The organism is Streptomyces sp. NBC_00414 (genome assembly GCF_036038375.1).
GTDB lineage: Bacteria > Actinomycetota > Actinomycetes > Streptomycetales > Streptomycetaceae > Streptomyces.
In genome coordinates, this window is record NZ_CP107935.1 from 2,639,422 (window position 1) to 2,697,092 (window position 57,671).

Annotated in this window: 50 protein-coding genes (2 of these 50 only partly in view); 22 read left to right on the plus strand and 28 right to left on the minus strand. The window is 71.7% G+C overall.

The window, feature by feature from the left end; translation table 11 throughout:
- Both OHS59_RS11285 and OHS59_RS11290 read right to left on the minus strand, forming a co-directional pair.
- Window positions 1–2 carry a 2-nt sliver of a copper amine oxidase gene (locus OHS59_RS11285; protein ID WP_328493262.1) on the minus strand. 1,324 nt of this gene lie to the left of the window's left edge, so only 2 of the gene's 1,326 nt are visible here; its start codon straddles the left edge of the window (only 2 of its three bases are visible, at window positions 1–2); its stop codon lies beyond the left edge, outside the window.
- Window positions 3–103: 101 nt separating this feature from the next.
- Window positions 104–922 (minus strand): Tat pathway signal sequence domain protein, encoded by an 819-nt coding sequence (locus OHS59_RS11290; RefSeq protein WP_328493263.1) that lies wholly within the window; start codon window positions 920–922, stop codon window positions 104–106.
- Window positions 923–1,101: 179 nt separating this feature from the next.
- Here OHS59_RS11290 and glgX point away from each other — a divergent pair, with 179 nt between their 5' ends.
- From glgX to OHS59_RS11305, 3 genes are all read left to right on the plus strand, one after another.
- A complete protein-coding gene (gene glgX / locus OHS59_RS11295; RefSeq protein WP_328493264.1) occupies window positions 1,102–3,210 on the plus strand; it encodes a glycogen debranching protein GlgX in 2,109 nt (702 codons plus the stop codon).
- A gap of 228 nt (window positions 3,211–3,438) precedes the next feature.
- Window positions 3,439–5,916: a malto-oligosyltrehalose synthase gene (gene treY, locus OHS59_RS11300; protein WP_328493265.1), complete on the plus strand. Its 2,478-nt coding sequence runs from the start codon at window positions 3,439–3,441 to the stop codon at window positions 5,914–5,916.
- 174 nt (window positions 5,917–6,090) lie between these two features.
- Window positions 6,091–7,341: a M14 family zinc carboxypeptidase gene (locus tag OHS59_RS11305; protein WP_328493266.1), complete on the plus strand. Its 1,251-nt coding sequence runs from the start codon at window positions 6,091–6,093 to the stop codon at window positions 7,339–7,341.
- 94 nt (window positions 7,342–7,435) lie between these two features.
- Here OHS59_RS11305 and OHS59_RS11310 read toward each other — a convergent pair whose 3' ends face one another.
- The 3 genes from OHS59_RS11310 to OHS59_RS11320 all read right to left on the minus strand — a co-directional run bounded on the left by OHS59_RS11310 (window position 7,436) and on the right by OHS59_RS11320 (window position 10,144).
- The gene (locus OHS59_RS11310) at window positions 7,436–7,909 is read right to left on the minus strand and encodes an SSI family serine proteinase inhibitor (protein WP_328493267.1); all 474 of its coding nucleotides are present in this window, start codon (window positions 7,907–7,909) and stop codon (window positions 7,436–7,438) included.
- Between the two features lie 42 nt (window positions 7,910–7,951).
- Window positions 7,952–9,346 carry a M14 family zinc carboxypeptidase gene (locus OHS59_RS11315; RefSeq protein WP_328493268.1) on the minus strand — a complete coding sequence of 465 codons (1,395 nt, stop codon included), beginning with the start codon at window positions 9,344–9,346 and terminating at the stop codon, window positions 7,952–7,954.
- Between the two features lie 240 nt (window positions 9,347–9,586).
- A complete protein-coding gene (locus OHS59_RS11320) occupies window positions 9,587–10,144 on the minus strand; it encodes a DUF1707 and FHA domain-containing protein (RefSeq protein ID WP_328493269.1) in 558 nt (185 codons plus the stop codon).
- A gap of 256 nt (window positions 10,145–10,400) precedes the next feature.
- Between OHS59_RS11320 and treZ the strand changes: the two genes are divergently transcribed.
- Window positions 10,401–12,146, plus strand: a complete 1,746-nt coding sequence (treZ, locus tag OHS59_RS11325; RefSeq protein ID WP_328493270.1) for a malto-oligosyltrehalose trehalohydrolase — start codon at window positions 10,401–10,403, stop codon at window positions 12,144–12,146.
- Window positions 12,147–12,298: 152 nt separating this feature from the next.
- Here treZ and OHS59_RS11330 read toward each other — a convergent pair whose 3' ends face one another.
- From OHS59_RS11330 to OHS59_RS11370, 9 genes are all read right to left on the minus strand, one after another.
- Window positions 12,299–13,225, minus strand: coding sequence for an aminoglycoside phosphotransferase family protein (locus tag OHS59_RS11330; protein ID WP_328493271.1), 927 nt, complete (start codon window positions 13,223–13,225; stop codon window positions 12,299–12,301).
- A 67-nt stretch (window positions 13,226–13,292) separates the two neighbouring features.
- The gene (locus OHS59_RS11335; protein ID WP_328493272.1) at window positions 13,293–14,417 is read right to left on the minus strand and encodes an aminopeptidase P family protein; all 1,125 of its coding nucleotides are present in this window, start codon (window positions 14,415–14,417) and stop codon (window positions 13,293–13,295) included.
- Between the two features lie 194 nt (window positions 14,418–14,611).
- Window positions 14,612–15,244 (minus strand): LysE family translocator, encoded by a 633-nt coding sequence (locus OHS59_RS11340; protein WP_328493273.1) that lies wholly within the window; start codon window positions 15,242–15,244, stop codon window positions 14,612–14,614.
- 276 nt (window positions 15,245–15,520) lie between these two features.
- Entirely contained in the window at window positions 15,521–16,231 is a 711-nt protein-coding gene (locus tag OHS59_RS11345) for a PDZ domain-containing protein (protein WP_328493274.1), read from the minus strand.
- 73 nt (window positions 16,232–16,304) lie between these two features.
- Entirely contained in the window at window positions 16,305–18,485 is a 2,181-nt protein-coding gene (gene cyc2, locus OHS59_RS11350) for a germacradienol/geosmin synthase Cyc2 (RefSeq protein ID WP_328493275.1), read from the minus strand.
- A 321-nt stretch (window positions 18,486–18,806) separates the two neighbouring features.
- Window positions 18,807–19,553: an ABC transporter ATP-binding protein gene (locus tag OHS59_RS11355; protein WP_328493276.1), complete on the minus strand. Its 747-nt coding sequence runs from the start codon at window positions 19,551–19,553 to the stop codon at window positions 18,807–18,809.
- 113 nt (window positions 19,554–19,666) lie between these two features.
- Window positions 19,667–20,467, minus strand: coding sequence for an ABC transporter permease (locus OHS59_RS11360; RefSeq protein WP_328493277.1), 801 nt, complete (start codon window positions 20,465–20,467; stop codon window positions 19,667–19,669).
- Window positions 20,468–20,663: 196 nt separating this feature from the next.
- Window positions 20,664–21,440 (minus strand): ABC transporter permease, encoded by a 777-nt coding sequence (locus OHS59_RS11365; RefSeq protein WP_328493278.1) that lies wholly within the window; start codon window positions 21,438–21,440, stop codon window positions 20,664–20,666.
- Between the two features lie 77 nt (window positions 21,441–21,517).
- Window positions 21,518–22,549: an ABC transporter substrate-binding protein gene (locus OHS59_RS11370; protein WP_328493279.1), complete on the minus strand. Its 1,032-nt coding sequence runs from the start codon at window positions 22,547–22,549 to the stop codon at window positions 21,518–21,520.
- Between the two features lie 153 nt (window positions 22,550–22,702).
- On the opposite strand from OHS59_RS11370, the gene OHS59_RS11375 reads away from it, so the two are divergent.
- Window positions 22,703–23,260, plus strand: coding sequence for a hypothetical protein (locus OHS59_RS11375; protein WP_328493280.1), 558 nt, complete (start codon window positions 22,703–22,705; stop codon window positions 23,258–23,260).
- Window positions 23,261–23,292: 32 nt separating this feature from the next.
- Window positions 23,293–24,786, plus strand: coding sequence for a hypothetical protein (locus tag OHS59_RS11380; RefSeq protein ID WP_328493281.1), 1,494 nt, complete (start codon window positions 23,293–23,295; stop codon window positions 24,784–24,786).
- A gap of 110 nt (window positions 24,787–24,896) precedes the next feature.
- Here the strand turns inward: OHS59_RS11380 and OHS59_RS11385 are convergent, their stop codons facing one another.
- Both OHS59_RS11385 and OHS59_RS11390 read right to left on the minus strand, forming a co-directional pair.
- Entirely contained in the window at window positions 24,897–25,574 is a 678-nt protein-coding gene (locus OHS59_RS11385; protein ID WP_328493282.1) for an AIM24 family protein, read from the minus strand.
- 432 nt (window positions 25,575–26,006) lie between these two features.
- Window positions 26,007–26,582 (minus strand): TetR/AcrR family transcriptional regulator, encoded by a 576-nt coding sequence (locus OHS59_RS11390; protein WP_328493283.1) that lies wholly within the window; start codon window positions 26,580–26,582, stop codon window positions 26,007–26,009.
- Window positions 26,583–26,711: 129 nt separating this feature from the next.
- Here OHS59_RS11390 and OHS59_RS11395 point away from each other — a divergent pair, with 129 nt between their 5' ends.
- Window positions 26,712–27,728 carry an NADP-dependent oxidoreductase gene (locus OHS59_RS11395; protein WP_328493284.1) on the plus strand — a complete coding sequence of 339 codons (1,017 nt, stop codon included), beginning with the start codon at window positions 26,712–26,714 and terminating at the stop codon, window positions 27,726–27,728.
- A gap of 18 nt (window positions 27,729–27,746) precedes the next feature.
- Here the strand turns inward: OHS59_RS11395 and OHS59_RS11400 are convergent, their stop codons facing one another.
- The 8 genes from OHS59_RS11400 to OHS59_RS11435 form a co-directional block, all read right to left on the minus strand.
- Window positions 27,747–29,531 (minus strand): ABC transporter ATP-binding protein, encoded by a 1,785-nt coding sequence (locus OHS59_RS11400; protein WP_328493285.1) that lies wholly within the window; start codon window positions 29,529–29,531, stop codon window positions 27,747–27,749.
- Between the two features lie 177 nt (window positions 29,532–29,708).
- Complete coding sequence (locus tag OHS59_RS11405; RefSeq protein WP_328493286.1) at window positions 29,709–31,481, minus strand: hypothetical protein; 1,773 nt, start codon at window positions 31,479–31,481, stop codon at window positions 29,709–29,711.
- Window positions 31,478–33,337, minus strand: coding sequence for a flavin-containing monooxygenase (locus OHS59_RS11410; protein ID WP_328493287.1), 1,860 nt, complete (start codon window positions 33,335–33,337; stop codon window positions 31,478–31,480). The genes OHS59_RS11405 and OHS59_RS11410 overlap by 4 nt, the downstream gene beginning before the upstream one ends.
- Window positions 33,338–33,443: 106 nt before the next feature.
- Complete coding sequence (locus tag OHS59_RS11415) at window positions 33,444–34,661, minus strand: NAD(P)/FAD-dependent oxidoreductase (protein ID WP_328493288.1); 1,218 nt, start codon at window positions 34,659–34,661, stop codon at window positions 33,444–33,446.
- Window positions 34,658–34,855, minus strand: coding sequence for a ferredoxin (locus OHS59_RS11420; protein ID WP_328493289.1), 198 nt, complete (start codon window positions 34,853–34,855; stop codon window positions 34,658–34,660). Before OHS59_RS11420 ends, OHS59_RS11415 begins: the two co-directional genes overlap by 4 nt.
- Window positions 34,856–34,906: 51 nt before the next feature.
- Complete coding sequence (locus OHS59_RS11425) at window positions 34,907–36,148, minus strand: cytochrome P450 (protein ID WP_328493290.1); 1,242 nt, start codon at window positions 36,146–36,148, stop codon at window positions 34,907–34,909.
- 183 nt (window positions 36,149–36,331) lie between these two features.
- Complete coding sequence (locus OHS59_RS11430) at window positions 36,332–37,087, minus strand: response regulator transcription factor (RefSeq protein ID WP_328499168.1); 756 nt, start codon at window positions 37,085–37,087, stop codon at window positions 36,332–36,334.
- A 65-nt stretch (window positions 37,088–37,152) separates the two neighbouring features.
- On the minus strand, window positions 37,153–37,668 hold the full coding sequence (locus OHS59_RS11435; protein WP_328493291.1) for a MarR family winged helix-turn-helix transcriptional regulator: 516 nt from the start codon (window positions 37,666–37,668) through the stop codon (window positions 37,153–37,155).
- A 192-nt stretch (window positions 37,669–37,860) separates the two neighbouring features.
- Between OHS59_RS11435 and OHS59_RS11440 the strand changes: the two genes are divergently transcribed.
- The gene (locus tag OHS59_RS11440; protein ID WP_328493292.1) at window positions 37,861–38,313 is read left to right on the plus strand and encodes a MarR family winged helix-turn-helix transcriptional regulator; all 453 of its coding nucleotides are present in this window, start codon (window positions 37,861–37,863) and stop codon (window positions 38,311–38,313) included.
- A gap of 96 nt (window positions 38,314–38,409) precedes the next feature.
- Here the strand turns inward: OHS59_RS11440 and OHS59_RS11445 are convergent, their stop codons facing one another.
- Complete coding sequence (locus OHS59_RS11445; protein ID WP_328493293.1) at window positions 38,410–38,868, minus strand: hypothetical protein; 459 nt, start codon at window positions 38,866–38,868, stop codon at window positions 38,410–38,412.
- Window positions 38,846–39,424 carry an ATP-binding protein gene (locus tag OHS59_RS11450; protein ID WP_328493294.1) on the minus strand — a complete coding sequence of 193 codons (579 nt, stop codon included), beginning with the start codon at window positions 39,422–39,424 and terminating at the stop codon, window positions 38,846–38,848. Before OHS59_RS11450 ends, OHS59_RS11445 begins: the two co-directional genes overlap by 23 nt.
- A 308-nt stretch (window positions 39,425–39,732) precedes the next feature.
- On the opposite strand from OHS59_RS11450, the gene OHS59_RS11455 reads away from it, so the two are divergent.
- The 3 genes from OHS59_RS11455 (at window position 39,733) to OHS59_RS11465 (ending at window position 41,735) form a co-directional block, all read left to right on the plus strand.
- Complete coding sequence (locus OHS59_RS11455) at window positions 39,733–40,608, plus strand: helix-turn-helix domain-containing protein (protein ID WP_328493295.1); 876 nt, start codon at window positions 39,733–39,735, stop codon at window positions 40,606–40,608.
- 1 nt (window position 40,609) lies between these two features.
- Window positions 40,610–40,846, plus strand: coding sequence for a DUF397 domain-containing protein (locus OHS59_RS11460; RefSeq protein ID WP_107021994.1), 237 nt, complete (start codon window positions 40,610–40,612; stop codon window positions 40,844–40,846).
- Window positions 40,847–40,916: 70 nt separating this feature from the next.
- A complete protein-coding gene (locus tag OHS59_RS11465; protein ID WP_328493296.1) occupies window positions 40,917–41,735 on the plus strand; it encodes an SAM-dependent methyltransferase in 819 nt (272 codons plus the stop codon).
- Between the two features lie 125 nt (window positions 41,736–41,860).
- Here the strand turns inward: OHS59_RS11465 and OHS59_RS11470 are convergent, their stop codons facing one another.
- Both OHS59_RS11470 and OHS59_RS11475 read right to left on the minus strand, forming a co-directional pair.
- Window positions 41,861–43,369, minus strand: a complete 1,509-nt coding sequence (locus OHS59_RS11470; protein ID WP_328493297.1) for a M81 family metallopeptidase — start codon at window positions 43,367–43,369, stop codon at window positions 41,861–41,863.
- 67 nt (window positions 43,370–43,436) lie between these two features.
- Window positions 43,437–44,639 (minus strand): ROK family transcriptional regulator, encoded by a 1,203-nt coding sequence (locus tag OHS59_RS11475; RefSeq protein ID WP_328493298.1) that lies wholly within the window; start codon window positions 44,637–44,639, stop codon window positions 43,437–43,439.
- A gap of 226 nt (window positions 44,640–44,865) precedes the next feature.
- Between OHS59_RS11475 and OHS59_RS11480 the strand changes: the two genes are divergently transcribed.
- The 11 genes from OHS59_RS11480 to OHS59_RS11530 form a co-directional block, all read left to right on the plus strand.
- Window positions 44,866–46,659 carry a peptide ABC transporter substrate-binding protein gene (locus tag OHS59_RS11480; RefSeq protein WP_328493299.1) on the plus strand — a complete coding sequence of 598 codons (1,794 nt, stop codon included), beginning with the start codon at window positions 44,866–44,868 and terminating at the stop codon, window positions 46,657–46,659.
- 75 nt (window positions 46,660–46,734) lie between these two features.
- On the plus strand, window positions 46,735–47,694 hold the full coding sequence (locus tag OHS59_RS11485; RefSeq protein WP_328493300.1) for an ABC transporter permease: 960 nt from the start codon (window positions 46,735–46,737) through the stop codon (window positions 47,692–47,694).
- Window positions 47,691–48,575, plus strand: a complete 885-nt coding sequence (locus OHS59_RS11490) for an ABC transporter permease (protein ID WP_328493301.1) — start codon at window positions 47,691–47,693, stop codon at window positions 48,573–48,575. Before OHS59_RS11485 ends, OHS59_RS11490 begins: the two co-directional genes overlap by 4 nt.
- Entirely contained in the window at window positions 48,572–50,524 is a 1,953-nt protein-coding gene (locus OHS59_RS11495) for an ABC transporter ATP-binding protein (protein ID WP_328493302.1), read from the plus strand. Before OHS59_RS11490 ends, OHS59_RS11495 begins: the two co-directional genes overlap by 4 nt.
- A 47-nt stretch (window positions 50,525–50,571) precedes the next feature.
- On the plus strand, window positions 50,572–51,507 hold the full coding sequence (locus OHS59_RS11500) for an ROK family protein (protein WP_328499169.1): 936 nt from the start codon (window positions 50,572–50,574) through the stop codon (window positions 51,505–51,507).
- 195 nt (window positions 51,508–51,702) lie between these two features.
- Window positions 51,703–52,716, plus strand: a complete 1,014-nt coding sequence (locus OHS59_RS11505) for a substrate-binding domain-containing protein (protein WP_328493303.1) — start codon at window positions 51,703–51,705, stop codon at window positions 52,714–52,716.
- Between the two features lie 260 nt (window positions 52,717–52,976).
- The gene (locus tag OHS59_RS11510; RefSeq protein WP_328493304.1) at window positions 52,977–55,448 is read left to right on the plus strand and encodes a sensor histidine kinase; all 2,472 of its coding nucleotides are present in this window, start codon (window positions 52,977–52,979) and stop codon (window positions 55,446–55,448) included.
- An 11-nt stretch (window positions 55,449–55,459) separates the two neighbouring features.
- Window positions 55,460–55,885 (plus strand): roadblock/LC7 domain-containing protein, encoded by a 426-nt coding sequence (locus tag OHS59_RS11515; RefSeq protein WP_328493305.1) that lies wholly within the window; start codon window positions 55,460–55,462, stop codon window positions 55,883–55,885.
- 1 nt (window position 55,886) lies between these two features.
- A complete protein-coding gene (locus OHS59_RS11520) occupies window positions 55,887–56,243 on the plus strand; it encodes a DUF742 domain-containing protein (RefSeq protein ID WP_189770589.1) in 357 nt (118 codons plus the stop codon).
- Window positions 56,230–56,844 (plus strand): GTP-binding protein, encoded by a 615-nt coding sequence (locus OHS59_RS11525; RefSeq protein WP_328493306.1) that lies wholly within the window; start codon window positions 56,230–56,232, stop codon window positions 56,842–56,844. The genes OHS59_RS11520 and OHS59_RS11525 overlap by 14 nt, the downstream gene beginning before the upstream one ends.
- 249 nt (window positions 56,845–57,093) lie before the next feature.
- Window positions 57,094–57,671 carry the 5' portion of a lysylphosphatidylglycerol synthase transmembrane domain-containing protein gene (locus tag OHS59_RS11530; protein ID WP_328493307.1) on the plus strand. 478 nt of this gene lie beyond the right edge of the window, so only the first 578 of its 1,056 coding nucleotides appear in the window; the start codon lies at window positions 57,094–57,096; its stop codon lies beyond the right edge, outside the window.

Consider the following 57,671-nt stretch of genomic DNA (forward strand, 5'->3'; position numbering starts at 1 on the left):
ATGAAGAAATGACTCCCTTGCACAAGCAGGAAAGTGGGAAAGGTGAAGTGAGGTCGGCGAAGTCGACTGTCCCTACGGAGGGAGGCCGGTGGACCGGGAAGACTCAGCCGACCTTGGCGACCTTGCGGGCGCTGAGGTCGACCACCAGGTCACGGCTGTCGATCCAGGACCCGTTCTTGATCTTCACGAAGAGCCGCAGGCAGCGGTGCTCGCCGCAGTCCGCGAGGGCGGCCGGCGTGCCGGAGTTCGCCCGGAAGACCATGCTGTTGAGCATCAGCTGGTCGGGAGTGGTCAGCTCCTTCCCGGTCGCGTCCTTGTAGTCGGCCTTCAGTCCGGCACCCAGCCGGTCGGCGATCAGGAGCTGCGCGGCCTCGACGGTCTCGGCGCGGCTGAGCGGCGGCTGGACGCCGTGCTGGGTGTCGGTCGACTCGACCTTGCCGGTGTCGAGGTTCACCGTCCTGGTGACGAGCGAGTCGTCCTTGTAGTCGTAGAACGACACCTCGGCGCGGCGCGGCGCGTTCGGGTCGTCCAGTTCGCTCGCCTCGGGCTCGGAGAGGTCGACGGTGATCCGCTGCGGCCCCTTCTCGCCCTCCACGTTCTCGCTGCTGCGCAGGAGCTGACGGTCCAGGGCGAGCTTCTCGACCCGCTCGGTCTCGTCGTCGGTGAGCGGGTCGCGCCCCTTGCCCTTGTCGCCCTCGGCCGGAGCCTGCTCGACGACACCCGGCTGCACGGCGCCCTGCCCCTGGCCCTGCTCCCCGGCCTGCCCCGCCGCCTGGGCGGTCCGGCCCGTCCCCTGGCCGCCGGAGTCGTCGGCGCCCGCCGAGCCCGGCAGGGTGATCCCGACCATCACGGCCGTCCCTGCGACCGCTATGGCCGCGCCCGCCACCACCTTGCCCAGATGGCGGTGCACTATTGTGCGCACATTTCCCCCTACTCCCCCTGTATCTCTAGGAGTCGATCGAGTTCCACTGGTTCGGCATACCGCGTATGCACTGGTCGACCGGTAAGAGGGAGGTAAGTCCTAGGTGGTTCCATCAGTTTCGGGGACACTCGGGCGGGAGTCGCCCTCTGCGACGTCGCACAACTGGAAGAGTTGCATCCATGCAGGTCTGGCCTGGACAGGCGTACCCACTCGGTGCCACGTACGACGGCGCCGGCACGAATTTCGCGGTCTTCTCGGAGGCCGCGGACCGGATCGAGCTGTGTCTGCTGCACGACGACGGCTCGGAGGCGGCGATAGAGCTGCGCGAGACCGACGCGTTTGTACGGCACGCGTATCTGCCCGGCGTCATGCCGGGCCAGCGGTACGGCTTCCGTGTGCACGGTCCGTACGAGCCGGAGCGGGGGCAGCGCTGCAATTCGGCGAAGCTGCTGCTCGACCCGTACGCGAAGGCCATAAGCGGCAGCATCGAATGGGGCGAGGAGGTGTACGGCTACCACTTCAAGTCGCCGGGCAAGCGCAATGACCTGGACTCGGCACCCCACACGATGAGCTCCGTGGTGGTCAATCCGTACTTCGACTGGGGCGACGACCGGCGCCCGCGCACGGAGTACCACCACACCGTGCTGTACGAGGCCCATGTGAAGGGCCTGACGATGCGGCACCCCGGGCTGCCCGAGGAGCTGCGCGGCACGTACGCGGCCCTCGCCCACCCGGCGATCATCGAACACCTGACCGAACTGGGTGTCACGGCACTCGAACTGATGCCCGTTCACCAGTTCGTGAACGACCATCGTCTGGTCGACATGGGCCTCAACAACTACTGGGGCTACAACACGATCGGCTTCTTCGCCCCTCACAACGCGTACGCGTCCTGGGGCGACCGCGGACAGCAGGTCCTGGAGTTCAAGTCGGCCGTCCGCGCGCTGCACGAGGCCGGTATCGAGGTCATCCTCGACGTGGTCTACAACCACACCGCCGAGGGCAACCACCTCGGCCCGACGCTGTCCTTCAAGGGGCTCGACAACGCCTCGTACTACCGGCTGATGGACGACCCGACCTACTACATGGACACCACGGGCACGGGCAACTCCCTGCTCATGCGGTCCCCGCACGTGCTCCAGATGATCATGGACTCGCTGCGGTACTGGGTCACCGAGATGCACGTCGACGGGTTCCGCTTCGATCTGGCGGCGACCCTGGCCCGGCAGTTCCACGAGGTGGACCGGCTGTCGTCGTTCTTCGACCTGGTCCAGCAGGACCCCGTGGTCTCCCAGGTGAAGCTGATCGCCGAGCCCTGGGACGTCGGCGAGGGCGGCTACCAGGTGGGCAACTTCCCGCCCCTGTGGACCGAGTGGAACGGCAAGTACCGCGACACCGTACGGGACATGTGGCGGGGCGAGCCGCAGACGCTCGCCGAGTTCGCGTCCCGGCTGACCGGGTCCTCGGACCTCTACCAGGACGACGGGCGGCGCCCGCTGGCCTCCATCAACTTCGTCACCTGCCACGACGGCTTCACGATGCACGACCTGGTGTCGTACAACGAGAAGCACAACGAGGCGAACGGCGAGGACAACCGCGACGGCGAGAGCCACAACCGCTCGTGGAACTGCGGGGCCGAGGGCGACACCGACGACCCGGAGGTCCTGGAACTGCGCGGGCGCCAGATGCGCAACTTCACCGCGACCCTGCTGCTCTCGCAGGGCGTGCCGATGCTCAGCCACGGCGACGAGTTCGCGCGTACGCAGGGGGGCAACAACAACGCGTACTGCCAGGACGGGGAGCTGGCCTGGGTGCCGTGGCCCGAGGACGGCAGCGAGTTGCTGGAGTTCACCCGCGCGATGGTGTGGCTGCGGCGCGAGCATCCGGTGTTCCGGCGGCGCCGGTTCTTCCACGGGCGGCCCGTGGAGGGCACCCACGACGAGCTGTCGGACATCGCCTGGTTCACCCCGGCGGGTGAGGAGATGACCCAGGACGACTGGGACTCCACGCAGTCGCGGGCGCTGTCGGTGTTCCTCAACGGCAACGCCATCTCGGAGCCGGGGCCTCGCGGGGAGCGGATCACCGACGACTCGTTCCTGCTGTTGTTCAACGCCTCGGCGAAGACGCTGGACTTCGTGGTGCCGGTCAATCATGGGCGGCAGTGGCAGGTGATCGTCGACACGGGCCGGTCCGCGGGGGTTGCCCCCGGGACCGGGGCGAAGGTTCAGGCCGGTGACAGCCTGTCGATGGTGGACCGCAGCATGATGGTCCTCCAGCGACCGGCGTAGCGCTCCGCACGGGGTGCCGTTTACGGGTGGGGGCCGGCCGCGCCGTTCCCCGCGCCCCTGAAGGCAAAGATTGCGCGGTTCCCCGCGCCCCTGATGGGGGGCGCGGGGAACCGCGCGCTCAGCCACGGCGGGCCCGCACCTGCAACCCGCACCTACAAACGGCAGCCCCCGCGGAGCGGCAGCGTGTCGGGAGACACGAAACGGCGCCGGCCGGGTACGTAAGTCTTCATGACACCTGCCGCGCCGACCGCCACCTACCGCCTGCAACTCCAGCCGGAGTTCCCCTTCAGCGCGGCCGAGCAGGCCGTCCCCTACCTGGCCGGGCTCGGCGTCTCGCATCTGCATCTGTCGCCCGTCCTGGAGGCCGTACCGGGCTCGGGGCACGGCTACGACGTCGTGGACCCCGCGCGCGTGCGGGAGGAACTCGGCGGCGAGGAAGGCCTGCGCGCCCTGTCCCGTACCGCCCGCGAACACGGCCTGGGCCTCGTCCTCGACATCGTGCCGAACCACATGGCGATGTCCCCCCGCCACAACCACCCCCTGTGGGAGGTGCTGCGCGAGGGCCCCGACTCGCCGTACGCGCGCTGGTTCGACATCGACTGGGACGCCCAGGGCGGGCGCGTCCTGCTGCCGGTGCTCGGGCAGCCGCTGGGCGCGGAGACCGGCGCCCTGGTGGTCGACGGGGACGTCCTGCGCTACCACGACCACGCGTTCCCGCTGCGGGCCGGCACCGCGGACCTGCCGCTTCCCGAGCTGCTGGACGCGCAGTGGTACCGGCTCGCCTGGTGGCGGCTGGCCCGCACCGAGCTGAACTACCGGCGGTTCTTCAGCATTTCGGAGCTCATCGGGGTGCGCGTCGAGGAACCGGAGGTCTTCACGGCCACCCACGCCAAGATCCTTCAGCTGCTGGACGAGGGCGTGGTCGACGGGCTGCGGATCGACCACCCGGACGGCCTCGCCGACCCGGACGCGTATCTGCGGCGTCTCCACGAGGCGACGGGCGGACGCTGGACCGTGGTGGAGAAGATCCTCGCGGACGGCGAGCCGCTGCCCGCCGCCTGGCCGGTCGCGGGCACCACCGGCTACGACGCGCTGCGGCACATCGACGGCGTCTTCACGGACCCGGCGGGCGCCGGTGAACTCCTCGGCCAGTACCGGCGGTTCGCGGCCCCCCAGGCCGACCGCGGGGGCGTCTGGGAGGCGACCGTGCGGCGGGCCGCGTACAAGGTGGTCCACCACGAGCTGGCCGCCGAGGTCGACCGGCTCACCCGCGAGGCGGACCGGCTGTGCCGCACGTCCGCGGACCCGGCGCTGCGCGACCGCGCCCCCTGGGCCCTGCGCACCGCGCTGCGGGAGCTGCTCGTCCGGCTTGAGGTCTACCGGCCCTACACCTCCGGGGACGCCGCGTCGGTCGTCACCGAGGAGGCCGCGGAGGAGGCCAAGCAGGCCTTCAAGGTCCCCGAGGAGGCCCACGTCGTCGATCTCGTACGGGATCTGGTGCTGGGCCGGGTCGGTGAGGGCCCCGGGTTCGCGGCGTTCCGGGCCCGGTTCGCCCAGCTCGCGTCGGCGCTGCGGGCCAAGTCCGTGGAGGACACGGCGTTCTACCGGTACGTACCGCTGCTGTCGGCGACCGAGGTGGGCGGCGAACCGGGGTCGCCCGCGGTGTCCCCTGAGGACTTCCACACGTACTGCGCGCGCGTGCAGCGCGACTGGCCCGCCACCGGCACCGTGCTGTCGACGCACGACACGAAGCGCAGCGCCGACGTCCGGGCCGCGGTCTCCGTGCTCACCCAGGCCCCCTCGCGCTGGGCCGACCTGCTCGCCGAGGTGACCGGGCGGACGGCCGCCGAGGGGGTGGGCGCGCCGGATCCGCAGGTGGCCTGGGCCGCCTGGCAGACCGCCGTCGGACTCGGCCCCGCGGACGGCGAACGGCTTCAGGGCGCCCTGCTGAAACACATCAGGGAGGCGGGCCTCGCCACGGCGTGGACCGAGCAGGATCCCGCGTACGAGGAGGCCGTGGCGGCCTTCCTGAAGGCGGGCCCGTGCGGGGTGCCCGGCCGGCTCGTCGCCGAGTTCAGGGCCTCGCTGGAGCCGTACGTGCGGGCGAACGTCCTCGGGGCGGCCCTCGTCCATCTGACGATGCCGGGGGTGCCGGACCTGTACCAGGGCACGGAGGCCGAGTACCGGGCGCTGGTCGACCCGGACAACCGGCGGCCCGTGCGTTTCCCTCCGGAGGACGCTGAGGACGCGGAGGGCGTGGAGGGTTCGGAGGGCTCGGGCGGCCTGTCCGACCTCTCCGGTCTCTCCGGGCTGTCCGGGCTGTCCGGGCTGTCCGGGCTGTCCGGGCTGTCCGCCGAGAAGGCCTTGCTCACGACGGCCGCCCTGCGGCTGCGACGGCGGCGCCCCGCCGTGTTCGGCGAGTCCGCCGCGTACGAGCCGCTGCCCGCGCACGGCCCTGGGGCCGCGCACTGTCTGGCGTTCGCGCGCTCCGGAGAGGTGGTCACGGCCGTCTCCCGGCTGTCGCTGCGCCTGGCGGAGGAGGGCGGCTGGCGCGACACCGAACTGCCGCTGCCCCCGGGACGCTGGACCGATCTGCTCACCCCCGGCCGGGAGTTCACGGGGCACGCACGCGTGGAGGCGCTTTTCGGACGGTTGCCCGTGGTGCTGCTGGAGCGGGCGGGAGACGATCCCGTGTCCGGCGGCTGACGGGCGCCGCCGGGGTACTGGTGCCGGTCGCGACCGGCGTCCGGGGTGACATCGCCGCCCCGGACACCCGTAAGTGCTGCTGGGCGCTCCCCGGAGGCGCCCCTTCGCGTACTTGACAGTTCATCCAGTCCGTGGAGTACTGCGGATTGCGACGCCGAGCGGACCAAGTCGGGGGTGAGTCTCCTGCCGGAGCTGCGCTACCCCAGTGTGACCGAACTCGAACGCTCCGCCGGGGCTCTGGCGGCCCATCGGCCGGGCCTGTGCTGCCTCAGACAGATCGGTGCCTCGCGCGCCGGCCGACCCCTGTACCTGCTGTCCGTGGGCCGTGCAGAGCGCGCGGTGCTGGTCGTCGCGGGCGCCCACGCCAACGAGCCCACCGGCGGCTCCACCCTGCTGGCACTGGCCGAACGGGTCGTGCGTGAGCGGCGGTTGCGGGCCGACACGTCCTGGCACTTCCTGCTCTGCGCGGACCCCGACGGCGCCAGCCTCCATGTGACTCCGGCGCCGCGCACCCTGCTCGACTACCACCTCGGCTTCTTCCGCCCGGCCGGACCCGAGCAGCCCGAGTGGTCACCGTCTGTGCTGCCGCCCGACCGGCTGCCGCCCGAGACCCTGGCCCTCTTCCGGGTCATCGACGAACTCCGCCCCTACCTCCAGGTGACGCTCCACGGCACCGACCTCGGCGGCAGCTGGGTGCAGCTCACGAAGGACATCCCGGGCCTGGCCGAGCCGTTCGCCAAGTCCGCGGCGGAACTGAACATCCCGGTCGAGACGGGCGCCTCGGACGCCGCCGGCTGGCCGGCCTCCGGGCCCGGGGTGCATGTGATGCCCGCGCCCGGCACGGACCTCGCGCACCTGAGCATGCCGGACGACGCCCGGCAGAGCACCTGGTACCGCGCCCATCTGTACGGCGGCCTGACCGCGGTCGTCGAGGTGCCGATGTGGGCCAGCGACCTGGTGGACGATCCGACGCCGCATCCCGCGCCGGCGGCGGCGATGCGGCGCCTGGCACGCAGGCTCCGGCAGGACGCGGGCCAGGTCGAGGACGTCCTCGTCGAGGCGCTGCCGCGGCTCCCCGGCCCCGCCGGGCCACTGCTGCGTGCCGCCAAGTGGGCGCTGGAACTGGTTCCCGGGCTGGCCGGCGACTGGGTCCGGCCGCCGCCCGCGGACACCACGATGGCGCACGTGGGCAGCGTGGACGCGTTCGGCCGCCGGCTCCCGCTGCGGGCCGCGGCGATGCTCCTGCGGGTCCTGCGGGAGGCCGACGACCGTGCCGCGCCCGCCCTGGAGCACCTGGTCGGGTCCTGGAGCGAGGCCTTCGCCCAGCGCTTCCGGGCGCGCTGGGTGCCTCTGGAGCACCAGGTCGAGCACCAGAGCCGCACGGTGCTGGCCGCGGCGCGGCACGCCCGGGACGGGGCGCCGTGAGACTCCGGCCGGACCGTCCCGCGCGGACGTGCGCGGACGGAACCGGCGGCCGACGCGGTCAGTACGACCGGTGCGGTTCGTGCGACAGGCGCGGTCAGTACGACCGGTGCGGTCCGTGCGGCAGGGGGAACACGGCTCCCGTCCGCGCCGTCATCACACAGGAGTTGGCGAACGTCTCCTGGTACGTGACCGCACGGCCGCCCCACTGGCCGCGCGCCGAGGCGGACACCGGCGCGTAGACCATCGGGCAGAAGGTGTCCTTGAGGGGGATCCGGCCGACGTCGCCGTGCGCGGCCCTGAGCTCCTCACAGGCGCGTGGGGCCTGCGCGTGTCCCCTGGGCGGGTCGCAGAGCAGGAGCGTGCCCCGGATGTCGCCGGAACCGGAGCCGGAGCCGGAACCGGAGTCGGAACCGGGCTCGCCGCGGGCGACGGTCACGTAGAGCCAGTCGCCGGACGGCGGCTCCGGGAGCACCGCCGCCCGGGCCTGCACCGGCCCGGCCAGGAGGAGCGCGCAGGCGGCGAGCAGAAGGGCCCGTACCGCCGCGGTCGCTTTTCGGTTGTTCGTCATTGCCTGTGCATCGGCACGTCGGGCCTCCGGGCCCACCCCGACTCACTCGAACGGCACTTCGGCCCTCGTCGCGGGCATACCGAGCGGACGCGCCGCCGGCCCCGGTACGGGACCGCGGTGGCGGGCCAGGTCGAACGCGGCGAGCACCACCCGCGTCTGGTACTCGGCCTGCCGCGCGACCGGGATCCAGCGCGCCCCGTGGCCGTCGTGGTAGTCCGCGCACCACGCGTCGATGAGCCGGTCGAGGTCGGCCGTCGCGCCGTACGGGTCCTGTCCGGTGGCGGTCACCAGCTGGTGCAGCAGCCCCGCCGTGCGCAGCGCTATCCGGCGGGCGGAGATGCGCAGCGCGGTCAGCCCGGACGTGGCGAGCGGCGGCAGCGGGCGGGCGGCGCCGTCGGCGTCCGTACCCGGTCCCGTGTCGGGATCCCAGGAGTCGGCGATGCCGGGGCAGACCAGAACGTAGTCGTCGACGGGGGCGAGGAGGCGGTCCACGTCCCCGGCCGTGCCGAGGCAGGGGCGGATCCGGGCCAGCAGTTCCTGGAGAAGGACCGTGTCGCGGCGCAGCGTCCGGGTGACGGCCCTCAGCGCGTCCTCGGTGTCGGCGGGCGCCGAGGGGTCCTGCACGGCCGCCACACCCCACATGGGGGCCTCGACGACCGCGGTCACCGTTCCGTACGGATGCGGGTGGAACCAGGTGGACTCGACCGCCGCCTCCGTGATGGCCGCGGCCAGGTCGCCGCGTCGCGGGGGCGGGATCCGGTAGACCGCCGGCCCCAGCGTGGGCCAGTACAGCGTGTCGTACGGGGCGAGTTCGAGCGGGATGTCGAAGCGTGTCGCGATCTGCGCGAGGCGGGGCGCCATGCCGGGCAGGTCGCGGGTGAGTTCGACGAAGCCGCCGCCCACGTCGACGCCGTGCAGGGAGCACTGGAAGAAGGGCCGCAGTTCGTCCTGGAGGGCGAGCAGGGCGCGGGTCTCCGGCAGTGCGGCCCCCGCCGCGCCGTCGGGCAGCCATTCGGGCTGCTCCATGAAGCCGGGCCGGAAGAAGTTCCGGAAGTGGTGGCCGAGTGTGTACGGGCCCGACAGCCAGCCCTCGTTGCGGCGCGAGCCGTCGGGGTCCAGGCACAGCAGGAGGTTCCAGGTCACGTCGGCGCCGTCGCACAGCCGGGGGTCGGCCAGGGCCCGTTCGGCCAGCCGCAGGACGGTGGCGCCGCCGACCGGTTCGTTGGCATGGGGGCCCGCGACGACGAGGACCTGGCGGCTGCCGTGTCCGACGGACAGCAGCCGCAGCGGGAGTCCGGCCCGGGAGGTGCCGACCCGGCGCAGCCGGGCGTCCCGTGGGCGGCGGTCCACGAGGGCGGCGGCCCGGAGGCCCAGTTCGTCGACGGACGGGTAGCGGAGGAGTGGCGGCAGGGTCTTACCTCCGCAACGAGTAACCACCGGGTCACTTGGTGTGCATGGTGTACGCACAGTGAGTCACGGCCGTGGAGGCGCCGTCAACACCGGTGCACGATAGAAATATGCACGCTCGCCGGGTCTTCGGGCGGAGTCGGCGGTTCCGTCCGTCGGCCCCTTCGGCGGAGGCGGCGGTTCCGTCGGCGGGTCCCGGACACGCGGATCGGGGTGGCCGGTCTCGGGTCCCGGGCCTCAGGTCCGGTCCGCCCGGTCCGCCCGGTCCACCTAGTCCGCCGCGAGCCGGAACACCATCCGGCCGAAACTGACCTGGTCGCCGACCTGGACGACGGCGGCGCCGATCACCCGCCGCCCGTTCACGGCCGTGCCGTTGGTCGAGCCGAGGTCGCGCAGCACCCACAGGCCGCCCTGGCGGGTGAGTTCGGCGTGCACCCGGGACACCGTCTCGTGGCTGAGCCGCAGGCCGCTGGCAGGGTCGCGGCCTATCCGCAGCGGGTACCGGTTCTCGGGCCTGGGCAGCAGCAGCTTGGGCAGCCGCTCGGCCTGCCAGGCCCGGCGCAGCCGGACGTTGAATCCGGAGATCGCCTCGACCGTGCCGAACAGCAGTCGCGACCAGCGGCTCTCGGTGCGCAGGTCGGCGGTGAGCGCGGCGAGTTCGTCCGCGGTGCGGGCGGCGAAGGCGAGTTCCATCCGCAGGAGGAACGTGTCGTGCGAGAGCCTCCCCAGGGCGGCACCCTCCCGCAGCGCCTTCAGCGTCCTGTCCCGCTCGGCGTCCGACAGCCTCGCGGGAGCGGGATAGGTGTGGAACTCCGAGGACGACGTCACGCTGCTGATTGTCTGGCAGCACGGCCGGAGTGTCCAGAAAACGCAGCACTTCAGCGCAGTGCGCTCACCGGGCGCGGCCGGTTTCCGACGCCTTTCAGGCGCCTTTCCGGCCTCTTTCCGACACCGTTCCGGTGTGTTTCCGCCGTCCGGTCAGGCGGATCGTCGTCCGATCGGAAGGATTCGAAGGTGAATTGATCTCGTTTGGCGCACCATGGGACCGGCGAGGTCACGGTGAGCAGACGAGGGAGAACCGTCCGTGCAGTTCGAGGTGTGGGCACCACAGGCCGACCGCATGACGCTCCACTGCGCGGACACCACGCGCGCGTTGGGGCCCGATCCCGAGCGCCCGGGGTGGTGGACGGGAGAGGCCGAGGCGCGAGACGGCACGCGGTACGGGTTCGCGGTGGACGACGGTCCGGTGCTGCCCGATCCGCGCTCCCGCCGTCAGCCGGACGGACCGGACGGCCTGAGCGCGGTCGTCGACCAGGAGCGGTACGCCTGGCGCGCCGAATGGGCCGGGCGCGGGCTGCCGGGCGCCGTACTGTACGAGCTGCACGTGGGCACGTACACCCGTGAGGGCACGCTGGACGCGGCCGCCGAGCGGCTCGGCCACCTGGTGGAACTGGGAGTGACACACGTCGAGTTGATGCCACTGTGCCCGTTCCCGGGGCGGCACGGATGGGGGTACGAGGGGGTGTCGCTGTGGGCCGTGCACGAGCCCTACGGCGGCCCGGAGGCCCTGAAGCGGTTCGTCGACCGGGCGCACGAGCTCGGGCTCGGCGTCGTCCTGGACGTGGTGCACAACCATCTGGGGCCGTCCGGTAACTACCTGCCGGCGTTCGGGCCGTACTTCACGGACACGCACCACACGCCCTGGGGTTCGGCCGTGAACCTGGACGCGGCCGGTTCGGACGAGGTGCGCGCCTTCCTGCTGGGCAGCGCGCTCTCCTGGCTGCGCGACTACCGGCTCGACGGGCTGCGCCTGGACGCGGTGCACGCGCTGTACGACACGCGCGCGTGCCACTTCCTGGAGGAGCTGTCGGCCGCCGTGGACGCCCTCTCCGGAGAGCTGGACCGGCCGCTGTTCCTCGTCGCCGAGTCGGACCTGGGCGATCCGCGGCTGATCACACCCCGCAAGGAGAACGGGCTCGGTCTGCACGCGCAGTGGAACGACGACTTCCATCACGCGCTGCACACCGCGCTGACCGGTGAGACACAGGGCTACTACGCGGACTTCGGCCGTTCCCCGCTCGCGGCGGTGGCGAAGACGCTGACGGCGGGCTACTTCCACGACGGCACGTACTCAAGCTTCCGGGGCCGGCGGCACGGGCGCCCGCTGGACCGCGCGCGGGTCGCCGGGCACCGGCTGCTCGGCTACTCGCAGACCCACGACCAGATCGGCAACCGTGCCCTGGGCGACCGGCTCTCGGCCTCCCTCTCCCCCGGTCTGCTGGCCTGCGCGGCCGCGCTGACCCTCACCGGACCGTTCACGCCGATGCTGTTCATGGGCGAGGAGTGGGCCGCGGGCACGCCCTGGCAGTTCTTCACGGACCACACGGACCCGGAGCTCGCGGACGCCGTACGCCGGGGCAGGCGACGGGAGTTCGGGGCGCACGGGTGGGCCGAGGAGGACATCCCGGACCCGCAGGACCCCGCCACCCGCGACCGGTCCTGTCTCGACTGGTCCGAGCCGGAGGACGGGGACCACGCGCGCGTGCTCGGCTGGTACCGCGAACTCATCGCCCTGCGGCACGCCCAGGCCGACCTCACCGACCCCGATCTCACAGACGTGAAGGTCGCGTTCGACGAGCGTGCCCGCTGGCTCGCCTTCCGCCGCGGTGACGTCCGGGTGGCCGTGAACTTCGGCAAGGAGCGGGCGGCGATTCCGCTGGGCGCCCGGCAGGCGCGGGTGCTTGCGGCGTGGGAGCCGGTGGAACTGCCCGGCGAGGACGGGGTGCTCGGGTTGCCGGGCGAGTCGTGCGTGGTGCTTGTGCAGGGGTGACGGGGCGTTCCACTGGGTGCGGATATGCGTCTGCGCGTGCGGTGGGGGCTGAGCGCGCCGTTCCCCGCGCCCCTAAAAGATTGCGCAGTTCCCCGCGCCCCAGGATTGAGGGCGCGGGGAACTGCGCGGCCGGGCTCCACCGGGCCCGCGGGTCAAGACCATGCCTCGTCCGGGTCCTCGGGAAAGTCGGTGATCCGCTCCAACAGGATCGCCTCCCAGGCGCGGGCCAGTTGCGCACGCAGCAGCGGCAGAGCGCTGTCGTCACCGAGCCGGTCGGCGAGACGGGTCAGCGTGTCGCAGCGGGCGAGCCACAGCCCTCGCAGACAGGGCCGGGCCCCGTAACCGGCCAGGGTCGCCGCGCGGACCGCCGCGGGCGCGCCGACGGCCGACGCGAGGCCCGCGATGTCCTCGGTGGGGTCGCCCACCACGGCGTCGGTCCAGTCGAGGACACCGCGCACGCGCCCGTCACCGCTGACCACGAGGTGCTCGCCCTTGAGGCCGTGGTGGACGAGGAAGGCGGCGCCCGGCTGCGGGGCGAGCTGGACGGCGGCGGGCGCGGTGAGCTGCTGCAGCCGGGCGGGGTCGAACTCGTCGGCCGCGGCGAGCTGTTCGGCGGCGCGCTCGGCCTCGGCCCGCAGCGTTTCGAGGGACCGGGGCGTGGCGCGGGGCACGCCGAGCGACTCGGCCTGGCGCCCCGGCACCTCGCGCAGCCCGGTGAGCAGCCCCGCCAAGTCGGCCTCGCCGACGGCGGACACGTCCCTCCGCTCGCCGGAGCCGCCGGGGATCAGCGTGTCGAGGGTGTACGCCAGACCGCTCGCCCATTCACCGTGCGCGATGCTCACCGGAACGGCGACGCCGATGTGGGGGCGTACCACGTCACGCAGTCGCAGCTCGCGTCGTCTGCGCCGGGACGCCTCGCGGTCCGGGGCGAGCCGCAGCACATGGCGGGCGCCCACGAACCAGGTGAAGTGCTCGCCGTCCTCGGCGACGGGCGTGATCCGGGTGCCGCCGCCGTCCGGGAGCAGGGAGCGGACGAGGCGTCGCACGGTGTCCGCGGTGGGTGTCGTTGCCTGGGTCATGGTCGCGCCGTCCGCCGTCGGGGAGTCCGGGGTGCGGGCTCCGCTGTCTGGTGCCCGCCGAACGTGGTCAGTTCACGACGGCCATCTCCCGGGGGGTGTCGTTGAGGCGGCGTCCGCCGTCCTCGGTGACCGTCACGATGTCCTCGATGCGTACCCCGAAGCGGCCCGGCAGATAGATGCCGGGCTCCACGGAGAAGCACATCCCAGGTACGAGGGGCTGCTCCTCGCCCTCGATCATGTACGGCGGTTCGTGGGTGGTCACGCCGATGCCGTGCCCGGTGCGATGGATGAAGCGGTCGCCGTACCCGGCCTCGGTGATGTGGGCGCGGGCTACCCGGTCGACATCCTGGCAGGCGATCCCGGGCCGCACGGCCTCGAACGCGGCCTGCTGGGCGGCGCGGACGATGTCGTGGACGCGCTGCTCCTCGGCGCTCGGCTCGCCGACGTGCACCGTGCGGGAGGTGTCGGAGCCGTAGCCGTGTTTCAGCCCGCCGAAGTCGAGGACGACGGTGTCGCCGTGCTCGATGACGCGGTCCCCGGCCTCGTGGTGCGGGTTGGCGCCGTTCGGACCCGAGCCGACGACCGTGAAGTCCACCTGTTCGTGCCCGAACCGCCGCAGCAGAGCGGCGAGGTCGCCCGCCACGTCCGACTCGCGGCGGCCCGCGAAGGCGACCTTCAGGATCTCCTCGTACGTCTCGTCGGCGGCGGCGCCCGCGGCCGCCAGCCGCTCCAGCTCTGCGGCGTCCTTGACGGCCCGGAGCATCGGCAGTCCCTCGGTGAGGGAGACGTACGAGGTGCCGGGCAGTTCCTTCTGGAGGCCGAGCAGGTGCAGCGCCCAGGTGTTGTCGCTCACGCCGAAGCGGCCGGAGGCGTCGAGGAGCGGGGCCGTCGTGGCGTACGGGTCCTTGCCGTCGGTCCAGTCGCGGAGCGTCAGCACGGGCGCGCCCGCGGCCTTCTCGGCGTCCGGCGCCTCCAGGGTGGGCACGACGAGCACCGGGTCGTGTCCGGCGGCGAGCACCAGCAGGGTGAGCCGCTCGGTGGCCGCGGGCGGCGCGTAGCCGGTGAGCCAGACGAGGTCGGGTCCGGGAGCGACGAGCACCCCGGCGAGTCCCGCCTCGGCGGCGGTCCGCGCGGCGCGCTCCATCCGTGCCCGGTAGTCGTCGGCGGTGAAGGGCGCGGGCATGCCGGTCATCCGGTCCTCCGTGGGGCGATCCGTGGATCTGATCGTGAGCCTGTCGTGGCTCTGCCGTGGGGCTGTCGTGGGTCCGTCGTGTCCGTCGTGGGGCTGTCCGTGGCCAAAAGGGCTACGGGCAGCATCCTGCCCGGACAGCGGGGGTGACGCGAGCCGGTCGACGCTTATTTCGAGGGCAAGGGCCTTCGGGGGCGTCAGCCGTCCAGGGCGAGCCTCGCGCCGAGGAGCAGCAGAACCCCTCCGGAGATCTGCTCCAGCCTGCGCCGCACTCCGGACCGGGACAGTACGGCCCTCATCCGTCCGACGAACCACACGTAGAGGCTGTAGTAGCCGATCTCGTAGACCGCCCAGAGGGCGGCGAGCCCCAGCATGGCGGGCAGGTGCGGGACGCCCCGCGGTACGAACTGCGGGAGGAAGGACATCGCGAAGATCGCCGCCTTGGGGTTGGCGAGGTTGATCAGCAGCCCGGTCCGGTAGGAGGCCCAGCCGCTCCTCCCCTCCTTCCCCTCCTCCCGCATCCCGCCGTCGTCCGCAGCGCCCTCGGCGCGGCGCGCCCGCCACAGCGTCTGTACGCCGAAGACGACGAGTACGACGGCGCCGACGACGCGCATCACGTCGTACGCCACTTCGGAGGCGGTGAGCAGGGCGGTCAGGCCGAACGCGGCGACGACGCCCCACACGAAGACGCCGGTCTCGTTGCCGAGGACCGTCAGGAATCCGGCACGCCTGCTGTGCAGCGACTGCCTGATGATCAGCACGGTGCTCGGGCCGGGCGAGGCGGCTATCAGGGTGCAGGCGCCGAGGAAGGCGACGAGGGTGCTGAGCATGGGGCCATCGTGGCCCTGCGCGGAAGGCGCGGCAACGCATTTCCTCTTGACGGCCATGGATCGCTCGACCATTACATCTATATGGATCCGTAGTGGATCTAATGGTTGGATGACGGCTGGTCATTAGGTTGCACTGCCATCCAGGGGAGGCGAAGGAACCATGCCCGTGCTGGCGCACATCAGCGACCTGCACCCATGTGCCGGCCGACGAGGGGCGGTTGACGAGCCGCTTCAGGGTGGCCGTGCGACGGACGGACCGGCCCGGTCGGGTTCTCGTCAGGTGATGACGCCGGGGGTCACCGACAGCTGCCGGTAGCCGCCGCTCGCGTGCCGGAGCGTGAGTCGGACCGGCGCGCCGGGGCGTGCGGCGGCGACGGCCCGTGCGAGGCCGGCGGCCGAGTCGACCCGGGTCGTACCGAGGACGAGCAGGACGTCACCCCGTACGAGGCCCGCGGTGTGACCGGGCCCGGGGACGTGCACGCCGACCAGGAGCGCGCCCGGGCCTTCGGACGCGTCGACCGCCTCCACGCCGAGGGTCGGCCGCTCGCCGGACCGGCCGGCGGACGGGGAGCGCGGGCGCTCGGACGAGGTCGTACGCGCGGCCGAACTCCCGGCGCCCGGACCGGACCGGGTACCGCCGCTCCCCGCGGAGGCGGCGGACGCCTCCTGGGCGCCCGCCCGCCCCTGGGACTCGGCGAGTCTGCTCATGCCGATCACCGTGGCGCCCACGGTGCCGAGCCCGACCCCCGACAGCACGAGGACCGTCCCGACGAACAGGCTGAACAGCAGGGTCATGAGCCGTCGTCCGCGGCGCCGTGCGGCGTGCGGGCGGCGGCCCGCACCGGACAGACGGTTGCCGCCGCCCGGCCCCTGACCACCCCTGCCCTGACCGCCCGACTCCTGATCGCCCGACTCCTGACCCCCTGGCTCCTGATCGCCCGGCTCCTGACCGGGCATCGGCTTGGGACGCAGCACTGTCTGTTCCATGGATCACCTCCGGCCAGAGCTCTACCCTCCGCACCTGCCCGCGACGATCCCCGAACGGGTGATACGGCCGAGGTCAGCAGACCGTCGCGGTCCGCCAGACCGTGCCGAACGGCAGCTCCGGGAGCTGTCCCGGTACGAAGCCGTGGGCTCGGCGGGCCAGGTCGGCGGCCCCGTAACGCCGGCAGTCGTAGTGCCACTTCAGGATGCCGGCCATCCAGTTCTGCAGTTCCACGACATAGCCGTCCATGATCGCCCGGACCTCGTCCGAGAGTCCGAAGTCCTCGTACAGGACCGGCAGTTCATGGGCGGCGACATGCTCGAACTGCCGCATGCGCTGGGTCATGAGGTCGTGTACGACGCCGAGGGCCTTCGGGTAGTCGCAGCCGAAGAAGTTCTGCACGACGAGGATCGCGTTGTGCACCTCGCCCTCGTACTCGATCTCCTTCTGGTAGGAGAAGACGTCGTTGATGAGCATCCCGTAGTCGATCGCGGCGTTCTCCAGCGACCGGACGGGGCCGCTGCGATAGACCTCCGGCGGGACCTCGGGGCCGTGTCCCAGGCGGCACAGGCTCATGGTGAGGTCGGAGCCGAAGGTGGCGCGGCGCATCTCCAGGTAGTCGACGGGGTCGGGGATGCGGTGCTGCAGCTGGTTGGACAGCTCCCACACCCAGCTCTCCGTCATGACCTCCACCGAAGCCCGCATGGTGCGGCGCGCCTCCCGGGTCATCGTGGCCGTCGTGCGCTGCCAGAGATCGGCGAGTCCGCGCTCCATCGCGTTGGCCGGGGGCGGGATCTCCTCCCCGTCGACGGGCATGCAGGCGGACAGCCGCGCCGTGCACAGCTTCGCGGCGGCCAGGTCCCTGCGGGCCCCGAACACCATCGGGTAGTAGTCGTCGCCGTACGTCCCCCAGACGAGCCACTGCGCGCTGAGGTCCAGGGCCTCGGGGGTGCCGTCGGGGTCGAGGCCCGCCGAGCACAGCGGCAGGTCGTAGGCGGCGAGCTTGTCCTCGTCCCAGACGCCCTCCTGGAGGATGCCCATGCTGTGCGACCACGGGGTGATGCGCCGCCGGGCGCCGTCCAGGTCGGCGTTGAGCCGGACCTGGAACGGCATGTAGAAGTCGGGGAGCAGGGAGGGCCCCACCTTCTGGAACGGCACGTGCGTGTACGCGCGCAGCCGCTCGGCGCCGGCCGCGGCGAGCAGCGCCCCGACGTCTGCGGCGGAGGTGCCCGGACCGGTGAGGCCCTGCAGCGGGGAGGACTTCACAGCGCCTTCGTTCATGTAGCGGCTCGACCTCATGTGCCATTCGTGGCCGCCCGACTGCCAGTCCTGCAGCCCTCGCGTGTACGCGGCGGCGGCGCGGACCTCGTCCGGTGTGAGGCCCTTCTCCAGGGCCAGCGCGGGTACTTCGGTGAGCGCCGTGTGGTCGAACTGGTAGAGCCGCGAGGTGAGGATGTCGTTGACGGTGTCGGCGGCCTGCTGCGTCGTACAGCCGAAGAACGTCTCCAGGACGAGCACGCCGTTGCTGAGTTCGCCCTCCTGCTCGACCTCCCGCTGGTACGAGAAGAGGTCGTTGCGCAGGTGGACCGCGTCGGAGAAGGTCTCCATCAGCACGCGCATCGGGCGGGAGCGGGCGATCTGCTCGGGGACCTCCGCGGTGGCGTACTCCACGAGCCCCGCCGACCAGGGGGCGCCGCCCACCTTGCGGCGCATCTCGATGTACTCGACGGGGTTCGCGATCCGCCCTTCGTTGATGTTGGACAGCTCCCACATCGACTCGTTGAGCAGGTGCTCGGTGGACTCGGCGAACCTCCTGCGCCAGCCCATGGACATCGAGGGGACCGTACGCGCCCACAGGTCGGCGAGCCCGGCCTCGACCGGATTCTGTGGCTCCGGCACGGGAGTGGAGAGGTCGAGCGGCATGAAGAGCGGGAGCCGGTCCAGGTAGGCCTTGCCGCCGGAACGGTCCTGGCTGCGCTTGAAGGTCTCCAGGAAGTGGTCGTCGAAGAAGAAGACCCACACGTACCAGTCGGTGATGAGGGAGAGGGCGGGGCCGTCGCACTCGGGATGCGTGTACGCGCACAGCAGGCCGTAGTCGTGGGCGTCCAGGTCGGACTGCTCCCAGACGCCGGAGCCTTCCAGCATGCCCATTCCGCGGGCCCATTGGGTGGTGTGGGCGCGGGCCTCGTCCACGTGCGGGTTCAGCCGTGCGGGGTGCGGTGTGTAGAAATGCGGAAGTTCGAACGGCTGCGTCATGGGGCGGGGCCTACCCGGGGTCGCGTGAGGGCATCCGTGGGGCGGCTGATGATCGCACCATCGCGTGAACGGAAGAGTGAGCGGGTCCCGTTCGGGGAAAGGGGCCGCTTTTTCCTCGCCCCCGCCGCCCCTACCCTTCCCGTCACTGCATGGGGGCTCCGCCCCCTCGCCCCCGGTATCGCGCTGCGCGCTCGTCCTCAAACGCCGGACGGGCTGAAACGTATTCAGCCCGTCCGGCGTTTGAGGACCGGGGGTTCGGGGGCTGGCCCCCGAGGCAGGTACGGGACGGGTAGGGGCGGCGGGGGCGAAACCCGGGTCGGGTCAGCCGCGGACCGCTCGGCCTACTTCCGCCCGGAGGGCGACGAACTCCCGCAACCCCCGCGTAGCGATCTGGTCCCGCTCACCGGGAAGCGTGACCGCCAGATCGAGGATCACTCGTGAACCCGGACCGGCGGAGAGAACGACCACCCGATCCCCCACGTACACACTCTCGTCGATGTCATGAGTGACGAAGACGATCGTCGTGCCATCGCTCCGGTGAACCTCCAGCAGAAGATCCTCCAGGTCCTCACGCGTCTGGGCGTCGAGAGAACCGAAGGGCTCGTCCATGAGCAGCAGGGACGGTCGGCAGACCAACGCACGGGCGATGGCGACCCGCTGCTGCATACCCCCGGACAGCTGCCAGGGATGCCGGCGCCCCGCACCGCGAAGACCCACCCGTTCCAGCATCCGCTCGGCTTCGTCCCGCCGCTCCGAACGCCCGAGTCCCCGCCGCCGCAGGGGAAGCGCGACGTTCTCGCGGACCGAGAGCCAGGGGAAGAGCGACCGCCCGTAGTCCTGGAAGACGACGGCCAGCCGGTCCGGCACCCCGGTGACGGGCGCCCCGTCGACGAAGACGGTTCCCTCCCGTGGGGGCAGCAGCCCCGCGACGGTCCGCAGCAGGGTCGACTTGCCGCAGCCGGACGGGCCGACGACACAGAGGAGTTGGCCCTCGGGGACGGTGAGCGTGATGTCCCGCAGGACGGGGTGGTCGCCGTACCACTGGCCGACCGAGTCGAGGCGCAGCAAGCCGGCCGGCTCTCCTGTACCCGGCGTTCCCGCTTCCGTTCCCGTAGCCGCCTCCGTTCCTGTATCCGTTTCCGTTCCCGTGTCCGTTTCCGTTCCCGTGTCCGGTTCCGGCTTCATGCCGGCCTCCCTCTGCCCAGCAGTCGTTTCTCGACCGCCAACAGGCCGGTGTTGAGTACGTATCCGAGTGCGCCGAGCAGCACCAGCGCCGCCCACACCGTGAGCAGGTCCGAGCGTGACTGGGCGTCGGTGAGGGTGAAGCCGATCCCGTTGGCCGTGCCGGGCAGCAGCTCCGAGAACACCATGAGGACGAGGGAGAGGGAAAGGCTGAGGCGCAGGCCCGCGAAGATGCGCGGCAGCGCCGAGGGCAGGAGGAGGAGCAGGAGTCGTCGGGTCCTGGTCAGGCGTAGTACGGCGGCCACTTCGAGGCGCAGCGGGTCGGTGTTGCGGACGCCTTCCGCCGTGTTGATCAGTACCGGCCAGACGGCGCTGAAGACGATCGACGCGACCTGCATCCGGGTGCCGAAGTCGAGGACCACGACGAAAACGGGGACCAGGGCCGGGGGCGGGACGGCGCGGGCGAACTGCAGGACCGGGTTGCAGAGGGCGTGGGCTCGGCGGGAGCGGCCCAGGGCGGTGCCGAGGGCGATGCCGATGGCCGCGGCGAGGGCGAAGCCGGCGGTCATGCGGGCGAGGCTGGGGAGGATGTTCTCGGTTGCGGCCGGGGTGAGGAAGGCGTGTGCGGGTGGGCCCGAGAACCACAGGTTGTGGGTGTGGCGGGCGATTTCTGAGGGTGGCGGGAAATAGACGCTGGCGTGTGTGCGGGTGGCCAGTTGCCAGGCGGTGACGGTGGCGGCGAGCACCGTCCAGCGCAGGATGGCGCCGCGGGTCGCCGTCGCGGCCTTGGACCGGCTCATCGGCCGGCCTCGGCGCGGGGGGTTTCGCCCCCGCCGCCCCTGCCCGTTCCGTACCTGTGGCTGCGCCCCGGATCCCCTGTCGCGTCGGCGCGCTCGTCCTCGGACGCCGGACGGGCTGAATGCATCAGCCCGTCCGGCGTCCGAGGACCGGGGGTTCGGGGGCCGGCCCCCGAGTCGGTGACGGGAACCGCAATCCTCATCCCTGACTCCTGTGTTCCGGCGTCCAAGGGAACAGCCGACGCTCCCCCCACACCAGCACGGTATTGATGAGCAGCCCCAAGCCACCCGCCCAGACCACCCCCGCGAGCACGTCCCGCGTACCGTCCGTCGCCATGCCCGCCTGGGCGATGAAGATGCCGAGCCCCTCGCCGAAGCCCGCCAGGATCTCGGTGGCGACGGCGAGGATGAGCGCGATGGCCGCGGAGATGCGCAGGCCGGCGGCGATGAAGGGTGCGGTGGCGGGGAGTTCGACGCGCAGGAGGACCGACAGGCGGCCGAAGCCGAAGGCACGCAGGGTGTCCTTGGCCAGCGGGTCGGTCTCACCGAGGCCGTAGACGGTGTTGAAGAGGATCGGCCAGACCGAGGCGTACGTGATGAGCGCGACCTTCGTCTCCGTGCCGGAACCGAGCAGCAGGGACACCAGCGGGATCAGCGCGACGGACGGCAGCGGGCGCAGGAACTCGACGATCGCGCGCACGGCGTCGTCGACGAGGGGCACACTGCCGAGGAGCAGCCCCAGCGGTACGGCGATCGCGCAGGCGAGACCGAGACCGAGGGCCCAGGCGCGCACGGTGGCTCCGACTCCCTCCAGGAAGAGCCTGTCGCCCGCCAACTCCACCGCTCGTGACAGGACTTCGGAGGCGGGAGGCAGATAGCTGCGCCGTACCAGCCCCGCCCGGCCGACCGCCTCGCACAGGCCGAGGGCGAGCAGCACGCCGAGCGCGCCGAGCAGCAGTTCCTGTCGACGTCTCACGCGCTCCCGCCCACGGCCCGCACCGTCCCCGTCCCGTCCTCGTCCCCCGCCACTCGTCACTCGTCACTCGTCACTCGTCACTCGACCAGCAGCGTTCCCGGGTCGATCGGCTTCTTCAGCAGTCCCTGCTCCTTCATGAGGTCGGTGAGGCGGCGCAGTTGGGACACGTCCGAGGTCGCCGGGTAGGCCGGCAGCCGGATCGACTCGGCCTGGTCGGCGCTCACCTTGGTGTACTTGGGCAGTTCCTCGCGTACCGCGTCCTGGTCCTGGGTGGCCAGCCGCGCCGCCGCGGCGATCGCCCGCTGGAAGGCCGCCGCGGTCTTCGGGTTCTCGGACGCGTAGTCGCCGGTCGTGACGTATCCGCTGATCGGTATGGACTCCACGGGGGCGGAGCCGCCGTCGACGAGGACGCGGGCGTTCAGTCCCTTCTGGATGGCGCTGTCGAAGGGTTCGACGGCGTGGACGGCGTCGACCTGCCCCTTCTCCAGCGCGACCCCCATCTGCGGGAAGGCGATCTGCCGGTACTCGGGGCGGCCCGCGCCCTGTTGGCCGAGGATCGCGTTCAGTGTCAGCGACTGGATGTTGTTGAGGATGTTGACGGCGACCTTCTTGCCCTCGAGGTCGGCGACGCTGCGGATGTCCGAGTCCTCGGGCACGAGTACGTCCATCATGTGCGGCGCGACGCGGGCCCCCTCGGCGAGGATCCGCAGGTCCAGGGTGCCTTTCTCGTGGGCCTGCAGGAAGGTGACGTAGTTGGCGCTCGCGATGACGTCGACCTGCCCCTTCGACAGGGCGGGCAGTGCCTGGATGCTCTGCTGGACGGGCTGGATGCGTACGTCCAGGCCCTCCTTCTCGAACAGCCCCCGGTCCCGCGCGAGATAGAGGGGCGCGTCGTCCGCCAGGGGCAGCGCGGCGACGGTGACACTCGACCGTTCCAGCCCCTTTCCGCCCCCGCCCCCGCCCTTGCCGGAATCCGTGTCGTCGGACCCGCCGCCGCAGGACGCGAGGGTCATCGTCAGGGCGATCGCGACGGCGATCAGTCTTCCCGTGTGTCCCGCCGTGCTTCTCGCCGTGCTTCCCGCGCGGGAACGGTCCTGGGGCGTCGGCATGCGCGCATGATGACCTGTGGATTGACATGATCACTACACATCTTTGCGCCGTTCCCCGACCGGGACCCCAGGGGCGTGGGTTGACGATCCATTGACCTGCAACTTAGGTTTGCCTTACCTAAGTGGTTCTCGCCTCCGAAAGGCCAACTACCCATGAGATCCGCCCTGTTCTCCCGTGCCGCCCGTGTCGCGGCCGTCGGTGCCACCGCCGCCGCGCTGACGGTCGGGCTCGCCACCTCGGCCTCGGCCGCCACCGCCACGCGGTCCGTCACGGTGAGCGGCACGACGTACAACCTCTCGCTGACGGCCCCCGACAGCCTCTCGGCCGCCGGGCAGAACGTCACCGTCTCGGGCAGCGGCTACAACACGCTCCAGGGCGTTTACGTGGGCCTGTGCGTGATCCCCGAGGGCGTCGAACCGGGCAACCCGGCCACGTACACCTCCCGCCCGACCCCCTGCCTGGGCGGCGCCGACCAGTCCGGCACGACGGGCGCCTCGCACTGGGTGTCGAACTTCGGCGGCGGCACGGTCGCGAACAGCTCCGCCTACGGCACCGGCGGCACCTTCGCCGTCAGCGTGCACGTGAACCCGAACATCGCCTCCGGCCAGGTCTGCGGCACGGACGTCGACTGCGCCATCGTGACGCGCGCCGACCACACGGGCAGCGGCAACCGCTCGTACGACGTCTACATCCCGGTCACCTTCTCGTGACCGCGCCCCTCAGAACCCGGGGGCGGAGCGAGGTGCTCCGCCCCCGGGCGGTGGGCACTCTCGTCGGCGTCACCGCCGTGGTCCTGGCCGCCGTCGCGGCCGGTACGCCCGCCGCCGGCGCCGACGACCCGCCCGGCACCGGCGGATACGAGCGGTCGGCCCGCCTCACGACCGTCGGCAAACCGCTCGACCTGCTGCTGCACCCCGAGTCGGGAAAGCTGTACGTCGGCTCCGACACGGTCGCCGGTACGGCGGACGGCAGCCTGGCCGGGGTCTACGCCGTCGACCCGGCGTCCAACAACGTGCTGAGCTGGGTGAAGACGTCTCCCGGCAGCACCGGCGCGCCCGCCCAGCTGCCGGGCAAACGGCTCGCCGGGCCGTTGCCGGGCGACGGGGTGCACTATCTGGTCGGCCTGCGCGGGATCGCGGCCACCAGGGACGGGGCCGCGACGGGGAGCGGCGGCTGGCTCACCGGTACGACGATCACGCAGGCCAAGGCCGGTGCGAGAACCGGCACGGTCGTGGTCGTACGGGGCACGAAACTGGAGGAGGTCGCCGTCGGCGAGACCGCGGTGACCGTGGAGCGTTCCCTGACGCTGCCGGCCACCGGCGGCCCGCTCGCCGTGGACACCGCCGCCGGGCAGATCTGGGTGACCGACAACACCGACGGCGTTTTGCGCAGGGTCGATTCGGCCGACTTCGCGCCGGACGGCAAGGAGATCGCGCTCGGCGCCGGAGCCGCTGTGTCCTTCCTGGAGTGGGACACGGAGCGCGGGGCGCTGTGGGCGGGGCGCGGCAGCGTACTGGAGGCGTACGACATCGCCTCGGGCGAACTGGCCGCCTCCTTCGACGCGAAACCGGGCGACACCGTCGCCGATGTCGCCGTGGATCCGCGCTCCGACCGGGCGTTCGCGGTGTGGCAGGACTGGGGCAACCCGCCGGAGGAGGGCGACGGCGTGGGGCGGCTCGCGGTGTACGGCACGGCGACCCTCGAGGACCTCGGCATGAGCGCCGAACTTCCGGGCGTCAACGGGCAGTTGGGCAGTTCGTCCGTCGCGGTGACACCGGGCGGCGACTCGGTGTTCGTCGCGAGCCCCTCGGACGCCTCGCTCACCGTGTTCAGGGCGCCGGTACCGCCGACGCCCCCCACCTCGCCGACGCCCACACCGACGCCGACGCCGACGGATCCGGCGTCCCCGTCGCCTTCACCCGATCCGTCACCCGGTGACACGGACCCGGGCACCGACCCGACCGACTCGGGCACCACGGTTCCCGTCGACGGTCCCGCGGGCGACGGGGACAGCGCGGGCGGCGCGGGCGGCAGCGGTGACACCGGTGGTTCGGGGAGCGGTGGCGCGCCGGGCACGACCGGTGGCGGCTCGCTCGGCACCACCGGCGGCGGGTCGCTCGCCTCGACCGGCTCCGCCGTGCTCCTGCCCGCCGCGGCGGGCACCGCGGCGCTGCTCGCCGCCGGCACCGCAGCGGTTCTGTGGCGCCGACGGACGAACGGAAGGCTGGAGCCCTGAGGGCGGACGGGCTGTGGAGGGCAGGGGCGCAGCCCCGCCCTCCAGGGGCGCGGGGAACTGCGCGACCGGCCCCCACCGGCCCGCGGACGAAGGCTGTCGGGTCTGCCGTGTCAGTGCTGCTGGGCCTTCTGCGGTGTGGCCTCGCTCGGCCGTACGACGACGAATCCCTCCCCCTGGAGCATCAACTGCACGGCCTCGCCCGAGCCGCCGCGGATCATCGAGCCGATGGACTGCGAACGGTGCAGCGAGGTCTGCAGGTTGGCCGTCCAGCCGACGACCGCGTCCGTGTCGACGTACACCGGCCACTGCGGTGAGACCGGGATGACCAGCGGGTTGCCCTCGCAGACGAGACCGAGCCTGCCCTGCCCGGTGAAGACGCTGTTGAACAGTCCGCCGCCGGTGATGCCCGCGCCCTTCACCGTCTTGATCTCGTACTTCAACGAGGCGTCGAAACACAGGACGTTACGGCCGTTGACGGTGAAGACGTCACCGGGGTCGATGTCGACGATGAAGCAGTTCTGCGCCTCGTGCGCGAACCAGGCCTCCCCCTGCCCGCGCACCGCCATGAGCGGCAGCCCCTCGCCGGTGACCGCACGCTTGAGCATGCCACCGACGCCCTGGCCTTTGCGTTCGAACTGCAGACTGCCGCGGTAGGCGATCATCGCGCCCTGCCGGGCGAACATCTCGCCGTTGACGGCGTATCTGATCGACTTGGCGTTCTGCACGCTCATGCCCGCCGCGTCGGCCGGCTGCACCATGTACTCGCTGGAAAACAGATCACCCTTCATCCGGGCATCCTGTCCCGCGAGGCGTCGGTTCCACCATCCCGCGACAGGAGAAAAGGCGCCGCCGAAAGTATTCGGCCGCACGACGAAAGGCAGTGGGTGAAGGCAGGGCGGCGAAAGGCGGGGGCGGCCGACGCCCGCTCGCGTCGGCCGCCCCCGCGGGGCCTTTCGGCCCCACCCTGTGGGGGGGGTGGTCATCGGTCCCCGGTCGGCCGTCCACCGGCCGTCGTGCGTCGTGCGTCGGCCGGTCGGGGTATTACCCGCGGTTCGGCCGTGGCTCGACGATAGGCGGCCGCGCCCCCTCCCGGATACGGGGAAAACCCTCGATCCACGCCCGAGAGCCCCTAGGCCGTGTCCCGCGGAGGGCCTCCACCGCGTCCGCAGGGCGCCTCCGCCGTGCCCGCAGGGCGTCTCTGGCGCGTCCGCAGAGCGCCGCTAGCGCCCGTCCGCCACCGCGAGGTCGGGCGCGCTCGTCAGGATCGCGCTCGCGACCACGTCGAAGAGGTGGTCGGCGCGTGGCGCGAGCGCGGGCTGGTCGCCGAGCCACGCGAGCCCCGCCACCAGCGCGAACAGATCGGTGCCGTCCATGTCGCGCCGCGCCGCGCCCGCTTCCTGGGCGCGGGTGAGGAGCCGAGCTCCGGCCGCGCGCAGGGTCACACAGGAAGCGTGGAGCGCGGACTCGGCGTCCTCGATGGCGGCCGCCATCAGCACCGTCACGCCCCGGTACTCGGTCGTCCACCCGACGCAGTCGCGCAGCCACGAAACGAGGGCTTCGGCGGGCGCGCCCGACTTTTCGAGGGCGTCCGCCTTCGCGGTCAGTTCCTCGAAGCTCGTGTGCAGCAGGGCCTCAAGCAGCGCCTCGCGCGTCGGGAAGTGACGGAGCAGCGTGGCGAGCCCGACGTCGGCCCTGCGGGCGATGTCGCGCAGCGACACGTCGACGCCCTGCTCGGCGATGGCGGCGCCCGCCACGGCGAGCACGTGGTCACGGTTCTTCCTGGCGTCGGCCCGCATCGGTCGGCTCCTCTCAGCTCTACGGCTTGACTATCCGGATCAGTGGTCCATATATTCGGATCAGTGGTCCAGTTATATGGATCGCCGATCCGGATAAGTCTATCCCGCAGCGCGAGCAAGGAGACAACGATGCCGACCCGCACGATGAAAGCGATCCGGCTGCATGAGCACGGCGGCCCTGAGGTGCTGCGATACGAAGAGGTGCCGGTTCCCCGGCCGGGGCCGGACGAGGTGCTCGTTCGCGTGCACGCGGCCGGCGTCAACCCGCCCGACTGGTACGTGCGCGACGGGATGTCCAACCTGCCGCCGGAGACGCGGCCGAGGTTCAGCCTGCCCATGACGCCGGGGACGGACCTGTCGGGTGTCGTCGAGGCCGTCGGCACGGACGTGGAGGGCTTCGCCGTCGGTGACGAGGTCTTCGGTCTCCTTCGCTTCCCCAGCTTCGACGGCAGCACCTACGCCGAGTACGTGGCCGCGCCCGCCTCGGACCTCGCGCTCAAGCCGGCCAGCATCGATCACGTGCACGCCGCCGGGGCGCCCATGGCCGGGCTCACCGCGTGGCAGTTCCTGATCCGGCTCGGACACGATCACCCCTCGCCCTTCCAGGCGGCGAAGCATCGTCCGGTGCCGCTCGGCGCCGACAAGACGGTGCTCGTCAACGGCGCCGCGGGCGGTGTGGGGCACCTCGCGCTGCAACTGGCGAAGTGGAAGGGCGCACATGTCATCGCGGTGGCGTCGGGCGCGCACGAACCGTTCCTGACCGAGCTCGGCGCCGACGAGTTCATCGACTACACCAAGGGCCGCCCCGAGGAACTCGTGCACGACCTCGACCTCGTGCTCGACACCGTCGGCGGCCCCGACAGCAAACGGTTCCTGCGCACGCTCAAGCGCGGCGGCTCCCACTTCCCCGTCTTCTTCGGCGAATTCGACCAGGAGGAGACCGCGAAGCTGGGAGTGACCGTCACGGGCACCCAGGTCCGCTCGAACGGCGCGCAGCTCGCCGAACTGGCACGCCTGCTGGACGCCGGCACGGTGCGCGTCGCGATCGACAGCACGTTCGCGCTCGCGGACGCCCGGGCGGCGCACGAACGCGCCGCCCGAGGACACATCCGGGGCAAGATCGTGCTCACGGTGGCTCAGGCCTGACCCGGCCCGTGCCAGGTCTCAGACGCTCTGCGGTGTACGGGTGTCGTCGTCGGCCGCGAGGAACTGCGTGGCGGCGAGTTCGGCGTACAGCGGGTCGCCCGCGACGAGTTCGCGGTGGGTGCCCACGGCCCGTACCTTCCCGGCGTCCATGACGACGATGCGGTCGGCCATGGTGACGGTGGACAGCCGGTGGGCGACGACCAGGACCGTCGTGGTGCGGGCGACATCGGCGACCGTGTCGCGCAGCGCGGCTTCGTTGACCGCGTCGAGCTGGCTGGTGGCCTCGTCGAGGAGCAGCAGCCGGGGCCGCCGCAACAGGGCCCGGGCGATGGCGACGCGCTGGCGCTCACCGCCGGAGAGCTTGGTGCCGCGGTGGCCCACGAGGGTGTCCACGCCCTTCGGCAGCCGGTCGACGAGGGTGTCGAGCCGGGTGGTCCTGAGCGCGCGGAGCAGTTCGTCCTCTTCGGCGTCGGGGTTGCCGAGCAGGAGGTTGTCGCGGAGGCTGCCGGAGAGGACGGGCGCGTCCTGCTCCACGTATCCGATGGCCGACCGGAGCCCGGCGACGTCCCAGTCGGTGAGGTCGCGGCCGTCCAGCGCGATGGTCCCCTCGTCGGGGTCGTAGAACCGCTCGATGAGCGAGAACACGGTGGTCTTGCCCGCGCCCGAAGGTCCCACGAAGGCGGTCATGCCGCGCGGGGGAACGGCGAAGGTCACGCCGTGGTGGACGTACGGCAGGTCCTCCGCGTACCGGAAACGGACGTCGTCGAAGGCTATGGAGGCCGGTTCGGCACCGGGTCCGGGCAGTTGGGCGGCCTCGGCGGACGGCTCCGCGGGCAGTCGCCGCGCCTCCTCGATACGGGCCAGGGCGGCCGAGCCTGTCTGGTACTGGGCGACCGCGCCGACGACCTGCTGGATCGGCGACATCAGGTAGAAGACGTACAGCAGGAAGGCGACGAGGGTGCCGATGTCGATGGCCCCGGTCGCGACCCGTGCGCCGCCCACGGCGAGGACGGTGATGAAGGCGACCTGCATCGACAGGCCCGCCGTGTTCCCCGCCAGCGCCGACCACTTGGCGGCCCGGACGCTCTGCCGCCAGGACTCCTCGGCCGCCGCGTGCACGGCCTGCTCCTCGCGGTGCTCGGCGCCGGACGCCTTGATGGTCCGCAGCGCGCCCAGGGTCCGCTCCAACGAGGCGCCCATCGCCCCGACCGCGTCCTGGGCCAGCCGGCTGGCCCGGTTGATGCGCGGCACGATCACGCCGATCACCGTGCCCGCGCCCAGGACCACGCCCAGCGTGACGGCCGTCAGCACCGGGTCGACGAACCCCATCATCACCAGCGTGGCGAGCAGGGTGAGCCCGCCCGTGCCGAGACCCACCAGCGAGTCGGTGGTGACCTCCCGCAGCAGGGTGGTGTCCGAGGTGATCCGGGCCATCAGGTCACCGGGTTCGCTCTTGTCCACGGCGGATATCCGCAGCCGCAGCAGATGCGAGACGAGCCCCCGCCGCGCTCCGAGCACGACGGACTCGGCGGTGTACCGCAGCACGTACGAACCCAGCGCGCCGATCGCGGCGTTGGCGACGACCAGCGCCGACATGGCCACCAGCGCGCCGGTGATCGCGCGGTCGTGTCCCAGGTCGTCGATCAGCGTTCTGGCCACCAGCGGCAGCGCGAGACCGGCGGCCCCGGTCAGCAGCGACAGCACGGCACCGAGCAACAGCGTCCAGCGGTACGGGCGTACGTAGGCGAGGAGCAGCCGCCACGACGGTGTGGCTGCCGGATCGGGCGGCTGGGACTGCGGCACGGTACTCCCCCTGGGACGGTCGGCTTCCCTTCCGCTCCGGCCGGTGTCTCGCCCGAAGTGGAAGGGGTACGAGAAGTATCGCCGACGCCACTGACAGAGCCGCGGGGGATTCCCGCTGAGCGGTCCGACGGCAGGCACGAGCTGCACTCGCCGTGCGGGGATGCCGCCTCGCGGGCTCTACGGCGTCCGGACCGCGCCGGGCGGCTCCGACCCGGGGCCGGCGTCGGTGTCGGCACCGATGTCGGTGCCGGAGCCGATGTCGGTCAGCCGCAGCACGCTGCCCTCGCCGTTCGCCGAGACCAGGAGGGTGCCGTCCGGAGCCACGGCGAGACCGGCGAACGGACGGGGCGTGCCGGGCCCTCCCTCGGCGAACAGCGCGGGGTCGGCGCGGGTGATGCCCGGCGGAAGGCCGACCGGAAGGTTCTCGGCGTCGACGCGGCTCTCCCCCGTGGTGAGCGAGACCACCCGCAGGCACCGGCGCCCGGTGTCCAGCGTGAACAGCTCGTCCCCGCGCACGGCGAGACCCTGCGGCGCGCCCAGCCCTTCGGCCACGGTCACCACCTCGCCGTCGTCGATCCGGAGCACCGCCCCGAGCCGGTCGTCGCTGACGTAGCAGCGGCCTTCGGCGTCGAAGGCGACGTCCACGGGATGCCGCAGCCCTTCGGCCAGTACGGTCACGGCGTCCGTCCCGTCGGCACTCGCACTGTCGGTGTTCGTGCCGTCGGTGTTCGTGCCGTCGGTGTTCGTGCCGTCGGTGTTCGTGCCGTCGGTGTTCGTGCCGTCGATCCGTACGACGCGGCCCGCGCCCGTCTCGGCGACCACGAGTGCCCCGTCGGGCGCGACCGCGATCCCGGTGGGCTCGTTCAGTCCACGCGCCCGTACCCGCGTGGACTTCCCGACCGGGTCGTACGTGCGGACGTCGCCGTACTCGGAGGCAAAGTGCAGGAGTCCGTCGTCGGCGGTGATGCCGTGGACGAAGGTCTGGAGTTCGTGGGTGACCACTCCGCCGGAGTCGCCCTCCCCGGCGTCTCCCGGGCTCGCGAGACGGTAGTGGTCGGCCGCGTACACCGTGCCCCGCAGGTCGACCGTCACCCCGTAGGGGCCGCTGAAGCCCCGGGGGACGATCTCCCGGGTGCGGCCGTCCTCGTGCATCTCGGTGACCCCGCCGCTGCCGAAGCTGGAGACGTACATGCGGTTCTCCGCGTCGAACGCCGCGTTGTCCAGCCCCACCACCCCGCTGACGACGACCGAACGCACCCCGGTGGCCAGGTCGATGCGCGTCACGATGCCGGCCGGGCCGCGGGAGAGGACGACCAGGACGCCTCCCTTGTCGAAGCGGACCGCGACCGGGTCGTCGACGTTCTCCGCGAACAGTTCGGGCAGGCCCCCGTCGGGCGGGATCCGCCAGACCTGGTTGCCGATCATGTGCGGGTAGTACAGGTAGCCGTCCGGGCCGAGCTGCATCGCGTTGCCGAGGGCCAGCCCGTCGGTCAGGACCACCGGGTCGCGGCCGTCCGGGAACAGCTCCAGCAGGCGGCCGTTCATCTTCATCTCGTTGACGAAGAGCCGGTCACCCACGCAGGTGATGCCGTTGGGCACCCGTACCTCGTCCGAGACGAGGGTGTACGTGCCGTCGGGGGTACGCCGCCACACGCGTCCCGGGGTCAGGTCGGCGATGTACATGGAGCCGTCCGCGCCGAAGGCGAGGTCGTCGGGGGCCTGGACCGGGCCGTCCTGCTCCACCACGACGTCGACGTCCCCCGAGGCGGTGTCGACGGCGCTGATCCGCCCGGCCAGGAACTGCGCGACGTACAGGCGTCCGTCGGGGCCGAAGGTGACGCCGTTCGAACCCCACAGCCGGTTCGGCGGGTTCAGTCGCCCGGTGTCCCAACGGCGGCTGCTGACCTGTTGGGTGCCGGTGTCGTCGAAGCGGCTTGCGCCCGCCCTCATCGCCGTACCCCTTCCCCGTCGGCTTCCCCGTCGACGATGACGTCGTCCATGCCGCCGTCCGTGCGCCAGCGCCTGAGCAGTTCGTGGAAGGCGACCGGCCCGTCGCCGTATGACTCGCTGCGCTGCCGGGGCCTGCCCTCGTTGTTGTAGTAGCCGGGGGTGCACTCGGCCTGGAACGCGTACAGGTCAGCGGCCTTCTCCCGGATCGTGGCGACCCAGGCGGTCTCGGCCTCGACGGTCGGCTCGACGTACCGCGCCCGGCGCTCGCGTGCCGCGGCGACCACCTCGGCGACGTGCGTGGCCTGTTCGTCGAGGATGTGCACGTAGTTCACGGCGCTGGCGTTCTGCAGCGGGCCGAGCTGGAAGAGGTTGGGGAAGCCGTTGCTGTAGAAGCCGTGGAGGGTTCTCGCGCCCTGTCGCCAGGCGTCGGGCAGAGTGGCGCCGTCGCGGCCGTGCACCGGGAGGCGGCCCGAGAGGATCCCCGAGACGCCGACCTCGAAGCCGGTCGCGAAGATGACGCAGTCGACCTCGTACTCGGTGCCGCCGACCACGACGGCGCTCCTGGTGATGCGCTCGACCCCGCCGTGGTCGGCGGTGTCCACCAGTGTCACGTTGGGCCGGTTGAACGTGTCCAGGTAGTGGTCGCTGAACGTGGGCCGCTTGCACATGTACCGGTACCAGGGCTTGAGCGCCTCGGCCGTGGACGGGTCCTCGACGACGTCGTTCACCCGGGCCCGGATCTCGTTCATCTTCTGGAAGTCGGCGAGTTCGTTCAGCCGCTCGCGTTCCTCGGCGGGGAGATCCGCGTAGTTGTTGGTCGGGATGAGGTTCTGCAGGAGGCGGGCGCTGCTGGTCCAGCCGTCGTCCACCAGGTCGTCGCCGGCGGGTGTACCGGTCACGGTCCGCAGGAAGTTGTCCCTGCGGTGCCGCTGCCAGCCCGGTTCGAGGGACTTGGCCCACTGGGGGTCCGTGGGCCGCTGGCCGCGCACGTCGACGGAGGACGGCGTGCGCTGGAACACGTACAACTGCTGTGCGTCACGGCCCAGATGGGGCACGACCTGAATCGCGGTCGCTCCGGTGCCGATCACCGCCACCCGCTTGTCGGCGAGCCGGTCGAGGTCGCCGTTCGCGTCGCCGCCCGTGTACGCGTAGTCCCAGCGGCTGGTGTGGAACGTGTGGCCCTCGAAGGTCTCGATGCCCGGGATGCCGGGAAGTTTGGCCTGGCTGAGCGTGCCGCTGGAGATCACCACGTAGCGGGCCCGTACGCGGTCGCCGCGGTCGGTGGAGACCACCCACTCCGACTCGGCCTCGTCCCAGTGCAGTTCGGTGGCCCGGGTCCGGAAGCAGGCGTCGTCGTACAGGCCGAAGTGGCGGGCGATCGCCCGCGAATGCTGCCGGATCTCCTCGCCGGGCGCGTACTTCCACTCGGGGACGTAGCCGAGCTCTTCGAGCAGCGGCATGTAGACGTACGACTCGATGTCGCAGTGGATTCCCGGATAGCGGTTCCAGTACCAGGTGCCGCCGAAGTCGCCGCCCTTCTCGATGACACGGATCGACTCGACGCCCGCCTGGCGCAGTCGCGCGCCGGCCAGCAGACCGCCGAAGCCGCCCCCGATGACCACCGCCTCGACCCGGTCGTGCAGCGGGTCCCGGGTGAACTCCGCCGTGTCCACGTACGGATCGTCCGCGTAGTAGCCGAACTCCCCTTCGATGCGCTGGTACTGCGCGTTTCCCTCGGGCCGGATGCGGCGCTCGCGCTCGGCGCGGTAGCGCGCACGCAGGGCGTCCGGGTCGAAGCCGAGCCCGTCCTGACCGGAGCCGGAGGTGCCGGACGAGGCGTGGGGGGTGGTGGGCATACCTGTCCTTCTGGTGTGGGGGCCGCTGCCGGTGCTGCTGCCCAGTGGGGAAACGGGCGTGCTCGAACTGCCGTACATGTGAGCGCCGTTGGGCTCGGGCCTCGCCCTAGGCGGCGGCCTCGGTGACGGCGTCGCGCCATGAGGAGCGCACGGCGATCGCCTGCCGCCAGCCGCGGATCGCCTTCGGCGGCATGCCGAGCGAGAGGACCCCTGTAAGCCGGTCGCCCGTGCGGTAGGCGATGACGAACCGGCGCTCGTCGAGATCCCCTTCCACCACGGCGACCTCGTCGTGTCCGCGCAGCCGGCCGAACGCCTGGACCTTCAGGTCGTACTGGTCCGACCAGAAGTACGGCACCGGCGCGAAGGGCTTGCGCGCCTGCGGGTGCAGCAGGTTGCGGGCCGCCGCCATGCCCTGCTCGGCGGCGTTCGTACGGTGCTCGACACGCATCGGCACTCCGAAGAGCGGGTTGTGCCAACGGGCGACGTCACCGGCCGCGAAGACCGTCCCCTCATGCGCCCCGTCCGCCCGGGGAGTCTCCGGGACGGCCTCGCAGTACTGGTCGCACACCAGCCCGTCGTCCACCGTCAGGCCGCTCCCCGCCAGCCACTCGGTGTTGGGCAGCGAACCGACGGCCACCAACACCGCGTCACCCTCCACGAGTTCGCCGTCGGCGAGCCGCACACCGCCCTCGGTCACCGCGGTGACGGCGACCCCGGTGCGCAGGTCCACCCCGTGGTCCAGGTGGGCCGCCGAGAGCACCCGTCCGACCTCGGCGCCGACCGCGTGGGCGAGCGGTACCGGCGCCGGTTCGAGGAGTGTCACCTCGGTGCCCAGGCTCCGGGCCACGGCGGCGGCCTCGGCCCCGAGGAACCCGGCGCCGACCACCACCAGACGCCGTCCCGCGCCCAGCCGGTCCCGCAGGGCGAGCGCGTCGTCCAGGGTCCGCAGCACATGCGCGGCCCCGTCACCGGGCAGCCGCCTCGGCCGTGCACCGGTGGCGACGACCAGTCCGTCGTACGCCACCCGGGTCCCGTCGGCCAGCAGCACCGCGCGCCCGTCGGCCCCGTCCGAGCCGAGGCCCGTCGCGGCGGTCGCGAGTCTCAACTCCAGTTCCAGCGCGCCCAGATCGCTCGGGGAACGCAGCGCCAGCCGGTCCGGGTCCCAAGCGGACGCCAGGACCTGCTTGGACAACGGCGGTCTGTCGTACGGGGCGTGCGGCTCGTCGCCCACCAGGGTGAGCCTGCCGTCGTACCCCTCCCGGCGCAGCGTCTCGGCGGCCGCGAGTCCGGCCGCCGAGGCGCCCACGACGACCACGTTCCTCACTGGTCGACCAGCCGGATCGCCGCCGCCGGGCAGATCGCCACGGCCTCACGCACGTCGTCGAGGAGGTCGTCGGCGGGCCGTTCCTCCAGCACGATCGCCACCCCGTCGTCGTCCCGCTGGTCGAAGACCTCCGGGGAGACCATCACGCACTGGCCCGACGCCACACACTTCGGTTCGTCCAGTTCCACTCGCATGGGCTTCTTCCTTGTCCTTCAGTACATGCCGGGTCCTTCAGTGCATGCCGGTCACCAGGCGACGGGCAGGGAGGCGACGCCGTAGGTGGTGCCGCTGTGGTCGAACTCCAGCTCCTCGATCGGGGCCGCCAGCCGCAGGGTGGGGACGCGCCGGTAGAGGGTGCTGTAGACGACCTGGAGTTCCAGCCGGGCGAGGGACTGGCCCAGGCACTGGTGGGGTCCGTAGCCGAACGCGTTGTGCTTGCGCGCGGGCCGGGTGACGTCCACCCGGTCGGCGCCGGGGAACGCCTCGGGGTCCCAGTTGGCGGCGTGCAGGTCGACGACGATGCCCTCACCGGCCCGGATGACCCGGTCGCCGATCTCGATGTCCTCGGTGGCGACCCGGCGCAGACCGACCTGGACGATGCTCAGATAGCGCAGCAGTTCCTCGACCGCGCCCGCGACGACCTTCGGGTCCGCCGAGTCCCGTACCAGCGCGAGCTGTTCGGGGTTCTGCAGCAGGACGAGCGTGCCGAGGCTGATCATCGTCGCGGTGGTCTCATGGCCGGCGATGAGCATCGCGACACCCATGTGGACGGCCTCGGAGCGGGTCATCTCCCCGGCCGTGACCCGGGCCGCCATCTCGGACAGCACGTCCTCGCCGGGCTCGGTGAGCTTCTTGCCGAGCAGGTCGTCCAGATAGGAGGACAGGGCGGTGCTCGCCGCGCGCGAGTCCTCGGGCGCCGCGGCCCGGTCGAGGGCGAGGCCGCTGTTCTCCTGGAAGAACTCGTGGTCCGCGTACGGCACTCCGAGCAGTTCGCTGATGACCAGTGAGGGCACGGGGAGCGCGAGTGCCGTCAGCAGGTCGGCCGGGTTCGGTCCTGCCAGCATGCCGTCGATCAGGCCGTCGACGATCTTCTGGATCGGGGCCCGCATGGCCTCGATCCGCTTGACCAGGAACGGCCCGTTCACCATGCGGCGCAGCCGGGTGTGCTCGGGGGCGTCCGTGTTGACGATGAGTTCCGGGGTGTGTCGCGCGATCTGCTGCCGGTAGGCGGTGACGAACGGGAAACCGGGGTTGCGGTCGTTCGCGCTCACCCGGGGGTCCGTCAGGAGCGCCCGCTGCGCCGCGTGTCCGGTGACCATCCAGGGCGTGCTGCCGTCCCAGATCCGGATCCTGCTGACCGGGTTCTCCGCACGGAGTTCCTCGACGGCCGGCGGCGGGGCGAACGGACAGCCCGCCGCCCTCGGCATCGGGAACTCCGGCATCCTCCTCGCCGCGTCGGACGCGGCGCCGTCCAGTGTCTCGGCCATGTGACTCCTCGGTGGGGGCTCCGCCGGAACGGAGCACGGGGAAGGGATGGCGACCTCTGTGATCACATGCAACCGGAGCGGGCTGACGGCTCCCGGCCGGTTACCTGACAGGAAGCTGACGTGACCCGGATCACACCCCTCGTACCGGGGAGGAGCGGAAGGGGCGGCGAAGGCGGACGGGGCTCAGTGGCCGAGCCGGTAGCCGAAGCCCCGGCGCGTGTGGATCAGCGGGGGCTGCTCCCGGTCCACCTGGTCCACCTTGTGGCGCAGACGGGAGACGAGTTTCTCGATCGCGTTGCCGGCCCGGGTCTCCCCCCAGACGTGCCGGCAGATCTGCTCCTTGGACAGCACACGCTCCGCGTTGACCAGCAGATGACGCAGCAACCGGTACTCCGCGGGGGTCAGTTCGAGCGCCCGCCGGCCGCGCCAGGCCTGACAGGTGGCGTCGTCGAGCACGAGATCGCCGTAGCACGGCCCTTGGCGCACCGAGCCACGGCCGCGCAGTAACACATGGGCCCTGGCGAGGACTTCGGAGATCCGGAACGGCATGGTGACGTAGTCGGCCTCGCCCAGGCCGAGTTCGGGCACCAGGCTGCCCAACTTCTCGTACGGGGCGAGGAAGAGGACCGGCGGGCGGTCGGCCGGGCGGAATCGGCGGCCGTCCCCCAGGCCGTCGACGTCCGGGACCGTCACGTCGAACAGGACCAGGTCGAAGCGCCGCTCCGCCAGGCACAGCATGCCCTGGGTGCCGGTGCGCGCGACGGTCACCCGGTAGTCCGCCAGCTCCAGTGTGGTCGTCAGCAGTTCGGCGACCGACGGGTCGTGGACCACGACCAGGAGGTGCTGCCCCGCCCCGCGCGCGGGCACGGACACCTCGGCGCCGGTCACGTACTCCCCCACGGCGCCGTCCGCTCCGCGCGCCCGGCCCGCCTCGTCCATCCCGTGCATCGCACGCACCTCGTTCGTGAGTAGGCCACCTGGCCGGGCGGCGGCGCCCCGGGCCGTCAGGCAGGTTGCGACGAGGTGTCCTCGCCGTCGAGCGCGGCATCGGTGCGCAGGAAGTCGTCGACCATCCGGTGGAACAGCGTGGAGAGCTGCCGCAGATCCTCCGGCGACCAGTGGTCCAGCGCCACCTCCATGCCCCGGCAACTCGCCGCGCGGATGCGGTCGATCGCCTCCTGGCCGGCCGCGGTCAGCTGGATCCGCTGGGCCCGGCGGTCGTCCGGGTCCGGGACCCTGGTCACGTAACCGCCCTTCTGCAGCTGCTGCACCTGCCGGGTGACGTGCGAGGCCTCCACCGCCAGCCGGGCCGCCAGCTCGCCGAGGCGCAGGGGCTCGGAGTCGGCGATCTGCCGCAGCAGCGCCACGGCCGCGCGGTCCAGCGACACCCCGGCCAGCACCATGAGGCGGTCGTGCTGTCTGACCCGGCCCGTCAGATAGACGATGCGGTTGAGGGCTCGTTCGATCTCCACCACGTTCTTCGCGGGGGCGGGGCCGGACGCGGGCGACGGTGTGGGCATGACACCAAAATATCATTACTTGCCTGACTCAAGTAAATTCAGCAGCCGTCGCGGGCCGCACCGCGCGACGCCCGCATATGCATCATGCACAATACGTGGCGGGCGCATATTTGATGTCATGTCTCCTGCCCCTGGCCGCGGGACCGGACTCAGGGTCGGGGCGAGAGCCCAGATCTGGGGAAGGACGGCGACATGGACAAGCCCACGCACCTGATCGAGTTCGAAACGATGCTGCTCGGGCGGCACCTCTATCTGAACTCGCCCCGGGCCCGGGACGGCGGTCGCCTCGAACGCAGCGCGTACATCGTGCTCAGCCGCATCCGCATGGAGGGCCCGATGTCCATCGGCCAGCTCAGCGACGCCTTCGGACTGGACACCTCCACGCTCAACCGGCAGACCGCGGCCATGCTGCGTGGCAACCTCGTCGAACGCATCCCGGACCCCGAGGGCGGCATCGCCCGCAAGTTCCGTATCACCGCCGAGGGCGAACGACGGCTCGACACACACCGCCGGGAGAGCGTCCAGGGGCTGGAGAAGGTGATGGCCGGGTGGGACCCGGAGGAGGTCGCCACCTTCGCCGCGTACCTCAAGCGCTTCAACACGGACATCGAGAACCTGGACGAACGGCCCTGGCCCCGCCCTTAGCGCGTCGGCCCACCCGGCCCGTGAGGCGTTGCGCGTCCCACGGGCCGGGTGAGGGTCGGCCGTCGTCGTCCGCGACGCGAACCGGGGACGGGCGGCTCAGGCGCCCGCGGCGAGGGACCAGCTCGGGATGCGGCCGGCCAGGCGGCAGGCGAGGAAGTACAGGGGTATCGGCGGGGTGTAGGGCGAGTCGCCCGCGGGGCTGTGGATCAGGCGGGGCTTCGAGGAGAGTAAGCCGCGGCGGATCCGCGTCCAGGACGGGTCGGCCCGGTGGGCGCCGACCGTGTAGGTGACGGAGGGCGGCCAGTCGACGCCGATGTGGGACCCGGCGGGGACGATCCACCACCAGCGCTCGGCGTCGGCGGAGTCGTCGGCGAAGACACAGCCGATACGGGGCAGACAGTCCAGGATGCGTTCGCCGTGCTCCTTGGACGTACTCACCACGTCACATCCGAGACCGGTGCGCAGCTCTGCGGGTATCACCAGGCGGATCGGGCGCTGGGACGGGGGCGTCACGGTCGTCCGCGACCACGGTTCAGGGGCGTGCTGCAGTTCCATGAGGCAGGGATCCTTCGGCCGAGTGGGGGGCGGGCCGGGTGAGGTGCGGGGTGGGCACGAATCCGGAGGAGGGACGTACCCGTGGTTCCGACGGCAGGGGGGACGGCGCCGGTCTTGCCGGCAGGACGGCCCAGACGACGCGGCCGGAGCCGTGTGCGGTGTCCCGCACGCCCCAGTCGCTGCTGAGCATGCCGACCAGCATGAGGCCGCGGCCACCCTGGTCGTCGAGTCGGGCGGTGCGCTGGGCGGGGATCGACAGACCGCGGTTCTGGTCCTCGACCTCCAGGTGGAGCCACTGTCCGTCGGTGCGCAGTCTGCACACGATCCGCTCGCTCGCCGTGTGCGTGAGCGCGTTGGTGACGAGCTCGGAGGTCACCAGGACAGCGTTGTCACATGCCTCGGCGTCCGTGCCCCACGCGTGGAGCAGTTCGGTCACGTTCCGGCGGGCCAGGCCGACCGAGGCGGGGGTCGGGGGCAGGCCGAACACGCCTGACCTGTCGGTGCGTTCGTCCGCGGGCAGTCGGCCCAATGGCTTGGGGAGAGAGGGCGGAGCCATCGCCGTTCGCCTTTCGTCTGCCTTCGCACCGGGGGTCAGACCGGTGCCGGTACCGCACGGATCGGCTGTGCCGCGGGGTGCGAACACCCCGTTGCGGACAGTGACGGTGCGCGCGCCGTTCTCCCCCAACTGGGCCGCGTCGTCAGGTCGTTCACCGGGCCGTGACGGTACGCCCTACTGTGACACCTGCCAACATCAGCTCGCAACCAGCAAGTTGAAAATTGCAATTCAGCAGGTGCATGCTTCCTCTGTCGAACGGGTGATCGTGACAGACTGCGACCTCGAAACCCGCTGTGAGGGGGTAAGGCGTGACCGCGGAGACCGACTGGGGTGGCGCGCCCTCCGTCCTGCGCATGATTCTCGGCAGGCAACTGGAGGAGCTGCGCAACCGGGCCGGACTGACGTTCGAGCAGGCGGGAGCGGCGATCGGGGTCAGTCACTCCACCATCCGCCGCATGGAGGCCGCCAAGGTGGCCCGGCTCAGGCTTCCCGACGCGGAGAAGCTGCTCCAGATCTACGGCGTGAGCGACCAGCAGGAGATCGACACCTTCCTCAAGTCGGTCCGTGAGGCGAACAAGCGCGGCTGGTGGCACACCTACCGCGATGTGCTGCCGGACTGGTTCTCCGCGTACCTGAGCCTGGAGCAGGCGGCGCTGCAGATCCGCGCGTACGAGGCGCAGTTCGTGCACGGGCTGCTGCAGACCGAGGACTACGCGCGCGCCCTGCTGAGCGCCGGCAACCCGCACGCCGCGGCGGAGGCGACCGACCGCCGTGTGGCGCTGCGCATGCGGCGCCAGGAACTGCTCACCAAGGCCTCGCCGCCGCGCGTGTGGATCGTGATGGACGAGACGGTGCTGCGGTGGCCGGTCGGCGGCCCCGAGGTGATGCGCGCCCAGATCGACCATCTGATCGAGGTCAACTCGCTTCCCCACGTGACGCTGCAGATCATGCCGTTCGTGAACGGTCCGCATCCGGCCATGCGGGCCGGCGCGTTCCACCTCTTCCGGTTCCGGGCGCGCGAGCTGCCCGACATCGTCTATCTCAGCGGCCTGGTGGGCGCTGTGTACCTGGACAAGGACGACGACGTCGTGGTCTACCGCGAGGCTCTGGACCGGCTGGGCGCCCAGTCGGCGCCCGCCAGAAAGACCGAGGCTCTCCTCGGTGCGATCCGCAAGGAGCTCTGACGTGCACCACCACATACGCAACGGCATCCCGTCCCGCGAACTCGGCAACCGCGGCTGGTACAAGCCGTGGAGCGACGACGCGGGCGGTGCCTGCGTCGAGGCGAAGAAGCTCGGCGACGGCCGGGTCGCACTGCGCCAGTCCACCGACCCCGACGGTCCCGCGCTGGTCTTCACCCCCCGCGAGATGACGAGTTTCCTGGCGGGCGTGAAGGCCGGCCGCGCCGACTTCCTGCTCTGACCGCCGTTCCGAAACTCCTGCTGCTGCTTGAGCGTTCACCGTGAACCGACGACATGATGGGAGATCGGCGTTGCCCGACAACGACGGATGGCCTGCCGACCGGATCGACACCGAGAGCGCGCACTCGGCTCGCATCTACGACTACATCCTCGGAGGCAAGGACTACTACCCCGCCGACAAGGAGGCGGGTGACGCCATGGTGCGGGAATGGCCCGCCATGCCCGTGCACATGCGGGCCAACCGCGACTGGATGAACCGCGCGGTGCGCTGGCTCGCCGAGAGCGCGGGGATACGCCAGTTCCTGGACATCGGGACGGGCATTCCCACCTCCCCCAACCTCCACGAGATCGCCCAGTCGGTGGCCCCCGAGTCCCGGGTGGTCTACGTGGACAACGACCCGATCGTCCTGACCCTGTCCCAGGGGCTGCTCGCCAGCACTCCCGAGGGCAGGACGGCGTACATCGAGGCCGACTTCCAGCATCCGGAGGCCGTTCTCGGTTCCGCCGAGTTCCTTGAGACCCTGGATCTCGACAAGCCGGTCGCGCTGACCGTCATCGCGATCGTCCACTTCGTGCTGGACGAGGACGACGCGGTGGGCATCGTCCGCCGCCTCCTGGACTCCCTGCCCTCGGGCAGCTACCTGGCGATGACCATCGGCACGGCCGAGTTCGCGCCCGAGGAGGTGGGCCGGGTCGCCCGTGAGTACGCGGCACGCGGCATGCCGATGCGGCTTCGGACGATCGGTGAGGCCGAGGAGTTCTTCGAAGGGCTTGAGCTGGTCGAGCCCGGGATCGTCCAGGTGCACAAGTGGCATCCGGACGGGGCCGGTGAAGAGGGTGTCCGGGACGAGGACATCGCGATGTACGGGGCCATTGCCCGCAAGGGGTGACGCCCCTCCCCGGCGGGGCGTGGGACGACCACGGCCCGCCGGACGCCGCGGGTCCGCTGTGGCCGGTCGCGCCCACGCCGCGGAGCCGCGCATCGATACAGCCCCACGCCCCTTCGGGGCTCGGGTCACTCGTTCGACGGGGGGACGATCCGGGCCCTGAGGTCCGGGTCGGGCATCTCCCTGTCGAAGGGGAACATCGGGCGGCGGATGCGGTGGTGGCCCAGGCGGGGCAGGTCCTGGTCCACTCCGCCCGGGGTGAGGGCCATCTTCCAGTCGGCCGCCATCGCGAAGAGTTCGGGCTCCAGATAGCCGATCTTGACGATCACGATGTCGGCCGTGCGGGGCGACAACTCCAGGTCGGTGAAGTCGTGTTCGTGGTGGTACGGCTTGCGCAGCGCCGTGAGCACCACGTGCACGCCGCCGACCCGCAGCACCGCCTCGGTCCGCGCGTGCGGGTCGCCGTGCCGGATCGCGTGGACCACACCCGTCATGGTGAGCGGGCCGGCGTGCCGGTCGTCGACCTCGGCGCCCGCCGTGACGGTGACGGTCGCCCCCACGCCCGCCCGTACCGCCGCGTCCACCGCGGCCGGGCCCGGGAGGGAGGCGTAGACGACCGTCGGTCCCAGTGGGTCCTTGAACTCCGGCCGGGAAAGCACCCGTTCGAGGCTCCAGGTGACGTCACCCGCGCCGCCCGCCGTCGGATTGTCGCCGGTGTCGCTGATGAAGTAGGGCCGGTTCTCCGGCGGGGCGGCCAGTGCCTCGCCGAGGATGTCGTCCAGTGAGCCCGTCGGCGCGACGAAGCCGAAGTCGTGCCGTGCCTCCCAGAAGCCGTGCGCCAGGCGTTCCGCGCCTGCCGTGACCGCCTGCCGCGAGGGGCCCGTGACGACCACCGCCGCCCGGTTGCGCGGCTCGTCCGCCCACGCGTAGCCGACCCAGACGGCCGCGTCCGTGACGCCCTCGGTGGCCTCGACCTCGCCGACGGCCGCGTACACGCTCCTCGCGGGTTCGATGCGGGTCGAGGTCTGTTCGCCCGCGAGGAGTACGGGGACGGGGATCCAGGCCTTGACGGGGCGGGCCGCGCCGGTCGTCAGGAGGTCCACGAGGTTGCGGGCCGCCCGCTCCTTGGTCTCCATGGCGTCCTCGTGCGGGGCCATGCGGTAGCAGGTGATCAGGTCGGTCAGGTGGACGAGTGCGCGGGAGACGTTGCCGTGCAGGTCCATCGAGGTGGAGACGATCACGTCCGGGCCGACCGCCTCCCGCACCCGGGCCAGCAGGTCCGCCTCGGCGTCGTCGAGGCCCTCCACCGTCATCGCCCCGTGGATGTCGAACCAGAGGCCGTCCAGGGGCCCCAGTTCCCTCACGCGGGCGATGAGTTCACCGGAGAGTTCGGTGTACGCGGCGGCCGTCACCGTGCCGCCGGGCAGGGCCTTGCCGACCAGTGCGCCCCGCCAGTCCGCGGCGGCTCTCAACGGTGTTCCCGGCGAAAGGAACTGATAGTTCGTCAACACCTCCTCGCCGCGCCGGGGACGGAACGCCGGGGCCTCGGTCCGCGCCGGCGAGAACGTCGACGACTCGATACCGAGCCCGGCGACGGCGATGACCGGACGGGCGACGGGGGTACGGAGTGGGGGCATGGCTCCTCGCACGGTGCTGGACGACAGGGCTGGGCGTCGGGGGTACGGCCTCAGGGGTGGCGGGGCCTCAGGGGTGGGCGGGGGTGGTTCCGGTGACCGCATGAAGGGCGTTCGCCAGGGCCCGTTGGAGTGCGAACTGGCCCGCTCCGACGAGTCCCGCGTCGGCGCCGAGGCTCGCCCGCTCGATCACCAGGTGCGTGGTGACGAGGGGGTGGCATCCTTCGTACAGCCGGCTGCGGACGGCGGCGACGAACGGTTCGAGCGTGGAGAGCAGGCCGCCGAGGTACACGGCGTCGGGGTTGAAGAAGTTGACGTTCGCGGACAGGACCATGCCCAGGTAGTGGCCGGCCTGCCGGACGGCACGGGTCGCCTGCGGGTCGGCGTCGGTGGCCAGGCGTACGACGTCGTCGATGGACTCGACGTCCAGGCCGCGTTCGCGCAGGATCCGGACGAGCGCCGCGCCCGAGGCGACGGTCTCCAGACAGCCGGTGTTGCCGCAGGAGCAGGGGATGTCGTGGCCGGCCTCGACCCGGGCGTGGGTGATCTCGCCCGCGGCGCCGGTCGCGCCCCGGTACAGCCGCCCGTCGGCGATGACACCCGCGCCGATCGCCGAGCCCATCTTCACCATGATCGACTGGCGGCGGTCGGCGGGCTGGACACTGTGCTCGCCCACGGCCATGCAGTTGGCGTCGTTCTCGATCGCGGCGGGCACGCCGAACCGGTCCTCCAGCCAGTCGCGGACGGGGAACCCGTTCCAGCCGGGCATCCGCGAGGGCAGCGTCACGACACCCTGCCCGACATCGACCGGGCCCGGCATGCAGAGGCCGACCCCGCGCAGCAGATCGCGGCCCCGGCGCTCGGCGAGGGCCTCCAGGGTCTCGGCGAGGGCCGGGAGCGCCACCTCGGGCCCCTCCGCCGCCGAGAACGGCACGGTGGAGACCTCGGTGCACCCACCGCCGGGCAGGACGACCCCGATCCGCGCGTGGCGTCCGCCGAGGTCGGCCGCGACGGCGTACCCCTCGTTCCCGCCGAGCCTGAGCACCTTGCGGGGCCGTCCGCCGGTCGAGGACCGTGTGCCCTGCTCGGCGACCAGGCCGTGCGCCAGGAGCTGCCCGACCGTGAGGGAGATCGTGGACGGCGCGGCGCCCAGCAGAGCGGCGAGTTCCGTGCGGGTCGTCGCCTGGCCGGAGGCGAGGAGTTCGAGGACGCGTTCGGCCAGCGAGGAGATGCCCGTGAAGCCTCGGCGATGCACCGCACTTTTTTCAGTCATGGACGAAGTAACTCCCGAGGTCGGGAAAAGCCGCGGAATTCCGCAGGGCGAGGCGATGAGCGTATGCCCGTATGTCCCTCTCGCGACTTTTTCCATAACAGCAGTAACAGACTTTTTACAGCGGGCTGCCTGTTTCTTCGGACACGGCGGTCGTTGACTGGCTCCGCCGAGCGCCACCGTTCGTTCGCGGCCTCGTGCACCCGACCTTGTTCACCTGAGGAGAGCCATGTCCCCTGCTCGTACGACGCTCGTCGCCGGTGCCGTCGTCTCGGCGGGCACACTGCTGCTCGCGGGCTGCTCCGGCTCGAACGACCCGTCCTCCGCGTCCCCCGACTCGATCAACTACGCGCTGCCCGCCAACTTCACGCCGAACTGGATCCTGCCGATCGGCACGGCCGCACACCTCAACACCAACAACAACTCCATCGCCGAGAGCCTGTGGGAACCGCTGATCGCGTACGACGGCTCGACCGGGAAGATCGCCTGGAACAAGGCGGGTTCGGTCGCCACCGGCGCGGACTTCGCACCGGACGGCAAGAGCGTCAAGATCACACTCGGTGAGCGCAGCTGGAGCGACGGCAAGCCGATCACCTCGCGTGACGTCGAGTTCTGGTTCAACCTCATCAAGGCGAACAAGGCGCAGTGGGCGGGCTACAACCCGGGCAAGGCGCCGGACAACTGGACCTCGTTCAAGGCCGTCGACGACCGGCACTTCACGATCACCTTCGACAAGGCCTACAACTCCCAGTGGATGCTGGCCAATCAGCTGAGCAGCATCAATCCGCTGCCGCAGCACGTGTGGGACAAGGCCGGCGCGTCCGCGCAGGTGTCCGACGCGGACCGGACCGCAGCGGGCGCGAAAAAAGTCTGGACGTATCTCAACTCCGCCGCGAAGAACATCTCCGGCTACGACTCGGACGCGCTGTGGAAGACCGTCAGCGGCCCGTACTCGGTCAAGTCCTTCGCCACGTCCGGGAAGGTCGTGCTCGCCGCCAACAAGAAGTACGACGGCGGTGAGAAGCCCGGCATCGCGACCGTGAACCTGCTGCCCTTCACGACGGCGGAGGCCGAGAAGAACGCGCTGCGCTCCGGGAGCGTCGACTACGGGTACATCGAGGCGACCGACCTCGACCAGAAGGACCGGTTCACCGCGCAGGGCTACACGGTCAAGCCGTGGTCCGGCTGGGCGATCACCTACATGCCGTACAACTTCAACAACCCGGCCATGGGCGCCGTGTTCAAGCAGCTGTACGCGCGCCAGGCGGTGCAGCGGTCGATCGACCAGAGCGGTCTGTCCAAGGTCATCTTCAACGGGACGGCCGTGCCCGGCTACGGCCCGGTCCCGCAGGCACAGTCCTCCGACTTCGTCTCGCCGGAGCAGAAGGCCAACCCGTACCCGTTCTCGACGAAGGCGGCCCGGGAACTGCTCACCGGTCACGGCTGGACCGAGCGGGGCGGGGTGATGGTCTGTACGGAGCCGGGAACCGGCGACGCGCAGTGCGGTGAAGGCGTCGACAAGGGAACGAAGTTCGAGATGGGCGTGCTGTCGCAGTCCGGCTCGACCGTCACCGACAACATGATGAGCGCGATCCAGTCCTCGCTGGAGAAGACCGGCATCAAGTTCTCGATCAAGACCGCACCGGTCAACTCGGTGCTCTCGCAGACCCCGCAGTGCACCTCGGGCCAGTCGGTCTGCAAGTGGCAGCTCTCGTTCTTCGGCACGGCCGGCAGCTGGTACTTCAACGCCTTCCCGACCGGCGACTCGCTGTTCCAGACCAAGGGCGGCTCCAACTTCGGCAACTACTCGAACCCCGACGTCGACAAGCTGATCACCGCGTCCACCACGTCGACGTCCACGCAGCCCGTACGGGACTACAGCGCGGCCGTCGCCAAGGACCTGCCGGTCATCTGGCTCCCGGCGCCCGACTACCAGATCTCGGTCGTCAGGAACGGCCTCGGCGGTTTCTCGCAGGACTCGCTCGCCGACTTCCACCCGGCGCAGTGGAAGTGGACCAAGTGAGGGCGGCCCACCGGACCCACCCGGTTCACCGGGCCTGCCGGATCCACCGACTGAGGACGGGCTGAGGACCGGCTCATGGACATGGCTCTCTACCTGATCCGGCGGGTCCTCCAGTCCCTCGTGGTGATCCTCATCGTCACGGTCGTCGTCTTCTGCCTGCTGCACGCGCTGCCCGGGGGCCCCGCACGCGGGATCCTCGGCCCGCAGGCGACGGCCCAGCAGATCGCCGCGTTCAACCACGAACAGGGCCTCGACCGCCCGCTCCCCGTCCAGTACCTCCACTACCTGCACACGCTGCTCCGGGGCGACCTCGGCACCTCGTACACGCTCAACGAGGCGGTCTCGCGGCTCATCGAGCAGCGGCTGCCGAAGACACTCGTCCTGACGGTGCTGTCCGCGTTCCTCGGGCTGCTGCTCGCGATCCCGCTCGGCATGTGGCAGGCGGTCCGCCGCAACAGGCCGGTGGACTACGTCATCACGACGCTGAGCTTCGTCGCGTACGCGACTCCCGTGTACTTCCTGGGACTTGTGCTGGTCCTCGTGTTCACACAGGTGCTGGACTGGTTCCCCTCCCAGGCGCCACAGGGTGAGACGCTCGCCGACGTGTTCGCGCAGCCCGAGGCGCTGGTGCTGCCGGTGGTGGCGGGCGCGGCCTCGATGGTCGCCGTGTTCAGCCGCTACATGCGCGCCGCGACGCTGGAGAACCTCCAGGAGGACTACGTACGGACCGCGCGGGCCGGCGGCTCGCGGCCGGGCGCGATCCTGCGGCGGCACGTCCTGCGCAACTCCCTCACCCCCGTCGTCGCGATGCTCGGCTACTACGTGCCCGTGCTCTTCGGCGGCGCGCTCGTCGTCGAGCAGCTCTTCAACTATCCGGGAATGGGGCTGCTGTTCTGGAGCGCCGCGCAGTCCTCGGACTATCCGGTGCTGCTCGGCTGTGTGCTCGTCATCTCCGTCGCGACCGTCATCGGCACCCTGCTGGCCGATGTCGTACAGCGGCTCATCGACCCCCGGACGAAGGCGGGCAGGACATGAGTGCCGTACTCCGGGCCGAGGCGCCCACGCTGGTGCCGGCCACCGGATACCGCCTGTCCGTGCGGCGGTTCGCGCGCAACAGGCTCGCGGTGGCCGGGCTGGCGGTGGTCGTCCTCTTCCTGCTCTTCTGCTTCGTGGGCCCGCTGCTGTACTCCACCGACCAGACCCACACGGACCTGACCCGGGTGAACCTCTCCCCCGGCGGCGCGCACTGGCTCGGCACGGACGCGGTCGGGCACGACGAGCTCGGACGGCTGATGTCCGGCGGGCGGGTCTCGCTGCTCGTCGGGCTCGCGGCGGGGCTCCTCGCCACCGTCATCGGCACGCTGTGGGGCGCCGTCGCCGGGTACGCGGGCGGCTGGGTGGACGCCGTCATGATGCGGGTCGTGGACGCGGGGATCGCCATTCCGGCGCTCTTCGTCCTGCTCGTCGTCTCGGCCATCACGACCCCGGACGCCCTCGGGCTGATCCTCATCCTGGGGCTGGTGTCCTGGCTCGTCCCGTCACGGCTCGTACGGGCCGAGACCCTCACCCTGAAGAGCCGGGACTACGTGCTCACCCTGCGCGCGATCGGCGGGACGCACGGCCGGGCGATCTTCCGGCACATCCTGCCGAACTCGGTGTCGACCATCGTCGTCGCGGCCACGTTCCAGGTCGCCGACGCGATCCTGCTCGTCGCCTACGTGTCGTACCTCGGCCTCGGTGTCCAGCCGCCCTCCACCGACTGGGGCGGAATGCTGTCGGCCGGACTCACGGCCGCGTACTCCGGGCGCTGGTGGCTGATCGTGCCACCGGGCCTCGCGATCATCCTCGTCGTGTGCGCGTTCAACGCGGTCGGGGACGGACTGCGGGACGCGTTCGACGTGAAGGGGCGGGCATGAGCGACGAGTTGGACGCGCACGGCATCCTGGAGATCGACGGCCTGGGGGTGACCTTCTCGACGGAGACGGGAGACGTGCCCGCCGTGCGCGGGGTGTCGCTGCGGGTACGGCCCGGGGAGACGCTGGCGCTGGTCGGCGAGTCCGGGTCGGGGAAGTCGACCGTGGCGCTCGCCGCGACGGGGCTGCTGCCGGGGAACGCGCGGGCCTCCGGCCGGGTCACGGTCGACGGCACGGACGTCGTCGGCTCCACCGAGACCGAGCTGTCGCGTTTGCGCGGGCGTACGGTGTCGATGGTGTTCCAGGAGCCCGCCACCGCGCTCGACCCGCTGACCCGGGTCGGGGCGCAGATCGCGGAGGTCGTCCGGAACCACCGGCCGGTCAACTCCCGGTCGGCCGCGCGGGAAGCGGTCGCTCTGCTGCGCCGGGTCGGCATCCCCGATCCGGAGCGGCGGGCGTCCGCGTACCCCTTCCAGCTGTCCGGCGGGCAGCGGCAGCGCGTCGTCATCGCCATGGCGATCGCGAACGCGCCGGGCCTGCTGATCGCCGACGAGCCGACCACGGCTCTCGACGTCACCGTCCAGGCCGAGATCCTGGACCTGCTGCGGGGCCTGGCCGCCGCTTCCGGCACCGGGGTCCTGCTCGTCACCCACAACATGGGCGTCGTGGCCGACTTCGCGGACCGGGTCGCGGTGATGCTGGAGGGCGAGATCGTGGAGACGGGCCCGGTGGAGGACGTCCTGCTCCGCCCCACCCACGAGTACACGAAGCGGCTGCTGGAGGCGGTGCCGCGGCTGGCTGTCGCCGAAGCCCACTCCGGCGCCGAGTCCGGGGCCGACGCCACGCACGGTGGCGCCGCCGCGGGCCCCGGCGGGGAGGGTGCCGCCGGCCGCAAGGCCCTGGGGTCGTCTCCCGGCGCCACGGTGCCCCGACTGGCTGTCGCCGATCCGGGGTCGGAGCCGGGCTCCGGGCCCGGAGCCCGGACCCGAGTCGGGCCCGGGACAGGTGCCGGGACCGGCGCCACGCACGGTGGCGCCGCCGCGGGCCCCGGCGGGGTGGGGGTCGATGGTGCGGCTCGGGTCGGCGACGGCGCTCCGGCCGGCGCCGGAGACGGCGTCGTCGTCGAGCTGCGGAACGTCTCCGTGCGGTTCGGGCGGGGCCGGAACGCCGTGCGGGCCCTCGACGACGTGTCGTTCACCGTCCGGCCCGGCCAGACGCTCGGGCTCGTCGGGGAGTCCGGGTCCGGGAAGTCGACCGCGGCCCGGGTGGCGCTCGGTCTCGTACGGCCCGCCTCCGGCACCGTCTCGCTCTTCGGTACGGACCTCGGGCGGGCCCGGGGCCACGCCCGCCGCGCCCTGCTGTCCGGTGTCGGCGTGGTGCTCCAGGACCCGGTGGCCTCGCTGGACGCCCGGATGAGCGTGGCGGAGTGCGTGGCCGAACCCCTGCGGGTCCACCGCCGGGGCATGCCGGCCGCCGAACGCCTGGCCCGCGTCACGGACATGCTCGAACGGGTGCGGCTCGCCCCGGAGTTGGCGCACCGCGGGCCGCGCGAGCTGTCCGGCGGGCAGCGCCAACGGGTCAGCCTGGCACGGGCCCTGGTGCTCGAACCCCGGCTGCTGGTCGCCGACGAGCCGACCAGCGCGCTGGACGTCAGCGTGCAGCGGACCGTGCTCGACGTGATCGCCGAGCTGCAGGCCGAACTCGGCTTCGCCTGCCTGTTCGTCTCCCACGACCTCGCGGTGGTCCAGCGGTTCGCCCGGCACGTCGTCGTCATGCGGGCGGGCCGCGTCGAGGAGAGGGGCCCCACCGCGACCACGCTCACTCACCCGGCGACGGAGTACACCCGCGGACTCGTCGCGGCCGTGCCCGTACCCGACCCGGTGCTCCAGCGCACGCGCCGCACCCGACGACAGGCCGCGCTCGTCGCCGCCGGAACGGAGAGCCGGACGTGACCGCGAGTGCGATCCCGAGTGCGATCCCGGGTCCGACCGGCACCGAGGTGTTCGCCGGGGTCGACATCGGCGGCACGACCACCCAGGTCGTGCTCTGCTCGGCCGAACTCGCCGTCGTGGACGGCGTGGAGGTACCCACCCCCGCGGCGGCGGGCGGCGCCGCGATGGTCCGTACGGCGCTCGACGCAATGGGCCTTCTCCTGGCGCGCTCGCCCGCCCGGCTGCTCGCGGTCGGCGTCGGCGCGGCGGGCGTGGTCGACGCGCGCGCCGGACGCGTCCTCGTGGCCAGCGACTCCTTCCACGCCTGGGCGGGCTTCGAGGTGACGGCCACGATGGAGGCGGCGCTCGGCGTACCGGTCTTCCTCGACAACGACGTGAACGCGTTCCTGCGCGGTGAGGCCGCCACGGGCGCCGTCGCGGGCGAACCGCACGTCCTCGGCATGACCCTGGGCACGGGGGTGGGCGGCGCGCTGTGGCTGGACGGCGCCCTGTACGAGGGCCCGCACGGCGCCGCGGGAGAGACCGGCCACATCCCGGGCTTCGGCGACCTCCCGTGCACCTGCGGCGGCCGGGGCCATCTGGAGACCCTCGCCTCGGGCCGCTCCATCGGCGCGCGGTACGGAGAACGCACGGGGCACACCCGCACCGCGCACGCGGTCGCCGAGGCGGCGGACCGCGGCGACCCGGACGCGCTCGCCGTGTACGGGGCCGCGGGCGCGGCGGTGGCCCGCGCGATCCTGATCACGGCGGGCCTGCTGGACGTCACGACCTTCGTGATCGGCGGCGGGGTCAGCCATGCCTGGGCCCTCCTGGAGCCGCCCATCCTGACCGCCCTGGCCGCCGAACCCCCCGTCAGCGGCCACCCCGTCCGGGTCGTCCGCAGCCGCCTCGGCAACGCGGCCGTCGCCATCGGCGCCGCGTCCCGGGCCCGTACGGAGTCGTGGGCGTCCCGGGCGGTCCGGGCTCCGCTGGGGCCTGCCTGAGTACCCTCATCCCTACCTCAAATCAAAAGCGCACAACTCCGGCCATGCGGGCGCTCACTTGACGACCGGGCGTTACACACGGTTGGCTCCGCGCAGCAAAAGTCGGACAGTCGGCACCCTCGTCCCGCCGCCTGTCGCACACGACTTCACGCTCCCCGTCCGCTTGCCGGCCGCACAGCGAGGTGCCGTTCCCCCATGACCCACACTCCCCTCCGCCCCCTTCCCACCAGATCAGCGCGCGGTACCGCCGTGGCCGCCTGCGCCGCCGTCTCCCTGCTCGCGTCCGGCTGCACCGGTTCCGACGGGGCGGACTCGGACGCCACCACGGCGGGCAAGGCGGGCGCCTCCGGGATCAAGGTCGCCCTCATCACCCACAGCGCCCCGGACGACGCGTTCTGGGAGCGGGTGCGCAAGGGCGCCGAGGACGCGGCCGCCAAGGACGGCATCGACCTGGCGTACGAGAGCGACCCCGACGCGGCGGGCCAGGCGAAGCTGGTGCGCGAGGCGGTCGCCGACAAGGTCGACGGCATCGCGGTGACCCTGGCCAAGCCGGAGGCGATGAAGAGCGCGGTCGCCGCGGCCAAGGCCGCGGGCATCCCGGTGGTCGGCCTCAACTCCGGTATCGACGCCTGGAAGTCAGGCGGTCTGCTGCAGTACTTCGGCCAGGACGAGAGCGTCGCGGGCCGGGCCGTCGGCGACAAGCTGGACTCGCTGCGCGCGAAGCACGCCCTGTGCGTCATCCACGAGCGGGGCAACGTGGCCGTGGAGGCCCGCTGCGCCGGTGTGAAGAAGACCTTCGGCGGCCGGACCGACCTGCTCTACGTGGACGGCACCGACGAGGACGCGCTGACCGACTCCGTGGCCGCCGCGCTGCGCCAGGACCCGACCATCGACGAAGTCGTGATGAACGGCGCCCAGTTCGCCCTGGAGGCCGTCAAGTCGGTGAAGGACGCGGGTAGCAAGGCCGAGATCGCCACGTTCGACCTCAACAACGACATCGTCAAGTCCGTGCAGAGCGGGGATGTGCAGTTCGCCGTCGACCAACAGCCCTACCTGCAGGGATACCTGGCCGTGGACGCGTTCTGGCTGTACCGGACCAACGGCAACGTCAGCGGCGGCGGCGAGGAACCGGTGCTGACCGGACCGGCGTTCGTCACCAAGGAGAACGTCGCCTCGGTCGCCAAGTTCGCGGCCAACGGGACCCGCTGAACCGCCCGCCGGGGCTGCCCGAACGGAGATCGCCTTATAACGGCGGTGACAAGGTTTGGGGTACTCACGGTGCGTACGGTCACTTGTACGGATAGCATCCTGCGGACCCCCTGTGTGTACAGGACACGTGGTCACGCGGTCACCCACCGCGCCTGTGCCCTGTCCTGCTCCGCCCTGCCGACCGCCCGACTTCCCCATGCGACCGACCGACACTCCCCCGCGACTGACCTCTGCTCACCGCTGATCGCTCTAGGACGACGATGTCTCCACGGACAGGCGCCCGCCGCCGTCTCGGCTCCATACGTCTCTCGCTGATCCTTCTGGCCCTGGTTCCCAGCGTCACCCTCGCCGCCATGTGGGGTGTGACGACGATCCAGATGTTCTCCGAGGGCCTGCGGCTGCGGGACCAGACCGGGCTCAGCCGGTCGACCGGGGCCATGGGCACCGACGCGACGCTGGCACTGCAGAAGGAACGCAGCCTGTCGGCCGTGCTGCTGGCCTCGCCCGGCAGCTCCCGTGCCGCCCTGGACGGGCAGCGGGAGCGCACCGACAAGGCGATCGCGACACTGGTCGGCCAGTCCGACCGGATCCGGGAGGCACCCACCCGGATCCGCGACCGGATGTACTCGGTCATCGCGTCGGTGGGGAGCCTGGAGTACTACCGGGGGCAGGTCGACAACCCCACGGACATCACCCCCGAGCAGGCGCTGGACCAGTACACCTCGATCATCGACGACCAGATCCACGCGTTCCAGGAGATCTCCCAGGTCGACGACGGCGAACTCACCTCGCAGGCGGGACCGCTCGTCGCCCTCGAACACTCGGCGGAGCTGGTCTCCCAGGAGGACGCCCAGCTCCACCTGGTCTGGCCGGCCGGCAAACTCGACGACGAGTCGTGGAGCCACTTCACCCAGCTCGTCAACGCCCGGCGCTTCCTCGTCGAGGACCAGCTCATCCCTTCGCTGCGCGGCTCGGTCAAGACACAGACCGAACGGATCCTCCAGGGCTCGGACTGGAAGGCGCTGGAGACCGTCGAGGAGCAGGTGCTCGCGGCGCGGGCGAAGGGCGGCGACGGCGGCAGGATCGACCTCCCGAACGCGGAGAAGCGCTGGAACACGGCGTACGACAAGCTCAGGCTGCAGTACTCCACCCTGATCCAGCAGGAGACGGCGGCGCTGCTCGAACGCAGCGACGACCAGGCCGAGGCACTGCTGATCAAGGCCGCCGCGCTGAGCGCCGGCGGACTGGTCGCCCTGCTGGTGTGTGTCTTCATGTCGTGGCGCATCACCCGCTCCCTGTCCCGGCGGCTGCGCGGGCTGCGCATCGCCACCCTCAGCCTGGCGGAGGAGCGGCTGCCCGACGTGGTCGCGCGGCTCGACCGCGGCGAGACGGTGGACGTGAAGTCCGCGACGCCCGAGCTGGACTACGGCCGGGACGAACTCGGGCAGGTGGCGCAGGCGTTCAACACCGCCCAGCGCACGGCGGTGAACACCGCGGTGGAACTCGCCGACACCCGGCGCGGCTTCCAGAAGGTCATCCTGGGCATCGCGAGACAGAGCCAGAACCTGGTCAACCTCCAGCTCACCAAGCTCGACGCGCTGGAACGCGAGCACCAGGACCCGAACATCCTCAAGGGCCTGTACGAACTCGACTCCACGGCGAGCCAGTTGCGCCGCTACGAGGAGAACCTCGTCATCATCAGCGGTGAGCGGCCGGGCCGCAGCTGGACCGAGCCGGTCGCCCTGATCGACATCCTGCGCAGCTCGGTCGGCGAGGTCGCCGAGTACCAGCGCGTGGAGGTGCAGACCGACGAGGAGGTCTTCCTCGCCCCGCCCGCGGTGGCCGACGTCATCCACCTGCTGGCCGAGCTCATCGACAACGCGACCACGTACTCCCCCGCGCCCAGCCCGGTCGGGGTGCGGGCCGGTCTGGTGGCCAAGGGCCTCGCGGTGGAGATCGAGGACCGCGGTCTGGGCATGTCCGAGGACGACTACGCGTCGTTCAACGCCCAGTTGGCGGTGCCCCCGCAGTTCGACGTGGTGGCGCTCGCCGACGACCTGCGGCTCGGCATGTTCGTGATCGCCCGGCTCGCCAACCGGCACGGCATCACCGTCACGCTGCGCCCCTCGCCGTACGGGGGCACGACCGCGATCGTGCTGATCCCGTACGAGATCGTGGTGCGCGAGTCCCCGGAGAGCGCCGCCGGGAACGCGAAGGGCGCCGAGGAGGCGCGGACGCCGGCCGCGGAACCGGCCCCCCGGGCCCTCGCCGCGATGAGCGCGACCGCCACGGCCGTGCGGGACGCCGAGCCGGACGGGCCCACGCACGAGCGTTCGCGGGAGCCCCAGCCCGTGGCCCGGGCGCGGACGACCGAGGTGCCCGCGGCGCGGACCGGCTCCAACTCCAGCTCCGGCTCCGGCTCCGGTACGTCACATCCCGATGCGGCGGGTGCGGGCAAGGGACGCGGTGGATTCGCCCCGCTGCCCCGCCGGGTGCCGCAGACCAGCCTGGCCGCCGAGTTGCGTGAGGACTCCGCGGCCGACGAAGGCGACGAAACCGGCGACACCCTGGACGACTTCACCGCGGAACGCGCGGCCTCCTCCCTTGCCGGATTCCAGCGCGGAACACTCCAGGCGCGTGACAACGACGCGGATCCGTCGTACGACCAAGAGGAAGAAGCCGCGCCCGAAGGCGCATCCGTCACCTCGACTCCGCCCGCTGACCGCTCATGAAGGACAGAGAAATGACACGCCCCATCCCTGCCACTCACAGCCAGCTCGACCAGCTGCTCACCGGATTGGTGGACCGGGTCGCCGAGGTGAACCAAGCCGTCGTGCTCTCCGAGGACGGACTGGTCGTCAGCAGGTCCACGGGGTTCCTGCGGGACGACGCCGAGCGGCTGGCGGCGACCGCGTCCGGCCTGATGAGCCTCAGCAAGGGCGTCAGCATGGACTTCCGCGGCGGGCCCGTACGGCAGGCGCTCATCGAGATGGCCAACAGCTACCTGATCCTCACCACGGCCGGCCCCGGTGCCCACCTGGCCGTGCTCACCAGCAAGGGCGCGGACGTCGGAGTGGTCGCGTACCAGATGAACATGCTGGTGAAGAAGATCGGCGAGCATCTCAGCGCGGCCCCGAGGGCCGGCGTCGCCACCGACAACGGCGAGTGAGGTGAACGGAGGCGATTCGGCGGGCCGTCTCGTCCGGCCGTTCACGCTGACCGGCGGCCGCACCCGGCCCAGCCGCGCCGACTTCACACTCATCACGTCGGTCACCACGGTGGACCCGCCGCCCGCCCGGGCCGCGAGACCGCAGCCCGAGCACGCGCGGATCCTGCGGCTGTGCGCGAAGCCGGTCGTGGTGGCGGAGCTCGCCGCGCAGCTCGACCTGCCGGTGAGCGTGGTCTGCATCATGCTCTGCGACCTACTGGAAGCGGGGCGGATCACCGCCCGGGCACCGCGTGAGATCTCCCGAACCTCCGACCTGGACCTGCTGCAGAAAGTGAGGGACGGCCTTGGCCGGCTCTGACCCCGTCATCCTGGGGACCTCAGCACCCGACACGGTGAAGATCCTGATCGCCGGCGGGTTCGGCGTCGGCAAGACCACCATGGTCGGCTCGGTCAGCGAGATCGTGCCGCTGCGCACCGAGGAACCGCTCACCGCGGCCGGCCTGGGCGTCGACGACCTCGGCGGCATCCCGGAGAAGCACGCCACCACGGTGGCCCTGGACTTCGGCCGGATCACGCTCAGCCAGGAACTCGTGCTGTATCTGTTCGGCACGCCCGGGCAGCAGCGGTTCTGGTTCATGTGGAACGACCTGGCCATCGGCGCCCTGGGTGCCGTCGTGCTGGTCGACGTCCGCCGCCCGGAGTCAAGCTTCGCCGCCATCGACTTCTTCGAGCGGCGCGGCATCCAGTTCGTCGTCGGCGTCAACGGCTTCCACGGCGAGCATCCGTACTCGCCGGAGGAGATCCGGGAGGCCCTGGCCCTGCCGGAGAACGCGCATGTGCTGCTGTGCGACGCCCGGGACCGGGACTCGTGCCGGGACGTACTGATCGCGCTGATCGACCAGTTGATAGCGACCTCGGCCCGGAGCAACGGAAGCGGACAGCCCGGCGCCCCGGCCTGAGAACGGGGGCTCGCGGGCGGCCGGACTTGAGAGCCGGTGCGCTCGCGGACAGCCTGGCTTGAATGTCGGTGGGCGTGGGCACAACAAAGGAGCCGGAGCGGTGTGCGCGACGGCGGGCCGTCCACGCCCCGTCGGCTTGCGGACACCATGGCGTCACACCGGGTGGGCATGTTTCGGCCGTCCCCCTGCCTCGCCTTGTGACCGTCCGCCCGCGCCGCGCGGGTACGACGCGGAAGGACGACGTGCGCCGTGTCCCTGCTCCCGCTCGACCCCGTCCCCGTCCCCATCCCCCGGGCGCTCCCCACGCCCGCGCCCGCTCCGTCTCCCCCTCCCCCCGCGTCTCCCCCGCCGTCTCCCTCCCGCCTGCCCTCCGTCGGGCGGCCGGTCCGCTGGGTGCTGACGCTGTCTCCGCTGGTGCTGATCGCGGCGTGGGCGACGGCCGACTGGCACGCCGTCCGCGACGGAACCACGCGGCTGGCCTCCGCCGACCCCTGGTGGCTGCTGGCCGCGGTCCTGTTCACCTGCCTGGGCTGGGTGGCCGCCGCGTGCGCACGTCAGGGCGCCGTCGTGGACCGGCTGCCACCGGGACTGCTGCTCGCCTCTCAGTTCGCCGCCGGCGCCGCGAACCATGTGCTCCCGGCGAGCATCGGCGCCCACGCCGTCACCCTGCGCTTCCTCCAGGGCCGTGGCATACCCCTGGCCCGCGCCACCGCCTCACTCGCCCTGTACTCCCTGGTCAGACCGATCGCCAAGACGGTGGTGCTACTGGTCTTCGTGGTGGCCCACCCGGACCTGCTGCACCTGGGTGAACTGGTCCCGGACGAACG

Coding starts and splice junctions, on each gene's coding strand:
- glgX (WP_328493264.1), top strand. CDS start 1,102: ATGCAGGTCTGGCCTGGACAGGCGTACCCACTCGGTGCCACGTACGAC.
- OHS59_RS11515 (WP_328493305.1), top strand. CDS start 55,460: ATGACACGCCCCATCCCTGCCACTCACAGCCAGCTCGACCAGCTGCTC.
- OHS59_RS11495 (WP_328493302.1), top strand. CDS start 48,572: ATGAGCGACGAGTTGGACGCGCACGGCATCCTGGAGATCGACGGCCTG.
- OHS59_RS11430 (WP_328499168.1), bottom strand. CDS start 37,087: ATGGACGAGGCGGGCCGGGCGCGCGGAGCGGACGGCGCCGTGGGGGAG.
- OHS59_RS11410 (WP_328493287.1), bottom strand. CDS start 33,337: ATGCCCACCACCCCCCACGCCTCGTCCGGCACCTCCGGCTCCGGTCAG.
- OHS59_RS11480 (WP_328493299.1), top strand. CDS start 44,866: ATGTCCCCTGCTCGTACGACGCTCGTCGCCGGTGCCGTCGTCTCGGCG.
- OHS59_RS11375 (WP_328493280.1), top strand. CDS start 22,703: ATGAGATCCGCCCTGTTCTCCCGTGCCGCCCGTGTCGCGGCCGTCGGT.
- OHS59_RS11395 (WP_328493284.1), top strand. CDS start 26,712: ATGCCGACCCGCACGATGAAAGCGATCCGGCTGCATGAGCACGGCGGC.
- OHS59_RS11370 (WP_328493279.1), bottom strand. CDS start 22,549: ATGCCGACGCCCCAGGACCGTTCCCGCGCGGGAAGCACGGCGAGAAGC.
- OHS59_RS11470 (WP_328493297.1), bottom strand. CDS start 43,369: ATGCCCCCACTCCGTACCCCCGTCGCCCGTCCGGTCATCGCCGTCGCC.
- OHS59_RS11310 (WP_328493267.1), bottom strand. CDS start 7,909: ATGACGAACAACCGAAAAGCGACCGCGGCGGTACGGGCCCTTCTGCTC.
- OHS59_RS11490 (WP_328493301.1), top strand. CDS start 47,691: ATGAGTGCCGTACTCCGGGCCGAGGCGCCCACGCTGGTGCCGGCCACC.
- OHS59_RS11390 (WP_328493283.1), bottom strand. CDS start 26,582: ATGCGGGCCGACGCCAGGAAGAACCGTGACCACGTGCTCGCCGTGGCG.
- OHS59_RS11335 (WP_328493272.1), bottom strand. CDS start 14,417: ATGACCGGCATGCCCGCGCCCTTCACCGCCGACGACTACCGGGCACGG.
- OHS59_RS11340 (WP_328493273.1), bottom strand. CDS start 15,244: ATGCTCAGCACCCTCGTCGCCTTCCTCGGCGCCTGCACCCTGATAGCC.
- OHS59_RS11450 (WP_328493294.1), bottom strand. CDS start 39,424: ATGGCTCCGCCCTCTCTCCCCAAGCCATTGGGCCGACTGCCCGCGGAC.
- cyc2 (WP_328493275.1), bottom strand. CDS start 18,485: ATGACGCAGCCGTTCGAACTTCCGCATTTCTACACACCGCACCCCGCA.
- OHS59_RS11420 (WP_328493289.1), bottom strand. CDS start 34,855: ATGCGAGTGGAACTGGACGAACCGAAGTGTGTGGCGTCGGGCCAGTGC.
- treY (WP_328493265.1), top strand. CDS start 3,439: ATGACACCTGCCGCGCCGACCGCCACCTACCGCCTGCAACTCCAGCCG.
- OHS59_RS11345 (WP_328493274.1), bottom strand. CDS start 16,231: ATGGAACAGACAGTGCTGCGTCCCAAGCCGATGCCCGGTCAGGAGCCG.
- OHS59_RS11475 (WP_328493298.1), bottom strand. CDS start 44,639: ATGACTGAAAAAAGTGCGGTGCATCGCCGAGGCTTCACGGGCATCTCC.
- OHS59_RS11385 (WP_328493282.1), bottom strand. CDS start 25,574: ATGAAGGGTGATCTGTTTTCCAGCGAGTACATGGTGCAGCCGGCCGAC.
- OHS59_RS11440 (WP_328493292.1), top strand. CDS start 37,861: ATGGACAAGCCCACGCACCTGATCGAGTTCGAAACGATGCTGCTCGGG.
- OHS59_RS11445 (WP_328493293.1), bottom strand. CDS start 38,868: ATGGAACTGCAGCACGCCCCTGAACCGTGGTCGCGGACGACCGTGACG.
- OHS59_RS11435 (WP_328493291.1), bottom strand. CDS start 37,668: ATGCCCACACCGTCGCCCGCGTCCGGCCCCGCCCCCGCGAAGAACGTG.
- OHS59_RS11505 (WP_328493303.1), top strand. CDS start 51,703: ATGACCCACACTCCCCTCCGCCCCCTTCCCACCAGATCAGCGCGCGGT.
- OHS59_RS11485 (WP_328493300.1), top strand. CDS start 46,735: ATGGACATGGCTCTCTACCTGATCCGGCGGGTCCTCCAGTCCCTCGTG.
- OHS59_RS11330 (WP_328493271.1), bottom strand. CDS start 13,225: ATGACCCAGGCAACGACACCCACCGCGGACACCGTGCGACGCCTCGTC.
- OHS59_RS11510 (WP_328493304.1), top strand. CDS start 52,977: ATGTCTCCACGGACAGGCGCCCGCCGCCGTCTCGGCTCCATACGTCTC.
- OHS59_RS11425 (WP_328493290.1), bottom strand. CDS start 36,148: ATGGCCGAGACACTGGACGGCGCCGCGTCCGACGCGGCGAGGAGGATG.
- OHS59_RS11360 (WP_328493277.1), bottom strand. CDS start 20,467: ATGAGCCGGTCCAAGGCCGCGACGGCGACCCGCGGCGCCATCCTGCGC.
- OHS59_RS11405 (WP_328493286.1), bottom strand. CDS start 31,481: ATGAGGGCGGGCGCAAGCCGCTTCGACGACACCGGCACCCAACAGGTC.